General features: G+C 37.9%; 50 protein-coding genes (2 of these 50 cut by a window edge). 44 read left to right on the forward strand and 6 right to left on the reverse strand.

Going from position 1 to position 57,671, the window contains the following annotated elements; translation table 11 throughout:
- From CD33_RS17590 to CD33_RS20310, 4 genes are all read left to right on the forward strand, one after another.
- On the forward strand, positions 1-881 hold the 3' portion of the coding sequence (locus CD33_RS17590) for an O-antigen ligase family protein (protein WP_036203212.1). 394 nt of this gene lie to the left of the window's left edge; the window shows 881 of its 1,275 coding nt (coding positions 395-1,275); the start codon falls outside the window, past its left edge; the stop codon is at positions 879-881.
- A gap of 484 nt (positions 882-1,365) precedes the next feature.
- Positions 1,366-1,920, forward strand: a complete 555-nt coding sequence (locus CD33_RS17595) for a YdcF family protein (protein ID WP_036203214.1) — start codon at positions 1,366-1,368, stop codon at positions 1,918-1,920.
- A 160-nt stretch (positions 1,921-2,080) separates the two neighbouring features.
- Complete coding sequence (locus CD33_RS17600; protein ID WP_036204116.1) at positions 2,081-2,800, forward strand: GDSL-type esterase/lipase family protein; 720 nt, start codon at positions 2,081-2,083, stop codon at positions 2,798-2,800.
- A 150-nt stretch (positions 2,801-2,950) separates the two neighbouring features.
- Positions 2,951-3,121, forward strand: a complete 171-nt coding sequence (locus CD33_RS20310; protein ID WP_156967327.1) for a YwzD family small protein — start codon at positions 2,951-2,953, stop codon at positions 3,119-3,121.
- A 324-nt stretch (positions 3,122-3,445) separates the two neighbouring features.
- On the opposite strand, the gene CD33_RS17605 is transcribed toward CD33_RS20310, so the two are convergent.
- Both CD33_RS17605 and CD33_RS17610 read right to left on the reverse strand, forming a co-directional pair.
- Positions 3,446-4,783, reverse strand: coding sequence for an MFS transporter (locus CD33_RS17605; protein ID WP_036203217.1), 1,338 nt, complete (start codon positions 4,781-4,783; stop codon positions 3,446-3,448).
- A gap of 18 nt (positions 4,784-4,801) precedes the next feature.
- Positions 4,802-6,364 (reverse strand): AMP-binding protein, encoded by a 1,563-nt coding sequence (locus tag CD33_RS17610; protein ID WP_036203220.1) that lies wholly within the window; start codon positions 6,362-6,364, stop codon positions 4,802-4,804.
- A 196-nt stretch (positions 6,365-6,560) separates the two neighbouring features.
- Here CD33_RS17610 and CD33_RS17615 point away from each other — a divergent pair, with 196 nt between their 5' ends.
- The 28 genes from CD33_RS17615 (at position 6,561) to CD33_RS17750 (ending at position 38,869) form a co-directional block, all read left to right on the forward strand.
- Positions 6,561-7,196 (forward strand): TetR/AcrR family transcriptional regulator, encoded by a 636-nt coding sequence (locus CD33_RS17615; RefSeq protein WP_084591401.1) that lies wholly within the window; start codon positions 6,561-6,563, stop codon positions 7,194-7,196.
- A gap of 103 nt (positions 7,197-7,299) precedes the next feature.
- Positions 7,300-9,519: an EAL domain-containing protein gene (locus CD33_RS17620; protein WP_084591402.1), complete on the forward strand. Its 2,220-nt coding sequence runs from the start codon at positions 7,300-7,302 to the stop codon at positions 9,517-9,519.
- Positions 9,520-9,719: 200 nt separating this feature from the next.
- Positions 9,720-10,484 (forward strand): tyrosine-protein phosphatase, encoded by a 765-nt coding sequence (locus CD33_RS17625; protein WP_036203223.1) that lies wholly within the window; start codon positions 9,720-9,722, stop codon positions 10,482-10,484.
- Positions 10,485-10,835: 351 nt separating this feature from the next.
- Positions 10,836-12,125 (forward strand): glucose-6-phosphate isomerase, encoded by a 1,290-nt coding sequence (locus tag CD33_RS17630; RefSeq protein WP_036203226.1) that lies wholly within the window; start codon positions 10,836-10,838, stop codon positions 12,123-12,125.
- 18 nt (positions 12,126-12,143) lie between these two features.
- On the forward strand, positions 12,144-13,037 hold the full coding sequence (gene galU / locus CD33_RS17635) for a UTP--glucose-1-phosphate uridylyltransferase GalU (protein WP_036203229.1): 894 nt from the start codon (positions 12,144-12,146) through the stop codon (positions 13,035-13,037).
- Positions 13,038-13,128: 91 nt separating this feature from the next.
- Positions 13,129-14,034, forward strand: a complete 906-nt coding sequence (locus CD33_RS17640; protein ID WP_036203232.1) for an LCP family glycopolymer transferase — start codon at positions 13,129-13,131, stop codon at positions 14,032-14,034.
- Between the two features lie 208 nt (positions 14,035-14,242).
- On the forward strand, positions 14,243-15,571 hold the full coding sequence (locus tag CD33_RS17645) for a UDP-glucose dehydrogenase family protein (RefSeq protein WP_036203236.1): 1,329 nt from the start codon (positions 14,243-14,245) through the stop codon (positions 15,569-15,571).
- Positions 15,572-15,593: 22 nt separating this feature from the next.
- Positions 15,594-16,280, forward strand: coding sequence for a sugar transferase (locus CD33_RS17650; protein WP_036203240.1), 687 nt, complete (start codon positions 15,594-15,596; stop codon positions 16,278-16,280).
- A 15-nt stretch (positions 16,281-16,295) separates the two neighbouring features.
- Positions 16,296-17,246: a GDP-L-fucose synthase family protein gene (locus CD33_RS17655; protein ID WP_036203243.1), complete on the forward strand. Its 951-nt coding sequence runs from the start codon at positions 16,296-16,298 to the stop codon at positions 17,244-17,246.
- 11 nt (positions 17,247-17,257) lie between these two features.
- On the forward strand, positions 17,258-18,337 hold the full coding sequence (gene gmd / locus CD33_RS17660) for a GDP-mannose 4,6-dehydratase (protein WP_036203246.1): 1,080 nt from the start codon (positions 17,258-17,260) through the stop codon (positions 18,335-18,337).
- Between the two features lie 65 nt (positions 18,338-18,402).
- Positions 18,403-19,767: a sugar phosphate nucleotidyltransferase gene (locus CD33_RS17665; RefSeq protein WP_036203249.1), complete on the forward strand. Its 1,365-nt coding sequence runs from the start codon at positions 18,403-18,405 to the stop codon at positions 19,765-19,767.
- A gap of 30 nt (positions 19,768-19,797) precedes the next feature.
- Complete coding sequence (gene galE, locus CD33_RS17670; protein ID WP_036203252.1) at positions 19,798-20,769, forward strand: UDP-glucose 4-epimerase GalE; 972 nt, start codon at positions 19,798-19,800, stop codon at positions 20,767-20,769.
- 67 nt (positions 20,770-20,836) lie between these two features.
- Positions 20,837-21,637, forward strand: coding sequence for a WecB/TagA/CpsF family glycosyltransferase (locus tag CD33_RS17675; protein WP_084591403.1), 801 nt, complete (start codon positions 20,837-20,839; stop codon positions 21,635-21,637).
- Positions 21,638-21,639: 2 nt separating this feature from the next.
- Complete coding sequence (locus CD33_RS17680; RefSeq protein WP_036203254.1) at positions 21,640-22,920, forward strand: glycosyltransferase family 4 protein; 1,281 nt, start codon at positions 21,640-21,642, stop codon at positions 22,918-22,920.
- A complete protein-coding gene (locus CD33_RS17685) occupies positions 22,913-23,983 on the forward strand; it encodes a glycosyltransferase family 4 protein (RefSeq protein WP_036203257.1) in 1,071 nt (356 codons plus the stop codon). The genes CD33_RS17680 and CD33_RS17685 overlap by 8 nt, the downstream gene beginning before the upstream one ends.
- A gap of 90 nt (positions 23,984-24,073) precedes the next feature.
- Complete coding sequence (locus CD33_RS17690; RefSeq protein WP_036203258.1) at positions 24,074-25,405, forward strand: hypothetical protein; 1,332 nt, start codon at positions 24,074-24,076, stop codon at positions 25,403-25,405.
- Between the two features lie 33 nt (positions 25,406-25,438).
- Positions 25,439-26,509: a glycosyltransferase family 2 protein gene (locus CD33_RS17695; RefSeq protein ID WP_140422925.1), complete on the forward strand. Its 1,071-nt coding sequence runs from the start codon at positions 25,439-25,441 to the stop codon at positions 26,507-26,509.
- Between the two features lie 31 nt (positions 26,510-26,540).
- On the forward strand, positions 26,541-27,530 hold the full coding sequence (locus tag CD33_RS17700) for a glycosyltransferase family 2 protein (RefSeq protein ID WP_052130321.1): 990 nt from the start codon (positions 26,541-26,543) through the stop codon (positions 27,528-27,530).
- Positions 27,531-27,533: 3 nt separating this feature from the next.
- Positions 27,534-28,553 (forward strand): glycosyltransferase family 2 protein, encoded by a 1,020-nt coding sequence (locus CD33_RS17705; RefSeq protein WP_052130322.1) that lies wholly within the window; start codon positions 27,534-27,536, stop codon positions 28,551-28,553.
- A gap of 111 nt (positions 28,554-28,664) precedes the next feature.
- Complete coding sequence (locus tag CD33_RS17710; RefSeq protein WP_036203262.1) at positions 28,665-29,552, forward strand: ATP-grasp fold amidoligase family protein; 888 nt, start codon at positions 28,665-28,667, stop codon at positions 29,550-29,552.
- 144 nt (positions 29,553-29,696) lie between these two features.
- The gene (locus CD33_RS17715; RefSeq protein ID WP_176400043.1) at positions 29,697-30,950 is read left to right on the forward strand and encodes a flippase; all 1,254 of its coding nucleotides are present in this window, start codon (positions 29,697-29,699) and stop codon (positions 30,948-30,950) included.
- Positions 30,951-30,987: 37 nt separating this feature from the next.
- Positions 30,988-31,743: a GNAT family N-acetyltransferase gene (locus CD33_RS17720; protein WP_036203267.1), complete on the forward strand. Its 756-nt coding sequence runs from the start codon at positions 30,988-30,990 to the stop codon at positions 31,741-31,743.
- A 410-nt stretch (positions 31,744-32,153) separates the two neighbouring features.
- The gene (locus CD33_RS17725) at positions 32,154-33,689 is read left to right on the forward strand and encodes a right-handed parallel beta-helix repeat-containing protein (protein WP_036203269.1); all 1,536 of its coding nucleotides are present in this window, start codon (positions 32,154-32,156) and stop codon (positions 33,687-33,689) included.
- 255 nt (positions 33,690-33,944) lie between these two features.
- The gene (locus CD33_RS17730) at positions 33,945-34,637 is read left to right on the forward strand and encodes a YveK family protein (RefSeq protein WP_036203272.1); all 693 of its coding nucleotides are present in this window, start codon (positions 33,945-33,947) and stop codon (positions 34,635-34,637) included.
- A gap of 22 nt (positions 34,638-34,659) precedes the next feature.
- Positions 34,660-35,370: a CpsD/CapB family tyrosine-protein kinase gene (locus CD33_RS17735; RefSeq protein WP_036203275.1), complete on the forward strand. Its 711-nt coding sequence runs from the start codon at positions 34,660-34,662 to the stop codon at positions 35,368-35,370.
- A gap of 53 nt (positions 35,371-35,423) precedes the next feature.
- Positions 35,424-37,118 (forward strand): phospho-sugar mutase, encoded by a 1,695-nt coding sequence (locus tag CD33_RS17740; protein ID WP_036203277.1) that lies wholly within the window; start codon positions 35,424-35,426, stop codon positions 37,116-37,118.
- Between the two features lie 312 nt (positions 37,119-37,430).
- Positions 37,431-38,228: a TIGR00282 family metallophosphoesterase gene (locus tag CD33_RS17745; protein ID WP_036203279.1), complete on the forward strand. Its 798-nt coding sequence runs from the start codon at positions 37,431-37,433 to the stop codon at positions 38,226-38,228.
- A 374-nt stretch (positions 38,229-38,602) separates the two neighbouring features.
- Positions 38,603-38,869, forward strand: a complete 267-nt coding sequence (locus tag CD33_RS17750; RefSeq protein WP_036174445.1) for a stage V sporulation protein S — start codon at positions 38,603-38,605, stop codon at positions 38,867-38,869.
- 172 nt (positions 38,870-39,041) lie between these two features.
- On the opposite strand, the gene CD33_RS17755 is transcribed toward CD33_RS17750, so the two are convergent.
- Entirely contained in the window at positions 39,042-40,349 is a 1,308-nt protein-coding gene (locus CD33_RS17755; RefSeq protein WP_036203283.1) for a trypsin-like peptidase domain-containing protein, read from the reverse strand.
- A gap of 371 nt (positions 40,350-40,720) precedes the next feature.
- Here CD33_RS17755 and CD33_RS17760 point away from each other — a divergent pair, with 371 nt between their 5' ends.
- Together CD33_RS17760 and CD33_RS17765 are read left to right on the forward strand one after the other, a co-directional pair.
- Positions 40,721-42,460 carry a 2-oxoacid:acceptor oxidoreductase subunit alpha gene (locus tag CD33_RS17760; protein ID WP_036203286.1) on the forward strand — a complete coding sequence of 580 codons (1,740 nt, stop codon included), beginning with the start codon at positions 40,721-40,723 and terminating at the stop codon, positions 42,458-42,460.
- Positions 42,460-43,326, forward strand: a complete 867-nt coding sequence (locus CD33_RS17765) for a 2-oxoacid:ferredoxin oxidoreductase subunit beta (RefSeq protein WP_036203289.1) — start codon at positions 42,460-42,462, stop codon at positions 43,324-43,326. The genes CD33_RS17760 and CD33_RS17765 overlap by 1 nt, the downstream gene beginning before the upstream one ends.
- Positions 43,327-43,602: 276 nt before the next feature.
- Here CD33_RS17765 and CD33_RS17770 read toward each other — a convergent pair whose 3' ends face one another.
- Entirely contained in the window at positions 43,603-44,013 is a 411-nt protein-coding gene (locus tag CD33_RS17770) for a hypothetical protein (protein WP_036203291.1), read from the reverse strand.
- A 112-nt stretch (positions 44,014-44,125) separates the two neighbouring features.
- Complete coding sequence (locus CD33_RS17775) at positions 44,126-45,574, reverse strand: S8 family peptidase (protein WP_036203293.1); 1,449 nt, start codon at positions 45,572-45,574, stop codon at positions 44,126-44,128.
- A 417-nt stretch (positions 45,575-45,991) separates the two neighbouring features.
- Here CD33_RS17775 and CD33_RS17780 point away from each other — a divergent pair, with 417 nt between their 5' ends.
- The 8 genes from CD33_RS17780 to CD33_RS17815 all read left to right on the forward strand — a co-directional run bounded on the left by CD33_RS17780 (position 45,992) and on the right by CD33_RS17815 (position 54,787).
- Entirely contained in the window at positions 45,992-47,542 is a 1,551-nt protein-coding gene (locus CD33_RS17780; protein ID WP_036204135.1) for a methyl-accepting chemotaxis protein, read from the forward strand.
- 156 nt (positions 47,543-47,698) lie between these two features.
- Positions 47,699-48,328 carry a pyroglutamyl-peptidase I gene (pcp, locus tag CD33_RS17785; RefSeq protein ID WP_036203297.1) on the forward strand — a complete coding sequence of 210 codons (630 nt, stop codon included), beginning with the start codon at positions 47,699-47,701 and terminating at the stop codon, positions 48,326-48,328.
- A gap of 123 nt (positions 48,329-48,451) precedes the next feature.
- Positions 48,452-49,426 carry a nuclease-related domain-containing protein gene (locus CD33_RS19610; protein ID WP_052130324.1) on the forward strand — a complete coding sequence of 325 codons (975 nt, stop codon included), beginning with the start codon at positions 48,452-48,454 and terminating at the stop codon, positions 49,424-49,426.
- 119 nt (positions 49,427-49,545) lie between these two features.
- A complete protein-coding gene (locus tag CD33_RS17795; protein ID WP_036203300.1) occupies positions 49,546-49,902 on the forward strand; it encodes a hypothetical protein in 357 nt (118 codons plus the stop codon).
- A 179-nt stretch (positions 49,903-50,081) separates the two neighbouring features.
- Positions 50,082-51,629 carry a tRNA (N6-isopentenyl adenosine(37)-C2)-methylthiotransferase MiaB gene (gene miaB, locus CD33_RS17800; protein ID WP_036203303.1) on the forward strand — a complete coding sequence of 516 codons (1,548 nt, stop codon included), beginning with the start codon at positions 50,082-50,084 and terminating at the stop codon, positions 51,627-51,629.
- A complete protein-coding gene (locus CD33_RS17805) occupies positions 51,629-52,066 on the forward strand; it encodes a YlbF/YmcA family competence regulator (protein ID WP_036203306.1) in 438 nt (145 codons plus the stop codon). Before miaB ends, CD33_RS17805 begins: the two co-directional genes overlap by 1 nt.
- Before the next feature lie 281 nt (positions 52,067-52,347).
- Positions 52,348-53,379, forward strand: coding sequence for a M14 family zinc carboxypeptidase (locus tag CD33_RS17810; protein ID WP_036203309.1), 1,032 nt, complete (start codon positions 52,348-52,350; stop codon positions 53,377-53,379).
- 94 nt (positions 53,380-53,473) lie between these two features.
- Positions 53,474-54,787 (forward strand): M14 family zinc carboxypeptidase, encoded by a 1,314-nt coding sequence (locus tag CD33_RS17815; protein ID WP_036203312.1) that lies wholly within the window; start codon positions 53,474-53,476, stop codon positions 54,785-54,787.
- A 145-nt stretch (positions 54,788-54,932) separates the two neighbouring features.
- On the opposite strand, the gene CD33_RS17820 is transcribed toward CD33_RS17815, so the two are convergent.
- Positions 54,933-55,484, reverse strand: a complete 552-nt coding sequence (locus CD33_RS17820) for a hypothetical protein (protein ID WP_052130325.1) — start codon at positions 55,482-55,484, stop codon at positions 54,933-54,935.
- Between the two features lie 359 nt (positions 55,485-55,843).
- On the opposite strand from CD33_RS17820, the gene cotE reads away from it, so the two are divergent.
- Entirely contained in the window at positions 55,844-56,455 is a 612-nt protein-coding gene (cotE, locus tag CD33_RS17825) for an outer spore coat protein CotE (protein ID WP_036203321.1), read from the forward strand.
- Between the two features lie 289 nt (positions 56,456-56,744).
- A protein-coding gene (gene mutS, locus CD33_RS17830; RefSeq protein ID WP_036204140.1) for a DNA mismatch repair protein MutS crosses the window boundary here: on the forward strand, positions 56,745-57,671 show its start. It continues 1,686 nt past the right edge of the window; the window shows 927 of its 2,613 coding nt (coding positions 1-927); it begins with the start codon at positions 56,745-56,747; its stop codon lies off the right edge, out of view.

Consider the following 57,671-nt stretch of genomic DNA (forward strand, 5'->3'; position numbering starts at 1 on the left):
CGTTACCCATGATTTTTCAAAAGGGTTCGGAACTTGGATTTGTAGGTTTCAACGGTGGAAACTATCAAGGTTTAGCTAGAATAAACGGTATAGGGTTAATTATTCTTTTCATTTTTGGTTTATTTAGGGCAAAATCTAAATTAAGACAAACGCTTTACGTAGTGGCCAGTCTAATTGTTTCTTTTTCTTTGCTAGGCACTGGAAGTCGAATGCCTTTATTAGCGTTTGCTATTGTTTTAATTTACTTCGTTTTTTCTTCCATTAGGATCGAAAGGGGTAAAATCCTATACAGAAAAGAATTAAAATTCGCCTTGATTATAGCTCCTGTTCTTATATTAATATTGATCATTTTAGGTAAAGATGGTTATTTTAATTCGATTCTTTATAGATTTGAAGTGCTATTCTCAAATGAAGGTGGTGAATCGACAGAAGCAAGGATGGAGAGGTTTATAACCGCTTTTGAAATTTGGGGGGATTACCCCATATTTGGAGGTGGAATCGGAAGTTTCGGAATGCTATACCATGGCTATGAGTATTCTGATTACCCGCACAATATCTTTTTGGAGTTTTTATCGGAACAAGGCTTAATTGGGTTTATGGTTTTTTGTCTCCTTTTTTTGCTCGTTATATATAGAGGCCTAATTATTTACCGGAAAAAGCAAAAAGAAATGGATACCGTTCAATTGGTGCTAGTTTGTTGTTTTGTATATTATTTTTTTAACGCATTGGTTAGCGGAGATATAAACGGAAATAGAATGCTTTTCACTCTTCTGGCTATAATTGCTGTATCGCCGTATCTTAATAAGTCAATTGAAAGTCATAAAAGCATAGGACTTACTGGTTCGAAAGCACAACATAAAAGCCAAAAGTCTACGTCGTAAACAGTGCCAGGTTTATATAGCCAACCTGGTAGATCAACAACGGTTAAGCGTTATACTGCTTCACGCAACCTATGTATCCTCAATTATAAATCGTACTGAAGATGGTACAGCCATATAACGAGGGATCCAATAAGATATTCAGATCTTGAATGTTATTTCCTCAGAAGTAGAATCAATTGCTAGGTAGATTGAGTAAAATGAATCATTTGTCTTGGTGAATTGGTCTAAGCAATAATCCCTATGGAAATAGAAAAGCAATAAAATGTTAAAGAGTCGATTTGAAAAATATTTTTTTCGAATCGATTTTTTAGTTTTTACAATGATTAACGGGAAAAGGGAACATTTCAATAGGAATATATCGTTAAAGGAGTAGTGGTTTTTAAGCGTAGTACAAAAACAATTATCGAAAAGTGATAAAGGAAAACAGTTAACGGCAGTTTTTCATGAGAATTAACCGATTGTCGTTTAAAGTTGAGGATGATCTATGAAACTTAAAACTAGGACAAATTTTATTTTATTGATTGTTGTCTCCATTTTCATCTGTTTATTTTTCGCCAAGGATTATTTGGTTGTCAATGAAGAACCGACAAAATCGGATGTCATCATCGTGTTAAGTGGAGCGCCCGGAAGGCTGGAAAAGGCGGCGAGCCTATATCATGAAGGATATGCCGAAAAAGTAATGCTCACCACTTCGAGAGCTTCTGGACTGACAAAGGAAAATGCGCTGGCGCTTGGCATCAGTGATGAGGCGGTAATACTGGAAGAGGAAGCAACCAGCACGTATACCAATGCCTTATATGCAAGAGAAACGATGGAAAAGTCGGGCCTGGATTCCGCCATCGTTGTGACCTCGGATTATCATACGAGAAGGTCCAAATTATCGTTCGACCGTGTTTTTAGCGATTCAAGAATAGAATATTCAATTGTTGCCTCTCCGACTGACGGAGAATTAGGTGGGTTTTCAAATCAAATGGCATTCAAAGAATATTTTAAATTAGTTGGATACATCTTCGGATTTTATCGATGGATTGATCTTTAAATGAAAATCAAATACCGCAAAAAATTCCACTGAACTAATCGGTTTGATTGGGGAAGTTTGTGGAACATAAGTGCAGAGCAGCAAAATATGCTGGATCAATGGCAAAAGTGTCTATATGAATCGAAAAGCTAAAATAGTGAAGAAAGTGAGATTATGGCTTATGGAAAAAAGGAAACACTTATTCTTGCTGTCCATGGTGTTGAGTTTTGTTATCATCGGTTTGCTAGTTCCATTTAAAAGAGGGGGTACAGGCAACTTGAAAAAAGAAATCGATGCGGTGGTGGGAGCATCTCCTAAATATTCTAGCTATTACTTGCAGAAGAAAGATATATTTGAATCCACGGAAACTACCCATGTAGATAAAATTTTTGTAGGCGACAGTATTACGGATCATGGAGAGTTTCACGAGTTTTTCCCGAATGAAGTAGTATTGAACCGAGGGATTAGTAGGGATACTTCCGCAGGGGTGTTGAACAGGATTAATGAAGTGGTGGCCAGGAATGCCAAGGAAGTATATTTGCTGATAGGGGTAAATGACATAAGAACAAAGGTGGAGCAAGCTGCTTATATTGGTAATATAAGAAGAATAATTGAAGCCTTTGCAAATAGCCAAACAGAAATTTATATTCAATCCATCCTTCCGGTGAACAACTCAATCTATGGAAATAAAGTAACGAACGACAAAATCATACTTTTTAATGTAGCGTTGAAGCAAACAGCGGAAGAACTCAATGTTCAATTCCTTGACTTGTTCCCGCATTTCATCGACCAAAACGGGCAGTTGAAAAAAGAATTTACCCTCGATGGTATTCATTTGAATGGTAATGGCTACAAAGCTTGGACCAATCTTGTACCTGGCACGCACACAAATTCAAAATAATTCAGAATTGTTCAAGAGTTGTATGAGTGCCTGGCACCCGAACAATTCAGAATTGTTCGGGTGCCAGGCACTCCATATTATGTTTGCAATCTATTTTTTGGGGGTAGATATTTGCATAGAAAGGTATGAATTGCTTAGGAGGTCATGTGGATGGAAACTATGGATATCCAGGAAGAGTTTAAACAAATTTTGGAGTATGCGATACAGCGCGGAAATGGAAATGAACAAATTACAGTGAATGAACTTGTCAACGAACTGGCCACACACTTGAAACCATTAATAGAAAAAACAAACGCAAAAGGATTGTCTGTTACTCGCTAAGACAATCTTTTTTTTTGCTCTGAAACGTGCATTAAGAGGATAGAAGACTCTTTCTCCTCAGTTAATTCTGCTTCTACGCCTTTCCTACATATACTTCTCCTATTCTCTAAAAAAACCTACTATGAATCCTAACCTATAATCAAACTTCAACAAGCATATGTGTATCCCCGTTGGCATCGTTTCGACAACTTTTCAATAGTCACTCCTCCAATCCCATGGACTGTCGGCAGGGGCTTTATCATAGTTCACCAGATGCAACCCAGCGGCTACACAAAAAATGCCCTTCATCTCGTTGATGAAGGACAAACTTGCAATTGTGCAACATTACGTAAGATTAACCGTTTTCTCTTGTTCCGCTTCATTATTTGGATGGGTGATCTGTTCTTCTTCAAAATCGTCCTCATACTTTGTTATGACTCGTGTATCCGGTGCGAAGAGAATAAGGATTAAGGAGAGCACAAGACCGACCATCATGAAACCGCCAAAAGCGAAAGGAGAGGCGCCATAATTCGTACCCATTGCTGTCCAAATCATCGGGCCGAATCCAACAATCGCGGCTGCAATTTGATAGCCAAGAGATAGCCCGGTATAACGAACCTTTGCAGGGAAAAGTTCGGAGAACAATGTACCTTGTGTCGCAAAGATTGCTCCCCACACTACTCCCAGTAAAATCACTTGCATGGTGAAGAACCAGCCCGTACTTACTGGAAGAGCCATAAAATATGGTATCGCCAAAGCAAGCATGGCAATAAGGCCGCCTGTGTAGATTATTTTACGACCGATAAAATCGGAAAGATATCCCGCCAGCGGGATTGTAACAATCATCGCCGCACAGCTTAAAGTCAGTCCCAAAAGTGCAGTATCCCTGGAGTAATCTAAATACGTGGTAGCGTACACTAATATAAAGGACATCAAGAATACGTTAAAAAAGCCATCGCCCAGTTTTAAGCCAATTAGACGGAAAATATCCTTTGAGTTGTATTTAAAAACTTCCACAACAGGTATTTTTGCAAGCTCTCCTTGTTCCTTCTTTCTTTGGAACTCCGGTGTTTCTTCGATTCCGCTCCGAATCCACACGGCAATGACTATCAAAACGATACTAAAAAGGAAGGGAATACGCCAACCCCATGCCATAAATTGAGCTTCTGTCGTTAACGCACTTATCAATGTAAAACTGAATGTACCCAGGACTAGCCCGATGGGAACCCCTAATTGTGGCACGGAACCAAAAAAGCCACGGATGCCTTTATTGGCTGATTCGGTTGCCAAGAGAACCGCGCCTCCCCATTCTCCGCCAAGTGCAATTCCTTGCATTAATCGCAATACAACCAACAAAGCAGGAGCCACAATACCAATCTGGGCATAAGTAGGCAAAAGTCCGATTAAAAAAGAGCTTCCACCCATTCCTATAAGCGTCAACATTAAGGAAGCCTTGCGCCCGATGCGGTCGCCCATATGCCCAAAAATAATACTGCCGATTGGTCTTGCGGCATAACCTGCACCGAATGTTGCAAATGCTATCAATATGGACACTGCAGGGTCATGATTTGGGAAGAAAAGGGAGGAGAACACTAAACCTGTTGCCGTTCCATACAAGTAAAAGTCATACCATTCGATAATCGATCCTACTAAACTAGCTAATAATATCTTTACTTTTTTCATGGAGCACCCACTTTCTTATTAATGTATTAAAATTGAATTTCTTAATATATGTTTCTGAATCTTCCCAACTGGCGTTCGCGGAAAAACCTCCACGAACTCGATGGAATCCGGTACTTTAAATTTCGCCAAATGCTCCTTGCAGAAATCAATGAGTTCTTCTTCAGTTATCAACATCCCCTTATTCAATATGACGAACGCCTTTATCGCTTCATCCCTCATCTCATCCGGCACACCAATGACCGCACTTTCATAAACAGCAAGATGTTGGGTTAGAACACTTTCCACTTCTTGGGCAGCAACATTCTCACCGGAACGTTTAATCATATCCTTCACACGGTCAACAAAGTAGAAATAGCCATCTTCCCCGATACGTGCATTATCACCGGTCAATAACCATCCGTTTTGTATCGTTTGTTGTGTGGCTTGTTCATTTTTGAAATACTGCTTCATGATGGTACGTCCCGGTACACCTTTAACCGCAATTTGACCAATAGTTCCGGTTTCGGCTTCCTCTCCATTTTCATCGACCAGTTTCACCTCATATCCTAAACTAGGTCTGCCGATACTGAGGTTTTTCCGTACTCCATTCAATGGATTGATTAGTGGGATGCCTACAGTTTCGGTCATGCCATACAAATGCAACAATTTCAGGCCGAATTTTTCTTCAAAATCCTGAATTTGATGCTCTGCAATCGATTGAGCAAACAGCACCAACCGAATTGGATTGTCCCTGTCGTCTGCATCGTATTCCTTGGCCAAAATCATCCGAATAGGTGCAGCAAATAAGGAACCGACCGTGGCACCTAAAGATTTCGCTTGTTTAAAGTAACGCGAAGCACTAAATTTTTCTGTTAACGCAACACTCGCACCGGCGACGAGTGCGGGCATTGTTGAATAGTATTGAGCATTGCCGTGGAAAAGTGGAAGGACAATAAACATCCGATCATCTTCAGTTACTTTAATTGAATGAGACATCAATTCCCCAGTGAAAATATAGTTTGCATTCGTCACTTGTACGCCTTTTGGCTTGGAAGTGGTACCCGAGGTGTAAAGCATACCGACTACATCTTCCGGAAGAATTTTTGGAAAGCGTTCTGTACTCGTAGAAGCATTTTCAATTAGCTGGCTGAAATTTAAAAATGGAGTAGATTTATTCATAAATCGCGTTAAGATAATATTTTGAATCGTCGGCAGTTCTTCTTTTATACCAAGGAATTTTTCTGCATACTCTTCCTCGGTAATCAATAGCACAGATTCGGAGTGGTTAATGATGTATTTCATTTCCTCCGCAGTTGATAAAATGTTTGTGGGAACCATAATTGCGCCAATATGTGCCAAGGCAAACCAAGCTGTTAAAAATTCAATATTGTTTGGCAAATGTAATGTGACATGATCTCCAGCTTGAATTTTTAAATCAAGCAAGGCATTGCAAAGTTTTAATACTTCGTCATGAAATTCACTGTAGGTTTTGGTTGTTTGATTGCCATTCACATCTTCAAAAGCTATAAATATCTTTTGTGGATAAAGACACACTCGCTCCTCCAAGAGTGATCGAAGCGTTCTATCCCCGATAATATCCATAATGAATCCCTCCCCAAACAAATTTGCAAACGTTTTCAACTTGATAAAACATACTTTCATAGACTATAGTCTAAATAATAAAACAACAATAAATTAAAAGTCAATACTATTCTGACAATTCAGATAAATAGGCGGAAGTTATATTATTATGTACTTTTATAAACTAAGTACATAGGAGCGGGAATGGAGGTAAAGCATGAGGAAAGGAAAACGGCAATTACAGGCCGAAAAAACAAAGCAGCGTATTTTTAAAACGGCATTGGAGTTATTCCAGAAAAAAGGGTTTGACCAAGTGACGGTAGATGAAATAGTAGAAAAAAGCAACAGCTCCAAGGGGGCGTTTTATGGTCACTTTAATTCAAAATACGGAATCTTTCTAGAGAAATTTAATGAAATCGATCACTTTTACGAAGAATTCGTACAAACAATATCAGAAAATGACTCATTGAAAGAAAAGATTGTAAAGTTATTTCAAGGCCAGATGCACTACTTGGAGCATGAACTTGGAAAAGATTTAATGAGATCGGTATATACAAATGGATTAATTGAAAGCGAAAATCATTTTTTCAACAATACGGAAAGAGGTCTCTATAAAATATTGATTCACTTTATTAACAAATCAATCGACAGAGGAGAATTAAGGAAAGAGGCAAACCCGGAAAGAATTGCGATGCTGATTACAAGATGTATGCGTGGAAATTTATATGACTGGATTGCATTTGGGAGCACCTATAATCTGCAGCATGAGAGTACACAGTTTATAGATATATTTATGGATGGATTACTCAAGCAGTTTGGCAAAGAAAGCGATGGAATGACTAGAACTCAGTGAACGTCTTAGTAATTAATAAATGGGGACTCATAATGCTATAATACAATTATGTTTCGATAAAAACTTTGAATAGAATCGGTGTCTTTGAAGGGAGTCCGACAACGTGAATATACCCAAAGATGATGTTTCACACTATATAATAGAATCCCAAAAACGTTGTGAAATGATGGGGATGGACCCGCAACAATTTCCAACAGCCAAATATATAAGCCAAGAAAAATTGAATAGTAAGTTAAGCAAGTTAACAAGAACATTCGAAGTTCTGGACTTTTTTTCCAATAAGCTATTTCAAATGGTGGAGGACATACCATTTTTACTGATTGTCACAGACGAGGAAGGGACCCTTTTAGATATAAAAGGAGATGACAAGCTTAATAAAAATTTTGAGAAATTAGGAATCCGGCCTGGCATTAAATGTACCGAAGAAGATTATGGAACGAACGCCATTACTTATGCACTAACAGGAAACCAGCCAGTACAAGTGGTAGGTTTGCAGCATTATAAGACATTTTTGCAAGGCATCGCGTGCTATACAGTGCCACTAACTTTTGAATCGACCGGGTTTAAAACCGGGACATTGACCATCATCACGTTAGTAGAATATCAAAGTCCTCTTCTTTTGACAATGTTGTATACTGTTGTGAATTCTATTGAACGCGAAATTCTATTAAAAGAAACGAATACTCGGTTGAATATACTTAATCAAGTCGTCATCAAATCTTCGAAAAATGGGATTATTGAAATTGATAAAACAGGCAAAATTACCGAAATGAATGAGGTTGCACAGTCTTTGACAGGTTTTGGGAAGAATACTGTAATTGATGAGAAAAGCTTCTTTGGCTCCTATTTGAAATGGATTTTGCAAGGAAGAGATTTTGCAAATGTAGAAATCAAAATTATTAATGAAGTAACCGGTAAGCAAACCATTACTTTGTTTGATGGCATTCCTTTATATAAATCTTCGGGTGAATTGATTGGAGCATTTGCCCAGTTAAAAGATATTACGGAACGACATAATGCAAAGGAACAAATTCGTTACTTGGCCTTCCATGATGACTTAACCGGTCTGCCAAATCGGAGAAGCTTCCAGCAATCGCTGAACGGAACTTTAAGTAATTTAAATAAGAGTGGCGGGACCTTATCGCTCTTTTTGTTAGATTTGGATCGTTTCAAATTTATCAATGACACGTTGGGCCATGAAAAAGGGGATTGGCTTCTTATCGAAGTAACCAAACGTTTACGTCACTTTTTGCCTGACAATGCCGAGCTATTCCGTATGGGCGGCGATGAATTCACCATCCTTTTAAGGAATTATGAAGATCAGGATGAGGTGATTTCCATTGCTGAAGGTATCATTGAATTATTCCAGCGTAGTTTTGTTATCGAAAGTTATGAATTTCACATGAGTACAAGTATAGGCATTTCCATTTACCAGGGGAGGGAAAATGGAGCGATTCCTTTGTTCCGCAGGGCGGATACAGCGATGTACAGAGCGAAGGAAATGGGAAAAAACAACTATGTTATGTATGATTCCAACATGGAGCATCGCTTTTTTGAGAAGTTGACCTTCGAGCAACAACTTCGCCAGGCAATCAGACAGAATGAGTTTGAATTGTATTATCAACCACAATATAGCCTTTGCACACAAGAAATTATCGGGTTGGAGGCTTTGATACGCTGGAACCATCCGAAATTTGGATTAATTATGCCCAACGATATCATTCCTTTGGCCGAAGAATTAGGTATCGCCACCCTACTAGGTGATTTTGTTTTGCAAAAAGCTTGTGAACAGCTAAGTCATTGGAAAGAGTGCGGGTTACAACCGGTGAAGGTAGCGATTAATTTATCGCCTCAAGATTTTTTAAGCCATACAATCGTTGAGAAAGTACAACACTCCTTAAACCAAAGCAAAATCGAACCCAAGTTTCTGGAACTGGAAATTACCGAGTCCATGGCCATGGATGTATCCAATGCCATTTCGATTATGAAGGAATTAAATCAGATTGGAGTGCAAATCGCGATAGATGATTTTGGAAAAGGGTTTAGTTCGTTAAACTATTTGAAAAACTTCCCGATACAGCGACTGAAAATTGATCGCTCCTTTGTCAATGACATACTAGCCAACCAGAATGATGCGAAAATCATCAATGCCATTATTCATCTGGCCCACACGCTAAACTTGGAGGTCATCGCGGAAGGCGTCGAAACAAAAGAACAAGCGGAATTTTTGAGCAGCTTAAAATGTGACGAAGCCCAAGGTTATTTTTACGGGAAGCCAATGCCCTTAAGCGATATTGAAAAGTTGTTGTTTAAATGGGAATAAGACAAATGTCATTTTCCATAAAAAGTATCATAGAGAATAATCTAACCCCTTGAATTTTATATGTTCAAGGGATTTTATCTTTCCATAAGAAAAAAACCTCCCGTTTAATCAATCCCACATGGCATTTTCTTAGTAGACTAACCGTAAACTGATTTCAGGGTATATTGATAAAATTATAAAACCAAAGCAGGTGTTGCTGGATGATAGACATTCATAGCCATATATTGTTTAATGTGGACGATGGGCCAAAATCTTTGCACGACTCTCTCGAAATGCTCAAATCGGCTTCAAAAGAAGGCATTACGGAAATCATATCTACCTCCCATATCCGCCATCCGCAGTTTGATGTACAAGCTATCACGGTATTAGAGCAAGTTACACTACTGCAAAGTGAACTCAATAAACAAGAAATCCCCCTGACAATCCACCTTGGACACGAAATACGGCTTTGCGATGATATTGTGGCTTTGATAAGTGAAAGGCAAATACTGACCTTGTCACAATCCAATTTCTTGTTGCTGGAACTGCCCTCCAGTCATATTCCGAATTACACGAAAGGCATCATTCGCGAGTTACTGAACATAAGCATTACCCCCATTATTGCCCACCCGGAACGCAATCTTGCTATTTGTGAAAAGCCTGAACGCCTTGAATGGTTAATAAGGGAAGGCGCTGCCGCTCAACTAACAGCTGGAAGCATTGCAGGACATTTTGGACGTGCAATTCAAAAAACAGCACTGGAACTAATTAAACGAAACCTTGTTCATACCTACGGGTCGGATGCGCATAATCTCTCCACTCGTCCCTTCCTGTTTGAGAAAGGACTTTCTTACCTGAAAAAGCAGAAGGAAATCGAAGTGGTCGATTTATTTCTGGAAAACAATTCACGGATTGTAGAGAACAGACCGTTGCTAATTTATGAGCCAGGTCTTGCAACAAAGAGAAAATGGTGGTGGTTTATTTGACGAGCGAGCAGAAATACGACATCACGCACATAGTTTATGAGCCCACTATTAAAGTGGTTTTTTTTTGGAAGTTAATAGATAGCTTATTGCGAAGCTTTCAATAGCACCATATTAAACGGAGCTTTAAATAGTGAAAAAGCTAAAATGTTTACTCTCACCTAGGTATTTAGTTGAATTAACCATCTTTTATAAAAAAATAATAATCTCCGTGAGTGATTTTAGTCATATTCTCACACTTGATTTTCTATAGTATTAATAGTATTTCATTTATTAGTTTGCTGTGTTTAATTATTTTCCAAAATTTTGAATCAATCTAGTAGTATAATAGTGTTCTTTTAGGGGGAGTTTGTTTTGGCCTATTTAAATTTAACCTCAAAATTCAATGATCATTTATCAAATGTGAACCTCATGGACTACGCTTTCTCAATCTCTTCAATCCATCGTTTTTTGGAGGAAGCGGTGGATGAACCTACAGGTTGGCTATATGCCCCTTTAAATATGACAAATGAAGAAACCGATGGAATTCTTGCGTTGGCAAGAGAAATTGTGGAAAATGCTGATGTATTAGTAGTGATTGGCATCGGTGGTTCCTATTTAGGCGCAAGGGCAGTAAAAGAAGCGTTATCGCCATATTTTAAAAAACATAGTAATGGGATAGACGTTGAATTTGTTGGACAAAACCTAAGTGGGACCTATATAAAACAATTAATCGAAAGTCTTCAAAATCGGAATTTTTATATAAATGTCATTTCCAAATCCGGTTCTACTTTGGAAACTTCCATCGCCTTTCGGGTTCTAAGACATTATACAAGAGAACGATATGGAGAAAATTGCAAAGAGCGTATTATTGTGACAACCGATTCAGAAAAAGGGCTTTTAAAAGAAATAGCGGACATCCAGGGTTACCGACAATTGGATATCCCGTCAAACATTGGTGGCCGTTATTCTCTGTTGACGCCTGTAGGCTTACTCCCCATTTCGGTAGCTGGCATAGATATAAATCAATTACTGAACGGTTCGTATCAAGCAATGATAGATTTGAATGAAGCTGACTTGGAGAAAAATGCCGCATACCGTTATGCAGTACTTCGGTACGAGCTATACTCGCACGGATATCAAGTGGAATTATTGGCTTCTTTTGAGCCATCGCTTGTTTTCATCCATGAATGGTGGAAACAATTGTTTGGTGAAAGTGAAGGAAAAGAGAAGAAGGGTTTATTTCCAGCCTCAGTCACTTATCCAACTGACCTCCACTCGCTAGGACAGTTTGTACAGGAGGGCAACCCACTCCTATTTGAGACTTTCCTCCATTTCAAATGTTTCGAAGAGGATTATTCTGTGCCATTTACCGAGCTTGATGACGACTATTTGAATTTTTTAAGCAATCGCACCTTCAATGATATCAATGCGATATCCGAGGAAGGGACCGTACTGGCACATGCCGAGGGAGGTGTCCCCATTATTCAAATTGAATTGGAAAAGTTAGACGCATTCCATGTTGGCTACCTTATCTACTTCTTCATGAAGGCATGCGCCATTAGTGCCTATTTAATCGATGTGAACCCGTTCAACCAGCCGGGTGTCGAGGTGTATAAAACGAAAATTACCGACTTGCTAAACGAAGAAACGATTACAAATTAGGAATTGGAGGATATAAAATTGCAGAGAGTGAAAAAGGCAATCATTCCAGCAGCAGGCTTGGGAACCCGTTTTTTACCTGCAACAAAGGCAATGCCAAAAGAAATGCTGCCAATTGTGGATCGTCCGACAATTGAGTACATCGTTGAAGAAGCCATTCAATCTGGAATCGAAGAAATTATTATTGTGACAGGAAAAGGCAAACGTGCAATCGAGGATCATTTTGACCGTAATGCGGAATTGGAGAATAATTTGGAGCATAAAGGGAAACTGGATGTGCTCGAAAAGATCCGCCAATCGTCTAATGTTGAACTATACTATATCCGCCAAAAAGAACCGAAAGGGCTTGGACATGCCGTTTGGTGTGCGCGAAAATTTATTGGAGACGAACCGTTTGCCGTACTGTTGGGGGACGATATTGTTAAAAGCGAAAAGCCTGCAACGAAACAATTGATCGAACAATATGATAAGACAAAAAGTTCTGTGATAGGTGTCCAGATGGTGCCTGATGATGAAACAATCCGTTATGGAATAATCGACCCGCTCGATAGTCAGGGTCCATTGTATCAAGTGAAAAAGTTTATAGAAAAACCTCCGCTCGGTACGGCTCCCTCCAATCTGGCCATCCTAGGAAGGTATATTTTAACTCCTGAGATTTTTCCGCTTCTGGAAATACAGGAAACCGGAACTGGGGGAGAAATTCAGTTAACGGATGCCATTCAAAAATTAAACGAAATTGAAGACGTCCATGCCTACGAATTTGAAGGCAAACGTTATGATGTTGGGGAAAAATTAGGATTTATCCGAACAACTGTGGAATTTGCTTTAGAAAACGAAGAAATCGGTCCTAAAGTCGAAGAACTGTTGAGAGAAATTTTGTTGAAAAGGTCTTATGAAATAATTCAGTTCAAGTGAAGTAACTTCGATTTTCTAAAACAAGAAAAATCCAAACGAGATGTTCATACGATTTGCAGCAAAACCTGTTCCTTTGTAAAGGGGTAGATTGATGAAAAAAGTTTGGAAGTGGCTGGCGGGTGTCATAGTTGTTGTTGGTGCTATAGGTTTTATCATCTTATTTAAAGTCTACAGTGATGTGAAAGATACAGTCGAAGAAGTATACACCCCGTTTCAGAAAGAACTTTCCGTGAAAAGAGAAAAAGCAATTGATGTAACGGCGAAAGAGCCTTTCTCCGCCCTCATTCTAGGGGTTGATGCAAGACAGGGAGATTCCGGACGATCTGATACGATGATCGTTTTGACGGTCAATCCAGAAAGAGGTACGACGAAACTACTAAGTATTCCAAGAGATACGTATACAGAGCTCGTTGACACAGGTTCAAAGGATAAGATCAATCATGCGTATGCCTATGGGGGAATGGAAATGGCTATTAGTAGTGTCGAGGAATTGCTGGATATACCGATAGACTATACAGCAAAAATAAATATGGAGAGCTTCGTCGATATAATAGATATCGTAGGTGGAATTACAGTCGAGAACGCATTTGAATTTGACTATGAAGGGGAACATTTCGCAGCGGGGCAGTTGGAGCTGGACGGAAGCAAAGCATTGAAATATGTCAGGATGCGTTATGACGATCCGGAAGGCGATTTTGGACGTCAAAATCGACAAAAACAAGTCATCGAACAAGTCTTAAAAAAGACTATATCCGTCAATACAATCTTAAATTACAAGTCTATTTTTGAAACAATAGAAAATAATTTGGAAATGAACATTGCGTTTGATGAACTCATCAACATCCAAAAAGATTATCGAAATAGTTTCTCTACAATCGAACAACTCTATTTAAACAATGGAACGGGCACAATGATGGATGGTATCTATTATTATGTTCCTAACGAAGAGGAGCTGAAAACGTTGCAGGAAACACTTCGTCAACATTTAGAAATTTGAGCCTCTGCCAGCTATTAAAAACAATTTTTGGAGAGAAACGGTAGCTGAAATATTAGAAGTATATCGCAGCTACATTCATCATAAAATGCGGAGTAAATAGGAGATTGAATACGGGTTAATAGAATCAGACTGTTGAAAAATACCGATGAAATTGAAATGCCATAATCCGAATATAACATTTCAACTGTCTACTGATAGGGGGGGTCAATTGAAAATAGCAGTAGTTGGTGCAGGGTATGTAGGATTAGTGACAGGTGTTTGTTTAGCTGATATGGGGCATTACGTAACATGTATTGATATCAATGAAAATAAAGTAGAACGAATGAAAAATGGAGTTTCGCCAATTTATGAGCCGGGTTTAACTGAACTATTGAAAAAAAACTTGGAGGTTGGTCGATTAGTTTTTACCTCTGATCATCGAAAAGGCTTTAAAGAGGTGGAAGTGATTTTTATTGCTGTGGGAACTCCGCAAAATGATGATGGTTCTGCTGATATAAGTTATGTAGAAGATGTGGCCAAGACGATTGCCTTTTGTGCTGAGAGCGATACGATTATCGTGACGAAAAGTACCGTCCCGGTTGGAACGAATGATAGGTTGCAAGCATTGATTAATCTCCATAAAGCCAACGATATAACTATTGAAATTGTATCTAATCCGGAATTTTTAAGAGAAGGATCTGCGGTCAATGATACTTTTTACGCGGATCGGATTGTTATCGGGTCAAACAGCGAAAAAGCGACGAAAAAAATGAAAGAGATTTATCAAGACTTTAATATTCCAATCTATCTGACGGATATTCGAAGTGCGGAGATGATAAAATATGCGTCTAATGCCTTTCTAGCAACAAAAATTAGTTTTATTAATGAAATTGCTAATATTTGTGAAAGAGTCGGTGCAGACGTGGAAAAAGTGGCTGTGGGGATGGGGCTCGATCAAAGGATCGGAACATCGTTTCTAAAAGCCGGTATTGGATATGGTGGTTCCTGTTTTCCAAAAGATACAAAAGCGTTGATTCAGATTGCTGGGAATGTCGCCTATGACTTTGAATTACTTAAGGGTGTTGTCAATGTGAATTCAAAGCAACAAACGATATTGGTAGATAAATTGAAAAAAAAATTTCATTCTTTACATGGGAAACGACTGGCCATTTTGGGACTTGCCTTTAAACCGAATACAGACGACCTGAGAGAAGCTGCTTCACTAATGGTAATCGATGAACTCGTTAAAGAAGGAGCGGAAGTCATTTGCTATGATCCGATTGCAATGGAGAATGCCAAGCAAACCATAATACATCCTCAAATCCGCTTTGCTGCTAGTGTTGAGGATGCCGTCAAAGATTCGGAGGCTGCTTTAATTTTGACCGAGTGGGATGAAATTAAATCAATTGATTTGAAGGTTTTTACACACATGAAAACGCCCTTTGTCCTGGATGGAAGAAATTGTTACTCTTTAGAGCAGGTAAAGGCGGCTGGATTTGAGTATCATTCGATTGGTAGATCGGCAGTAAATTTACAATCAGAAAATCTATTGATTTAAGTTGGGGGTTGGTTATTGCAATATGAGTGTCACAACTTCTGACGACAGCTCAACATCTAAACCTCTTCAACAACAGGTTAAACAAATTGAAATAAATGAACGTAAGGGGTACTTATTTACAAAACGATCACTCGATATATTCGGTTCGATAAGTGGAATTGTTTTGTTAAGTTTCATCTTTTTAATCATTACTTTATGTATAAAACTTGAAGATTGGAAGGCTCCAATACTATTTAAGCAGTTGCGTATTGGAAAAGATGGAAAACCATTTACTATCTACAAATTTCGCTCAATGGTTTCCGATGCAGAACATTTAAAGCCATTATTGTTAGAGCACAATGAAGCAACTGGGCCGGTCTTTAAGATGAAACATGATCCAAGAGTAACGAAAGTTGGCAGATTCATTCGGAAAACAAGTCTTGATGAATTACCCCAGTTATTCAATGTTCTAAAGGGAGAGATGAGTCTAGTAGGACCAAGACCCCCTTTACTCGAAGAAGTTGTACACTATTCTAATTATGAAAAACAAAGATTGAGAGGTACACCTGGCCTGACTTGTTATTGGCAAGTTAGTGGTAGAAGTAATATTGGATTTGAACAGTGGGTAGAACTGGACTTAAAGTATTTATATGAAAGAAATCTAATAATTGATATCAAGTTAATATTAAAGACACTATTGGTTTTATTCGGATCGAAAGATGCTTATTAAAAGTGAGGAAATGAAATGGACTTCCATTCTAAAATTTATGTAGCTGGACATCGCGGATTGGCTGGATCAGCAATTATGAGAAAGCTAGAGGAGAAAGGTTATCGAAATCTCGTTTTTCTATCGAGCAAAGAACTTGATCTAAGAAATAAATCGCATACAGATGCTTTTTTTGAAAAAGAAAAACCGGAGTATGTTTTTCTTGCAGCGGCAAAAGTAGGGGGTATCGTAGCGAATAATGACTATCCTGCTGATTTCATTCGCGATAATTTGTTGATTCAAACGAACGTGATCGATGCAGCCTACCGAAATGGAGTAAAAAAACTCCTATTTTTAGGGAGTACTTGTATTTATCCGAAATTTGCTCCACAACCGGTAAATGAGTCTTCCTTATTAACAGGTAGTTTAGAGCCAACAAATGAGGCGTATGCAATAGCCAAAATCGCAGGAATTAAGATGGTTGAGGCTTATAACCGACAATATGGAACAAATTATATTTCTGTTCTGCCGACCAATCTTTATGGTCCGGAAGATAATTTCGACCTGGAAACATCCCATGTATTACCAGCCTTGCTAAGGAAATTCCATGAGGCAAAAGTAAATAATGATCCGGTAGTTGAGGTGTGGGGAACTGGGGAACCGAGAAGGGAATTTTTATATTCGGATGACTTGGCGGATGCAGTGATCTATTTAATGAATACTTATGAAGGCAATCAGATTGTCAATATTGGTGTTGGTGAAGATCTCACCATTAAAGCGCTAGCTGAGAAGGTAAAAGAAATCGTGGGTTACCCAGGTGAAATCAATTTCAATGCAACAAAACCGGATGGCACACCTAGGAAACTAGTAGATGTGTCAAAACTTCATTCATTAGGATGGCAAGCCTCTATCTCTCTCCATGAAGGAATAACCAAAGTATATGATTGGTATTTAAAGAAACTAATTCAACAATCTGCAGTTGCAAAGTAATGGAGGTAGTTATGAAAAAAGCATTGATTACAGGTGTTACTGGTCAGGATGGTTCCTATTTGGCGGAGTTTTTAATGGAAAAAGGGTATGAAGTGCATGGAGTAATCCGCCGCAGTTCCTCTTACAATCAAGAACGATTGGAACATATTCATTTATCGGAACTATTAGGGAGTAATGGAAACATTAAACGCTTTTTCCTTCATTACGGTGATATCACGGATGCATTAAATATTATGAATTTAATTAGCACCATCCAACCAGACGAAATTTATAATCTTGCTGCCCAATCCCATGTTCACGTATCTTTTGAAATGCCAGGCTATACATTAGATGTGGATGCAAAAGGGACATTAAATATTCTGGAGGCTGTTCGTATTTTGGGATTAGCTGAAAAAACCCGCGTCTATCAAGCCTCAACTTCGGAATTATTTGGGAAGGTCCAGGAAGTACCGCAGAAAGAAACAACGCCTTTTTACCCGCGTTCTCCTTATGGAATTGCCAAAATGTATGGATACTGGATAACGAAAAATTATCGTGAATCATACCAATTATTTGCTGTAAACGGTATTTTATTCAATCATGAGTCAGAACGACGGGCGGAAAACTTCGTAACAAGAAAAATAACATTAGCCGCGGCGCGAATCGCCAAACAAAAACAACAAACCCTGCAACTTGGAAATCTGGACGCATATCGCGATTGGGGATATGCAAAAGACTATGTCGAGTGTATGTGGTTAATGTTGCAGCATGATAAACCAGAAGACTTTGTGATTGCAACTGGCGAGATGCATAGTGTAAGAGAGTTTGCAGAAATAGCATTTCAACATGCCGGAATTGAGTTGCAGTGGACAGGTGTTGGTATACAAGAGAAAGGAATTAACCGCTCAACCGGGGAGGTGGTTGTCGAGGTCAGCCCAAGATACTTCCGTCCCGCAGAAGTAGATCAGCTGTTGGGGGATCCTACAAAAGCGAAAAAACTATTAAATTGGAATCCTACAAAAACAACCTTCGAAGAGTTGGTTAAAAGGATGGTACATTTCGACCTAGAAAAAGTTGCGAAAGAAGAAAATACAGTCAAAATGTTTGAATAACCCGTAATGGATTTCATTTCCACCGTATAAGAACTTTCCAGCTATTATGTTAAAGGGGTGAATAAGTGGAGATTATTTTGTTATCAGGTGGATCAGGGAAACGTCTTTGGCCATTATCGAATGATGCACGATCAAAACAATTTCTAAAAATATTAGAAGATGAAAATTACCAACTAAAATCGATGGTCCAGCGTGTTTGGCGCCAATTACAACATGTGAATTTGGCGGAATCGAGCATAATTGCCACGAATAAGACACAGGTGGATATTATTCAAAACCAACTAGGTCATACAGTTGAATTAGTTCTTGAACCGAGTAGACGAGACACCTTCCCAGCAATAGCGCTAGCATCCACTTATCTACACACTGTAAAAAATATCCCTTTACACCAGACAGTAGCAGTCTTACCAGTTGACCCATTTGTACAAGATTGTTTTTTTGAAAAAGTGAAGGAACTGGAAACATTATTACATCAATCAAATGCAGACATAGCACTGATTGGTGTTAAACCAACATATCCCTCCTCCAAATATGGTTACATTATTCCTGCTACCAATCACACATCTGATTATATCCAAGTGCAATCTTTTAAAGAAAAACCAAGCGAACTAGAAGCAGAACAGTTAATACAGCAAGATGCATTGTGGAACTGTGGGGTCTTTGCATTTAAATTAGGTTTTGTCTTGTCCTTGCTTAAAGAACGTGGGCTACCTATAGACTATTACGATTTATTAGAGCAGTACGATACTACTCCAAAAAATAGTTTTGATTATGAAGTGGTGGAACAAACAGAAAATATTGTAGCCCTTCCATATGATGGGTACTGGAAAGATTTGGGCACATGGCGAACATTAACCGAAGAAATGCATCATCCCCAAATTGGGAAGGGTATTGTGACAGAGGATTGCAAAGGAACTCACTTAATCAATGAATTGGATATTCCGATTACGGTGTTGGGTGTTCCCAACGTTATTGTAGCAGCTAGCCCTGATGGTATCCTAATTGCCGATAAGGATAAAAGTCCACGCATTAAAGAAATAGTTGGCCACTTTAATCACCGTCCGATGTATGAGGAGCGACGTTGGGGCTGGTATAAAGTATTGGATCACTTAAAAATCGATGAAAATTTTGAAGTATTAACAAAAAGAATTGGGATCAGCGCGGGTAAAAATTTGAGCTATCAATACCACCTCCATCGTAATGAGGTTTGGACCATTATAAAGGGGGAAGGGATTTTTGTTCAAAGTGGTCGATTACAAGTCGTTCGCCCTGGAGATGTCTTGCAAATTCCTATTGGAAACAAACATGCTTTAAAAGCCGTTACCGATTTAGAAATGATCGAGGTGCAAACAGGTAGCCAATTACTGGAAGAAGATATTGTTCGTGTTTTTATGACATGGGAAGAAGTAGAAGAGCATTGTTATGCTTAATGGAATAGAAGGGGAAAAGGGGTTAAGGCTGTGATACTGGTTGTAGGTGGAGCAGGCTATATAGGTAGCCATCTCGTGAAAGATCTAGTAAAAAAAGAAGAAGTGATTGTACTGGACAATTTATCGACGGGTCACATCGAAGCAATTGATAAAGATGCCCTGTTTGTACAAGGAGATTTGGGAGATCCTAAAGTATTAGATTCAATTTTTATGCACTACCCAATTCAAGCAGTAATGCACTTTGGTGCAAATAGTTTAATTGGGGAATCTGTCATTAATCCTCAAAAATACTATTTAAATAACGTCTCATCTACACTAACGCTTTTAGAAGCAATGTTAAAACATCAGGTGAAGAATTTTATTTTTTCTTCGACTGCTGCTACTTATGGCATTCCCAAAGTGCGGCTAATTGATGAAAGTATAGATACGCATCCTATTAATCCTTATGGCAAGTCAAAGCTAATCATTGAACAGATTCTTGAAGATTATGCAAAAGCCTATGATTTTCACTATGTCGTTTTAAGATACTTTAATGCTGCTGGAGCATATGAAACAGCTGAGATTGGTGAAAGTCATCATCCAGAAACTCATTTAATCCCCCTTGTATTACATCATTTAGCCGGAGAAAAAGATAAAATATCGATATTTGGTGCGGATTATAATACACCGGATGGGACATGTATTCGTGATTATATTCATGTATCAGACTTAGCGGATGCCCATATTTTAGCCTTAGAAGTTTTAATGAATAAAAGTGTGAAAACGGCAACTTACAATGTGGGAAACGGGATTGGTTACTCAGTGAGGGAAATCGTCCAAATGTGTGAAGCAATCACAGGTAGAACAGCAAAAGTTGAAATAACCGAAAGACGTACGGGAGATCCTGCTTGTTTAGTCGCTTCATCTGAAAAGATTTATAAGGATTTAGGATGGCGTGCCAAAAGAAACCTTGAACAGCTAATAGAAAGTGCTTGGACTTGGCATTTAAATCAGAAGTATTAGGCTGCTGCTTTAAATTGAATTTCAATTGCTTTTGAATTTGATTTTTCACAGCTGAGGGGGATTCGTAATGAAAGAAATAACCAAAAAGCATGAAGAACAATTTGAATTGAAGAAATCATATACTCCCTGTGAGAAAATCCCGACATGTAAAATACTGGGCGTAAATATAGCGGCGATTAATATGGAGTGGCTTGTTAATTTTTTGGTTGACCATATTAAGAGTTTATCAGGTCAGTATATTTGTGTTTCCAACGTACATACAACAGTCATGGGATATGAAGAATCTGATTATCGTGCAATTTTAAACAATAGCCTAATGTCCATTCCAGATGGAGGTCCATTATCCACCATTGGAAGAAGATGGGGATATGTTAAGATGTCGAGAACAACTGGACCAGATTTAATGAAAGAGATTTTCGAACTTTCATCGAATAAAGGCTATCGACATTATTTCTATGGATCGACGGAAAGTACGTTAAAAAAAATGCGAATCAATTTACTTAAGGATTACCCTGGTTTGGATATAGTAGGCATGTATAGTCCTCCTTTTCGCCCGATAGCAGCGATGGAAGATGAAAAAATCATGCAACAGATCAATGAAACGAAGCCTGACTTTATATGGGTAGGTCTTGGTGCGCCTAAGCAAGAAAAATGGATGGCTTACCATAAAGACAAAATAAATGGCTTAATGATAGGAGTAGGAGCGGGTTTTGATTATTACGCAGAAAATATAAAAAGGGCACCCCTTTGGATGCAGAAGTTCAATTTGGAATGGCTGTATCGATTACTCCAGGATCCAAAAAGATTGTTTAAAAGATATTTACGAACCAATATCAAATTTTTGTGGCTTATAAAGAGAGGCGTATAGGAATGAATGTATTAGCTTCTGTATATGCGTGCAGTCCATATGATGGTTCGGAGCGGGCGGTTGGATGGAATTGGGTATGTGAGTTGGACAAATATCACCACTTATGGGTGCTAACGAGTGAAGTATATGAAAAGGATATTGAAGATTACAAAGAAAAAAATCCCCATGCACTTTTGAATACTGAATTTATATATATAAGGGTTCCACAAATAATTAGCTTTTGGCATAAAGGATATCGTGGGGAACGTATTTATTATATATTATGGCAAAAAGCAGCTTTGAAAGTAGCTGAGAAGCTGAAGACTAAAGTGAATTTCGATTTAGTGCATCACATCACCTATGTAACATGTGTATTGCCTACATACATGCATAAGCTGGGCTTGCCTTTCTTGTATGGACCGGTATCCGGTGGAGAAAATATACCAAGCATTATCAATTATCCTCTGAATCAAAAGAATTCAATCATTGAAACAATTCGTAAAATAGTGCAAGTTTTTTTTCGTGCAACACCCAATTTTAAGAAGACAATGGAAAAGGCCAATCTTATCTTAGCAACAACGGGTGAGACAAAGAATTATATTCCGAAAAAATATCAACACAAAGTCCACATATTTCAATCCATCGTTTTGGATGAGAATTTTCTTAACCCAAATCCGAATCTAGAAAAAGAGAACGGAGCTATATGTAAAATATTAATTGCCGGCAGGATGATTTATTGGAAAGGTTTTGAACTTGCGATCAAGTCGGCAATCCTTGCTTTAGAAAAGGGCTGTCAAGCAGAAATTACCATCTTAGGTGATACAGAGGATGGAAGTATACATTATAAAGAATATTTAAAAGGTTTGTGTATGAACCATACCCAACAGATTAAATTTATCTCAAAAGTTGAGTATTACAAGATGAAAGATTTCTATGATGAATTTGATTTATTACTGAATTGTAGCTTAAGAGATTCAGGGTGTTATGTTGTAATGGAGGGAATGGGGAGAGGGTTGCCGGTCATCTGCGTTGATACAGGCGGACCCAAAATTAATACGAGCGAGAGCACGGCCATCAAAATACAGCCCGCACGTCTGGAAACGATGATTGAAGACATTGCGAATGCAATTTGTCTATTAGTTGAAAATCATGAGCAACGGAAACAAATGGGCAAGGCGGCTCACCAATATGCTAGCAATCATTTTGTTTCAAATAAACGGACTCTAGAAATGAATCAGTATTATCAGACCGTTGTAGGTAAAAGGGACAGTGATTTTTTCACTAAAGAGGTAGAAAATGGGTAAAAAGATAAAAGTATGCATGGTTGTTCAAGATCCAACAGTTAAAGGTGGCATTGCAGCAGTCGTTAATGGCTATAGGGGGTCTGCTTTAGAAAAAGACTTCGATATTAAGTATATAGAATCCTATAAAGATGGAAATAAGTTCGCGAAATTAATGAAAGCTATGTGCGGATATATTCATTTTGCAAAAAACATACTTGTGGATAGACCCAAAGTTTTGCATATCCATTCTTCCTTTGGGGCGAGTTTTTATCGAAAACTGCCATTTATTTATATGGCTAATTGGACTGGAATCCCAATTATCAATCATTGCCATGGTGCAGACTTCGAAACCTTTTTTTTGCAAGCTCATGAACGAAAAAAGAAATTAGTAAAGAAAGCATATAATAAATGTTCCTTAGTTATCGCTCTATCAGGGGAATGGAAAAATCGCCTTAGTGTAATCGTTCCTACCGAAAAAATAAAAGTCATTGAAAATTATAGTATTCTGAGCAAAGTTGCTGTGATGGAAAGGTTAAAAAGAGAAAGTAATCAGCGAGTCCTTTTTTTAGGGGAGATCGGTAAAAGAAAAGGGTGCTATGACATACCTTTAATTGTGGAGAAGGTTGTCCAAGTTTTACCGAAAGTAAAATTCATTATGGCTGGCACAGGGGAAGTTGACAGAATCAAAAGTATTCTAAAAGAAAAGGGAATAGAAAAAAATGTAATTTTTCCTGGGTGGGTGCGTGATGAAGAAAAAGATAAATTGCTACGTGAAAGTGATTTGTTTTTTTTACCCTCCTATCATGAGGGTATGCCTATGTCAATTCTAGAAGCCATGGGTTATGGGCTGCCTATCGTAAGCACCAATATTGGTGGAATTCCCAATTTGGTAACTAGTGGGCAAAATGGTTACATTTGCTCTCCGGGGGATGTAAATGCCTTTGCAGAGAGGTTAGTGTCCTTGCTTAAAAATGAACAAGAATTAAAGAGCTTTGGCGAAGAGAGTTTTCATGTTGTACAGAATACCTACTCATTGGAAAAACATATTCATAAACTTTCCACGTTGTATAATTTGATAGTTTGATAATTAGGCGAAAGTTTCGTGAAGATTTTATTAACTCCTTATGGTTGAACTTAAGCGGCGATATTGAATTGATTGCAGGGGAGAATTTGAATGGTATTACTAAATCATGCAAATACAGATTTGAACGTCCAAAGATTATTTACAAAAAAGTTAATATTCTTCCAGATTTACTACAATTTAGCCATCAAGTTTTTTATAGGACAATTTGGTTTTCCCCATTCTCTAAATTATATAACAGACGTCGTAACTTTTGTAATTGTACTTCTTTCCGTGGGCGAATTACGGGCAGGCTATTATAAAAATAAATTCATCTATCATCTTATTTTTTTGTTGATGCTGTTTACCGTAATAGGGTACCTTTTCAATCTCTATTCACCGCTATTATACTTGTGGGGTTTACGTAATACATTTCGGTTTTTTGTCTTCTTTTTATGTTGCACTGTCCTATTAGAGAAGAAAGATATAAAAAAAATCATAGCTATCTTAATGAAATTGCTGCCGTTGAATGTTATTTTGTGCACTTATCAATATTTTACTTTACGTAACAGTGGCGGGTACGTTTCATTATATCTTGGGGATTTTATCGGCGGAATGTTCGGGCCTATGCAGGGTAGCAATGTGGCGATGAATGTCTATTTATCTATACTATTAATTATGTTATTAGCGGCCTTTATAGAAAAGAAAGTATCCTTTGCGAAATTCGGCTTATATACTTCAATGTGCTTTTATATTGCCATATTAGCCGAGATGAAAATTGTTTTCTTTGACTTCTTAATCATCCTGATTATGATCATGCTGATTAGTAGAATTTCATTTAAGAAAATTGCATCCTTTTTACTCGGAATCGTCGTGCTTCTAGGTGTCCTAAATATTTGGACAAACTTTAATCCAGAAAGCAGTGCGTACCTAACCAATTGGGATTCGATTATTGAGTATACAGGCAAAACAAGCTATGCAGGAACAAGTTCTTTAAATCGACTGACAGCTATACCGATGATTTCAACGATTTTTTTCCAAAATAATGTTGGTGGGAACCTAGTTGGAATCGGGTTAGGTAATGCTGATACATCCAATATAGCAGCATTTAATAGTCTTACTTATGCCACTTATGGCGATATACTAAAATACACATATTTTCAACAAGCTATTCTTTATTTAGAAACGGGTTGGATAGGATTACTTCTCTATCTATGTTTTTTCATCGTTATTTTTTTTAGTACATTTCTGAACAGTAAAATAAGATGGGCTAATAATGAAGAATATATCTACATCCTTCTTGCAAGAGTGTTTTCTATATTAGCGATAGTAATGGTTTTTTATAATCAATCTTTCCGGTTAGAGAGCAGCGGGTATTTAGCCTTCTTGATTTTAGCCATCCCTTTTATTTGGCGGAACCGTCATCAGGAAGAATTGTCCAAATAAGTTTTTTAGAAAGAACATATAGTAGGTGAGAAGTTGAGCGTAAGAATAAGTGTTATTGTCAGTATGTACAATATTGAAGAATATGTAGAGGAGTGCATCGAATCCCTAGTATCACAAACTTTTAAGGACCTTGAGATCATCCTCGTTGATGATGGGTCAAATGATGGGACATATGTAATTGCCGAAAAATTTGCTCGCTCCTACTCCCATGTTAAAGTGCTCACTAAACCAAATGGCGGACTTTCAAGTGCAAGGAATTTTGGTCTATCCTATGCTAAAGGTGAATATGTCGCTTTTATCGATGGTGATGATTATGTATTACCAAATATGTTCGAATTAATGTATCAAAGTGCATGCGAAAATGGCTCTGACATGGTCATGAGTAGCTTTATGAGATTAGTGGAAGACGGAACTTTAAGCATAGACCTCGAAACGACGCAACAGAATCTATTTTCCGAAAATCGCTGTATCCACGGAAAGGAGGAAATCCTGCAAAAAATCTTAACTACAATGCTCGGTGTACTACCGGAAGCGGACATTGATGTTGCATTAAATAGCTGTGTATGGCGCAATTTATATAGAAAAAAAATATTGGATGATTTAAGTATTGTATTCAAATCTGAGAGAGAATACATATCAGAAGATATCATTTTTCATTTAGATCTTTTACCACATCTACAAATTATCTCCACAGTTTGTCAACCTCTCTATATTTATAGATTTAATCGTAATTCATTGACAAAAAAGTACCGTCCAGATCGTTTCCTTAAAGAATGTCATTTGTATGAATTCTTAATGGACAAAGTATCTGGAAATAATCTTTTGAGCGATATCGATTTAAGATTAAAACGTTCTTTTATAGGACGGGTTCGAAATTGTATTCTTAGTGAAATCTATGGGAATGAAGTAGAAAACTTTTGGAGGAAAAATAAAAATATCCAAGAAATCATTAAAAATGAAATAGTAGTAGAGGTTTTGCAAGACTTTCCCATCCACCGATTAAATTTAAAATTAAGAGTTTTTACGAACATGATGAAATATAACCAGAGTATAGGATTATTCATCCTAGGTCTTCTGTATAAAAAAAGGTATCTTAAAAAATAGTTGGAATCTTTAAATTAAGAAGGTGTCATCGATGGAAAATCCATTAATTAGTATTATTATCCCGGTTTTTAATACGAAAGCCTTTTTAAAGAAATGTATCCATAGCTTGTTGGTACAGGATTTCAAATCGATTGAAATCATCTTAATCGATGATGGATCAACAGATGGCACCAGTAAATTATGTCACGAATTATCTTTCGAGGACGATAGAATTATAGTTATCCATTCCGAAAATAAGGGTGCCAGCTATGCGAGAAACACTGGTTTGGGAGTTGCCAAAGGTAGCTATATTGCTTTTGTTGATTCGGATGATTGGGTAACCATTGATTATTTAACGACACTATATAGACAGTTTGAGTTAAAACAGGATATTGATTTGGCCATCGTTGGATACATGTCTCTAGATGAAGTGGAAAACAACCCAACACTACTTCATCAGGATGAAAAAATCCAATTATTGACGTCTAACGAAGCCCTTATTAATCTGTATAATCCCAAAATGTATAAGGGGTATTTGTGGAATAAGCTTTTTAGAAAGGATATCATCCAGAACCATCAATTAAAATTTGATATAGACATTAACATATGGGAAGATATGCTGTTTTGCTGTAAGTATTTACGCTACTCAAGAACGGTATCTTATTCAAACAAAACCTGTTATTTTTACGTACTGCGAAAAGGTAGCATAACATCATCAAAAGAGGAGTTAAAAGAAAAAACAAAACTAGTGGCTGCCAAAAGAATGGTTGAATTAGAAATAAATGTAGAAGATTTTGTAATTGAAACGAAAAAGTGCCTGATTATCGAGTATATCTATTTCATCCTAGTTAGAGAGTTTACAAATGGAAAGTTCAATAAACAATTTGTGAAGGAGATTGTAAATGAAATTGAACTTATAAAATTAGACATCAAACTGTCTCTAAAATACAGGATGCTCTTATGGTTCTTAAGAAAAAATCCAATTATTTTATACTGGATTTATAAAATGAAAGGGCAACAAAAAATAAAAAGGGATGGGTGATGAATGGTTGATATCAGTGTCATTGTTCCAGTCTATAATGTTGAAAACTATTTGGATAATTGTATTACTGGAATATTAGCTCAAAGCTACAGCAACTTCGAACTAATCCTAGTGAATGATGGATCATTGGATAACTCCAGTTCTATTTGTAAGGGATATGAAAAACAAGATGACCGTATAAAGTTGATTCATCAAGATAATCAGGGTTCCGGCGCTGCCAGAAATAGAGGGCTGGATATCGCAAAAGGAAAATATATTTATTTTTGTGATGCGGATGATTATATGGAACCCACACTATTGGAAGAAAACTATTTACTCGCTGAAAAGTACGAAGCAAATATGGTTATTTTTGGCTATTGCGATAAAATAATCCGGAAGAATGAGTTCGATTTCATCCCGAGAACTAATAAAAAGGAACTTTTAAACAGTAAAGAGGATTTTAGAAAGAAATTTGGCCAACTTTTTAACAATGGCGTGATGTATACAGTATGGAATAAGCTTTATAAAAAAGATTACCTAAATATGCATAACTACCGCTTTGGAAATGAAAGAGTGGGGCAAGATACAATATTTAACTACAATATTTATAAAAACATCGATAAAGTATATATAAATGACGGTATTTACTACCATTACTTAGTGGGAAGAGCAAATTCTGCTGTAAACAAATATCGTCAAGACCGATTTAGATTGCGCTATGAAGAATCACTGAAATTGGAGCAGCTCATCAACAGCTGGAAATATGAAAAAATCTATAAATCCTTATTAATCAATGAGTGGTTATTAACTTTGACAGTCGGAATTCATAATTTATTTTTTGACGAATGTCCTCTTAATAATGGAGAGAAAAAAAGAGAAATCCATCGCTATATTAATCATGCGAAAATTAAAGAGGCGCTCCATCACATTTCTTATAAGAAAGAATCGAGCAGTTTCGGGACAAAATTAAAGTATTTTCTTTTGAAGAACAAACAAGTTAGTCTGTATTATTACTTGCTGAAATATAAAAAAGGATTCTCCTGAAAACTGACAAATCATTTAGTTTGAATATTGTATGAATGTTGAGATGACATTTACATAGTTATATCGGCTTAGAAGTTGAACAACTTCATCAATTCAATGTGAGGGATAAGAATGTTATTAATTGATAGAATTTTAGGAAAAATTTTTTCATTAATTAAAAAGATATCGCCAGTCATTGCTAGTAAAATCATCTATTATAAAACGTTTAGAAAAAAACTTGATCTTAAGAATCCAACTACATTCAATGAGAAATTGATGTGGCTAAAATTAAACGAAGATGACTTGGTCAAAGCCAGATGTACAGATAAGTATTTAGTAAGAGACTATATTAAAGAATTAGGTTATTCAAATATTTTAATTGAATTATATATGGTATTCGATAGTGTGAAAGACATGAATTTTAATGCATTGCCAAATAGTTTTGTTATTAAGTGTACCCATGGTTCTGGATTTAATATTATCTGTCCTGACAAAAGTAAATTAGATAAAAAACAAGTAAAGTCACAATTAAATAAATGGATGAGAACTAATTATTCATTGGTCAACGGAGAGCCGCATTATTCGAAAATAAAACCTCGGATCATTGTAGAGAGATTACTGGAAAGATCGAGGGAACAGACGCACATTGATTATAAGATTCATTGCTTTCATGGAGAGCCACAGATTATTGAAGTTGCATTACCGTATAGTGATATATTGTTAAATTGTAATTGGGAGGTGCTACCCTTCAATAAGGCAAGTGTTAATTTCAAGAAAAAGTTGGACAAACCTAAAAGATTGGATGAAATGCTGGAAATCGCCAGGAATCTAAGTAATGCGTTCAAATATGTAAGAGTCGATTTATATTATTGCAACGATGAAATTTTCTTTGGGGAACTGACGTTTACTCCTGCTGCCTGTCTGGATGTCGATTTTATTGATGATGGGGACTATGAGATGGGAAAATTATTAGATCTAAATATAAGCACGAAGAATACGGCTAATGTGGGAATAACTTAAAACGAAGTGAAATAAATAATTTCATTGGCCCGATAAACTGTTCAGTGCATTTCTATTTAGGGTACTTAAACAAAATTTTTCATTAAAGGAATGTTTAACATAGAACTACTAATAGTGTTGAAAAATAAGATTAGTACTAATTTTATGAAGAATACTGGATGGTTAATATTTGAACAGGTTTTTAGAATGGGATTGTCTCTAATCGTCACATCTTTAATGGCTCGTTATTTGGGTACACAAAATTTCGGTTTACTCAATTATAGTTTAGCCTATATTTTGATTTTTACAACAGTTAGTAAGCTAGGAATAGATAGTATTATTGTAAACGAGATTATTAAAAAAAGGGAAGATACCGGAAAATTAATCGGTACAACCATATGTTTACGTTTGCTTTCTTCTACACTTTCGATTTCTTTAATCTTTTTAATCGTGCGGTATATGGACCCCCATGATTATACAGTGCAAATCATTACATTTATACAGTCGATTTCTTTGTTGATGGTCGTATTTGATACGATTGAATTTTGGTTTCAGTCAAATTTACAATCAAAGTATATTGTCATATCAAAATCTATTGCGTTTACGATTGTGTCGGTTTGGCGACTATCTTTGATCTTTTTTGAAAAATCTATTTACTATTTTGCTGTCGCAACTATTATTGAAGGTTTAGTCATTAGTTTATTCATTGTTGTTTTTTATTTTAAATTTAAAGGACCCAAAATCCGGTTTTCATTTTTGACCGCCAAAGATTTGTTATCCCAAGGTTTCTATTTTTTTATTGCAGGTTTGCTGATCGTTGCTTACACCCAAATTGATAAAATTATGCTCGGCCAAATAATGGGAGGCACAACGGTCGGCATCTATGCAGCGGCAATGACTATTTCTAGTTTATGGGTGTTTATTCCCAATGCGATTATTCAATCTGCAAGACCGGTCATAATGATATCTAAGACTGAAAATGAACAATTCTACTTAAAAAAATATAGACAGCTATATTGTTCGATAATTTGGATAGGGATAGGTGCTTCTATTTGCATCACGCTGCTCTCTAAACCTATTATTCTCCTGATCTATGGCAATGAATTTATTGAATCCATTAATGTTTTAATTATTTTAATATGGTCAAGGATTTTTTCCTTAATTGGAACAACAAGGGCTATCTGGCTAACTGTTGAAGATTTGGGCAGGTTTCAAGTAAGTTTTGTGGCATTTGGTGCAATAGTAAATATTGTCCTCAATTTAATTCTAATCCCACGATACGGGGCAATTGGTGCGGCAATCGCTACGCTCCTAGCAGAAGTAATATCTACTTTTATAGCACTATTATTTTTCAAAAAAACACGACCATTGTTTAAATTAATCATTGATGCTTTTCTATTTAAGGATGTCAAAATATAAGGCATTGCTTATAGATTGTTGGCGGAGGGGATAAGCGTTGATTAGTATCCAAAAGAAATTATTCTTTATTGATTTAATAGATGTCTTTTTAGCGGAGGAATATAATCCAAAACTATCAAAAAAAAGGTTGATCATCCACCATTATTCAAGAGTTCCCGGAGATAATTTATTTGGGGAAATTACTTATCAGCTTTCTTTAGAGAAGGATGAGGCTGAGCTTTTGGAAGGCATGAGCAAGATGAATCGCTATATGTTACGACGAGCAAATAAGGAGCCATATGAAGTAGTCGTCAAGCATAACCCTACAGATGGGGATTTAATAGAATTTCAAAATTTTTATAATAAATTTGTCCAGACGAAAAATACACACAAAGTAAATAGATATCGACTCAATCGGCTAAAGCGCCTGCGGGATAAAGGGGTGGTGGTCTTTACAAAGCTGCAGAATACGAATGCAGTGGCTTTATGTTATCGAATTTATATTATCGATAGCGATGTTGTTCTGAATGTTTATGCTTGTTCAGCAACATGGATTAAGGAGCAACCGGACTTAAAACAGCAAATACGTTTTGCGAATCGTTACTTACTTTGGCAAAATATGAAGTTATTTAAAAGTAGGGGGTTCAAAATTTACGATTACGGCGGAATAACGGATATTAACGAGATTAACAAGTTTAAGGAAGATTTCGGTTTTATAGGGGTCGAAGTGTATCATGGCTTTGATACGGAGTCGATCATTGGGAAGATTTTAGTCAAGTTACATTGGAGAAAGAATATTTATTTATTTAGCTAACAAAAAAATAAAGATTGTTATATTAACAAGTACCTACTAAGTGAAATTGGCTGAGTAGGATTTTTTTTTAATAAAAGTTACACAATAGGGACAAGTTTTTCGAGTGTTTGAATATTAGAGGTTTTCAATGGCTCTTTATTTGTGAAGGATACTCATATAGACAAGTTCATCGAGCTGAAGAAAAGTTCATTCTATTTTTCGTTCAATTTTTCGAAAAGTAGTAATAATAACTAGATATCCAGGGTTTTTTAGCATAAATATAGAGAGGTCATTACTATATAAAATCAGATATTAACAGTTTGCAGCCATTGTGATAATAATCGGGACATAAAAAACGGGTTCAAAAATGAGGTGCCACCCCGTTAGCGATAATTGTAAGCAATATAAGTACAGCAGAGGAGTGATACATGATGAGCGCTTACAAAGCTTTTTCTACCCCGCAGGATTATAACGCAAAAGCAAATGGGAATGCTGATGATTCTATAGCCTTTCAAAATATGCTAAAGGACTCAGTGAAATCTATCCTAACTCCTAAAGGAATCTATCTATTTAATAACCCTCTTATGGTTTATGACACCCTGACATTTATAGGTGAGAGCCGGGAAGAAACGATTTTAATGAACAGTCCGAAACAAAAGAAATATGCAGCTACTGTTGAATTTAATAATAGTACGAATTCATTGCTGGCGAACTTAACCCTGGATGGAAACCTTGCAAATGTCCCAGGAGATATTTACGGAGGGGTAGTTAATTTAAGAATAGATAATTCAACAAATATTACAATACGGGATGTTAATTTCGTAAATAATAATCATGTAGGATGCATGTTGAAAGACTCGAAAAATATTATCTTTGAAAATTGCAATTTTACCAATTTGGATAGTGGCATCAATGGTCAGAACGGAACAAAAACGGACGGAGTAATAATTACAAGATGTACCTTTGATGGTCATTCTGTTTCCGAACCGATATTCTTTCCAAATGCAAAGAATATTACAATTGAACATTGTAAAATGCTAAATAAAACAGCAGGTCATGCGATGGCTTTCGATGGGTCCCAAGATATTTATATTAATGATGTCTATGTGGAAAATTGCGGAAACGGAATTTACTTGACCGAAAGAAATAACCAAAGAGCCAGAAAAATAACTGTCATGAACTCTACTTTTCGACGTAATGTTTATGGGAATTATTTGAGTCATGCAGATGAAATTGAATTCATTAACTGCGAGTTTGTTGATGGAATAACAAATATCATTGATTGCAACAAGATAACATTTAATAAGTGTACATTTATTGCAGACACAAAGGAATGCATGGTTGCATTCTCTCAAACACCGAGTGATACGGTGGAGTTTATTGATTGTGTTATAGATAATACAAAAGGGAAAAATTATTCCAATGCTTTCCTTAGCGTTTACGATGATGTGATATTGAAAAACGTTCTATTTGAAAATTGTACATTTATTAAATGTATATTATTTAATGGCAACTTTGCGACGGGTTCTCAAATTACCATGAAAAACAATGTTGACGAAAATGGTAATATTTATAATCCAATAAAAGCTGGTGTGTTCAATAAAAATTCTGAGTTATTGACGGTTGTAGGAACAGCAAAACCGACTTCAGGATTTTATAAAGCCGGATCTATTTTCCTCTATGCAAATCCAACAACCCACGTAGGTGGCATAAATTTAGTAGAAGGATATGCTTACGCGGATAATTGGCGAGCAGGACTATCTATATCACAACAAGTTCAAATTAGATTATCAAACGGTGTCGTTGTTAAGGCACTCTCTTCCGGAAGGACTTCTGCGGGAAATGAGCCAACCCGTATATCGAGCGCAAATACAGAAAAGAATCCATTCGTTGATAAAAACGGAATAAAATGGGCATATTTAGGCAAAGCGTGTAATTTCGTAAATTTTGGGAATATCGGTTCTTGATTTGAAAATATTCACACATTCTGAACCTGGTCTAGTACCAAGTTCAGAAATTTTTTTTGATATCAATAATAGGTGTGAAAAGTCATGATCAATTTAAATGTCAGGAAAGATATTATAAAGCTAAATTCGAATAAAGCGGCAACTGTACTCATATTATAGGTTGAGAAAATAATAGAGTAGTCTTTGTCTCTGGAAAAATCTATAAGTTAGATAGATGGATTTATTAAACAAAATGTAATTATTGGGGGGGTTTGATTGCAAGAAACGATAAGTATACTCGTGATCTTCAAAATATTAAAAAAACGCATTTTCCTAATTAGTAGTATTTGTGTTTTATGTATGGGCATCACTGCTGCAATTAATTACTTTGTTCTCCCAGAAATCTATCAATCACAAACACAAATTTTAGTAAATGCAAAAAAGATAAACCAGGAAAATTATGAATGGTCTCAAATTGAAACAGATATACAGCTTATTCATACGTATAATGTCATTATTAAAAGTCCTGCCATATTGGAGAAGGTAATTGATGAACTACAATTAGATGCAACTTCTTCTTCATTATCCGAACAAATTTTCGTCTCCAATGAGGATAATTCAAAGGTTGTCAATATCACAGTTCAAGATCAAGACTCAAAACAGGCAACAGAAATTGCAAATAAGGTCGCAGAAGTGTTCAAAAAGGATATTCCATCCCTTATGAATGTTGATAATATTAATATTCTATCAACAGCAGCCGTACCACAAACTCCCGTTAAACCTAATAAATTAATTAATATCGGACTAGCTGTTGTCATTGGATTCATGCTAGGTGTAGGGATAGCTATCTTAATTGAAATTTTCAATACAAGAATAAAAAGTGAACTTGATATAGAAGAAGTTTCCAATATACCGATTTTAGGAGTAATCAGCCCCTTCGATTCAGAGAAAAAAACAAAAGCCAGATAAATACATCACAAAGGAGATTTAATTGTTTAATAAAAAGAATAAGAAGAATAAAAAACAAGCTAAGAAGCCACGTAAACTTGTCACAATGTCAGATGACAATGCGTTCATATCTGAACAATTTCGAACAATCCGTGCCAATATTAACTTCTCTTTACCTGGTCAAGAGTCAAAAACTATTTTGATAACTTCATCTTTGGCTGGAGAGGGGAAGTCTACAATTGCAGCGAATATCGCGGTTGTTTTTGCTCAGGAAGGAAAGAAAGTATTATTGATAGATGCAGATTTACGCAAACCAACCTTGCAATTTACCTTTAATATAAGGGATCATATCGGCCTGACCCATGTTTTGATTGGGAAGAATTACTATTTTAATGCAATACAGGAAACACCTATTCCTGGGTTGGATGTTTTACCATGCGGAGCAATACCACCCAATCCAACCGAATTACTTTCCTCCAAAAATATGGATACCTTATTGATAGATTTGAAAGAAAAATACGATTTAATTATACTAGACGGGCCACCGTTAATTACAATTTCGGATTCACAAATATTAGGCAATAAATGTGATGGGACATTATTTATTATTAGTAGCGGTATTTCGAAGAAAGAGGATTTGCTGAAGTCGGAGGAAATCCTATCAACCTCTAAAGCAAAAATTATCGGTATCGTACTGAATAATTATAAATTGTCAAAAAATGATTACCAGAATTACTATACTTATACGAATTAGGGAATGGGTTTAATAATGATGAAAACTGTATGAAGAGCCGGGAAGGGTGCTATATGAAGGAGCTTTACAATAAATGGATATCAAGCAATCTGCCTAGCGATTTACAAAATGAACTAAAGACGATTTCAGCAGATGAACAAGCAATTGAAGATCGGTTTTATCAGTACGTGTCTTTTGGTACAGGCGGTATGCGTGGCATCCTGGGTGCCGGCACAAACCGTATCAATATCTTCACGATTCGTCGTGTGGCAGAAGGATTGGCCCGCTATATCGAATCCCACGGGGAAGAAGCAAAAAAACGCGGAGTAGTAGTAGCTTACGATACCCGCCATTTCTCGCAACAATTTGCAGTGGAGACAGCGGGGGTATTCGGTGCACATGGAATCAAAGCGTTTATCTACAAGGAGCCGCGTCCGACGCCCCAACTATCTTTTACAGTTCGGGAACTGAAGGCGTTTGCAGGTGTGGTAATTACAGCCAGCCATAACCCAAAACAATATAACGGATTTAAAGTTTATGGCGAGGATGGGGCACAACTTGTTCCTGCGGGGGCTAAACAAATTGTCGACCATATGGAGAAGATTGAAGACTTATTCAACATCAGTGCGCTGGAAATTTATGAATTAGAATCGCAAGGACTTGTACAATGGATTTTGGAAGATTTCGATGAAAAGTATCAAGAAAAATTATTTACATTAAAAGAGAATGGCATGATTGATAGGATGATGAATATTGTCTATACGCCTTTACATGGTGCAGGGGTGGTCCCTGTTATGGAAGGATTGAAGCGATTTGGGTTTCACAATGTTCACCTAGTAAAAGAACAAGGGGTCCAAGATGGCGCTTTCCCGACCCTGTCCTTTCCCAATCCAGAAGAACCTGAAGCATTGCAGTATGCCATGGAGCTCGGAGAAAAGGTAAGTGCCGATTTGTTATTGGCTACTGATCCAGATGCCGATCGATTAGGTGTGGCTGTTCGGATTGGTGATAGGTACGAGCAGTTAACGGGAAACCAATTGGGCGCCTTATTATTGCACTATATTATACAAACGCATCTACTTAACGGTACATTGCCGATTGACGGGGTGTTGATCAAAACGATCGTGACCGCCGAGTTGGGTGCAAAAATTGCGGCTCATTACAATATTGAAACAGTCAACACATTAACTGGCTTCAAGTATATTGCAGAAAAGATCGAGGAATATGAGAAATCCGGTGAGCGTACTTTCTTGTTTGGATACGAAGAAAGCTATGGTTATTTAATCAAAAGCTTCGCCCGTGATAAAGATGCCGTACAGATGGCGTTGAAGGTATCGGAAATGGCGGCTTATTATAGGGCAAAAGGTAAAACGTTATTGGACGCCTTGGAAGAACTATACAAAGAATTTGGTTACCATAAAGAAACGCTGATTTCCAGAGTTTTTGAGGGAAAAAAGGGCAGAGAGCAAATGAATGCCTCCATTGATCATATAAGGGGAAATATCCCTGCTGAAATAGCGGGTATAGGTGTTTCGAGAGTGGAGGATTATCTGGCAAGTGTTGCTATTCTTGCTGATGGACACCAGGAAGAGATTTTTCTACCCAAAGAAAACATGATTAAAATCGTGCTGGAAAATGAGGCATGGGTTGCAATACGCCCTTCAGGGACAGAACCGAAATGCAAATATTACGTTGGTGTTGTCGGTGGGTCTGAAGCAGAGGCGGGGCAAATATTGGAGAACATTGTAGCAGGAATTTCTTTTAATTAATCCTGGTCCTTTTTTAGTGGGCAGTAAATATTAGTGAATAACCCTTTTTTTACTTGGAAAGGATTAGTAAAAAGGGGTTTGAAGCTCATGAAAGAAGAAGGGGATTTTTTTAAAGGCATATTTATTGCTTTCTTACTGTCGATTCCCACTTGGATCGCGATATTTGGATGGTTTACGATGATTTCTCGACTATTAAAAATATGAGTCACTAGATGCCAAGTTGCACTAGTGATTTTTTTGAGTTATTTTGCGAAAGTAGGGCAGGGAGTGTTAAAATGAATAGACTGATTTAGTGGGAAAGAGTGATTATTAATGAAAGTAATTTTTATCGGAGATATTGTCGGATCGATTGGCCGTGAAGCGGTCGAAAAATATCTGCCACGTTTAAGAAGAAAATACGCTGCCGATGTCGTGATCGCCAATGGTGAAAATGCAGCAGCTGGCCGGGGGATTACGCACAAAATATACCAACAATTGCTGCAGGTCGGTGTGGATGTCGTCACAATGGGGAATCACACTTGGGATAATAAAGACATTTATGAATTTATCGATGATGCGGATTATTTAATTCGACCAGCCAACTTTTCGGTCGAAGCACCTGGAAAAGGGATGGTGCAAATTTCCAAAAATGGTGTTACCTTATCGGTCATAAACTTGCATGGCCGTGTTTTCTTGCCACCACACGAAGACCCGTTTGCAATGGCGGATAAGTTGGTTGAAGAAGCACGAAAAACCTCTCCATTGGTATTCGTTGATTTCCATGCGGAAGTAACAAGTGAAAAGATTGCCTTAGGTTGGCACTTGGACGGCCGGGTTTCTGCAGTAGTTGGAACTCATACACATGTTCAAACCGCCGACAGCAGGATTTATCCCGGAGGAACAGCATATATTACGGACGTAGGGATGACAGGCCCTTATGATGAAATTCTGGGGATGAAAAAGGAAAGTGTGATATACAAATTCCAAACGAATTTGCCATCTCGCTTTGAAGTGCCGAAAGAAGGAAGAGAAGTTTTAAGTGGTTTCTTTGTGGAAATTGATGATAAAACAGGAAAAGCTTTGAACTGCGAGCGGATTTATATTAATGCAGATTATCCGTTTAAGGGATAATCGCTGGTCTATATGAACCCACCAACTGAGATTGGTGGGTTTTTTTGTTCGATTTTTTAAATGTCTGGCTAGATTAATAGGAAAAGTGTCAAAATTTCGAGTCTGCGATTTCCATTCTCATAAGAATAATCCATCTTTAAATCTGTTGCTCCACACCGTTATGCAAGCATATTGCCAACCCTAGAAAAATATATTTCTATAAATCCAAAAAAATAAATCGTTTCACCTTCCAATTTGGCCGAGTTGCGATTCTATTTTGTTCTCAAGCATCATAAAATGTCATACGGACACTAAGTTGAAGTCCTTTGAATGAATGCCCACTAATCGAACGCTTCATTCAACATCTAATATAGCAAATATGGGGAGGAATAAATGTGGATTCATTAAAAGTATCGTCTCGCTCTAATCCAAATTCTGTTGCAGGTGCACTTGTTGCTGTTATTCGAGAGCAAGGGTATGCAGAAATGCAAGCTGTAGGTGCAGGTGCATTAAATCAGGCAGTAAAGGCAGTAGCGATTGCACGTGGTTTTGTTGCACCAAGTGGCACGGACTTAATTTGTGCACCCGCGTTCGCAGATATTACAATCGCTGGTGAGGACCGTACGGCATTGAAGCTGGTCGTTGAAAAAAGAACTCGATAGGTAGAGTTAAGGCTCTTACTAATTGGCGAAAGCTGGTTAGTAAGAGTTTTTTGTGGTGACGAAATATTTTTTTCTGGTGGCATCTATAAAAACACCCCGACCTAAAAGGTTCGAGGTGTTTTCCAGAATGTTAAAGTTGGGTCTTAATAAAGATTTTATTGCCGGAATCCTTTTAGTTTAATTGAAATATATCTTCGATTTGGTAATAGCCATCCTCGCTTATGACAATCGTATATTCAACGTCATTATCGTAGTAATTGTAATCTCCCTGAGAGTCGTACATATCAACTTCTTCATTTGTATTGACGATGGCATATTCATCAAAAATTTCAACATCCGTTATCGTATTGGAGACGAAATAATATTCATTTCCTTGACCGGAAATTTCAGATATATAGTCTTTCAATGTTGTATAGACATCACTATCGGGCAACAACATATCTTCAATCCAATAAAAATCTTCATAGTAAAGTGCAGATTCGTAATAGTCGCGGAAAGCAATAATGAAGTTGGTTAGGGACTCTTCATCAAATGTGTAACTTCCCATGTAATCCTCGTCGTAATAATCCTCGGTGTACTCGCTTTCTTCCTCGGAATAAGCAAATTCATCATAAGAATCATAGACCTCAGCAATTTGCGTTTTATTCATGGGGCTTTCAATCCAACCATTGATAAGGTCGGCAACTTTATACAAAGGAATCGAAAAACCGAAACTTGCATTATTTGTGTATAACAGGGAATTAATGCCGATTACTTTTCCTGAAGCTCCATCAAGGAGGGGGCCCCCACTGCTTCCTTGGTCAATTTGTGCATCGAATTGATAAAGCTCCTCGTACACAAAGTCGTATTCTATTTCACGTTCTGTACCTGTTAAATAGCCAATTGAAGCGGAATTCTCGAATCCTTGGGGACTGCCGATCGCAATTACTTCCGTCCCGATGTCGGTTTGTTCCAATTCAACTATGAACGGGGAGTCTTCCGCATATTCCTCGGATTTCAGCAGTGCAACGTCCGAATGATTCGATACCCCGATTACTTTTGCGGAGGAATCCTGCCCATCATGATTTCGGACTGTGACGTCATTATAACCTGCTACCACATGTGCATTCGTTACGATATATCCGCCTTCTTTGTATAGAAAGCCGGAACCTTGACCATCAGTGGTCAAAATGGTAAATACTTTTGGTAGCGATTCTTTGATTATTTCTGTTTTTTCTTTAGTGCCGCTTTGAAGTTCCAATGCACTTTGCTTAGCAGGAGGGGTACTTGTTTCAGAATTCACTTCAATTGCTGTTTCTTGTTTTGTATTTGTAATAAAGCTTGCTATAGCGAACCCTATAAAAATGGTTGTTATTATAGAAGTTATAATCCCGAAGATTAACCATGTTTTTTTTGAACGAGGATTGTGGGTTTTTTGACCGCAGTCATTACAAAACTTCGCTTCTTCTTCCAACTTGCCCCCACAATTTGAACAATACATAATTACAACTCCTTTCATATTCGGTCTAAAAGAATCCTAACTTTCATTTTAACAGAAAAAAAGGATATATAAAGTTGAACTGGTAATTGGAGGAAATTTAGTCATTTCGTAATGAGTAATTTATCATGGAACTTTACGATATTTTGTAACGTTTCCATTTTGGAACAAGTATGCGTTTTACTGAAGTGTATTTATGACGATTTTTATTGGGTTGCTGTTTCTTAAAGTGATGAAGGATTTTCAGGCTTCAACTTTCCGTCAAAGGTCTGATTTTAGCAAAATACATTTTTTCCAATAGTTTATGTAATTTGTTCGTGTTAAACTAATGAAGGAAAAAAAGATATAAATACAGTTTTTAAGGAGTTGTTATCATGTTACATCAGCTTTCATGGAAAGTCGGTGGGCAGCAAGGTGAAGGTATCGAGAGTACGGGTGAAATCTTCTCGATGGCTATGAATCGTCTAGGTTACCACCTATACGGCTATCGTCATTTCTCTTCACGTATAAAAGGTGGCCATACGAATAATAAAATTACAGTTCGTCCAACTGAAGTCCGTTCAATTGCAGACGATTTAGATATATTAGTAGCATTCGATCAAGAAACAATAGAAGTTAACTATAAAGAGCTTACTGAAAAAAGTGTTATCTTAGCAGATGCGAAGTTTAATCCGGTAAAGCCGGAAGATTCAAAAGCACCTTTATTCATCGTTCCATTTACTGAAATTGCAACAGAATTAGGAACTTCCTTGATGAAAAACATGGTTGCGATCGGAGCAACTTCTGCATTATTAAATTTAAGAACATCCGTTTTCCAAAGTGTTGTCGATGAAATTTTCGGCCGAAAAGGGGAAGAAGTTGTTAAGAAGAACATGGAAGCGATTCAGCGCGGGTTTGACATGATGAGTGAACTTTTAGGTGATCGTGTTGGTGAATGGGAACTTGCCCCTGCCGATGGGAAACGTCGTATGTTCATGATCGGGAACGATGCAATCGCTTTAGGCGCACTCGCAGCTGGATCTCGTTTCATGGCAGCGTACCCCATTACACCGGCATCGGAAATTATGGAGTACTTAATTAAAAAATTGCCGAAATTTGGTGGAGCTGTCATCCAGACAGAGGATGAAATCGCCGCAGCTACTATGGCGATCGGTGCCAACTACGGTGGTGTGCGTTCATTCACAGCTTCGGCGGGTCCTGGTCTATCTCTTATGATGGAAGCAATCGGTTTATCCGGTATGACGGAACAACCGTTAGTCATTGTGGATACGCAACGCGGCGGTCCTTCAACTGGACTTCCAACAAAACAAGAGCAGTCGGATTTAATGGCGATGTTTTATGGTACACATGGTGAAATTCCGAAAGTGGTTATTGCACCATCCACTTTGGAGGAAGCATTCTTTGATACGATTCAGGCTTTTAACATCGCCGAAGAATTGCAATTACCTGTAATCATTATGACCGATTTACAATTATCACTCGGTAAACAAACGACTGAACCATTTGATTATAGTAAAATTGAAATCCGCCGTGGGAAAATTGCATTTGATGAGCTTGAACCTGCTGAAAACAAGGATTACTTCAAGCGTTACGAAAATACGGAAGATGGTATATCCACACGCGTGTTCCCGGGGACGGCAAACGGGATTCACCACGTTACAGGTGTGGAGCATGATGAAACAGGCAAACCTAGTGAAGCTGCTGGAAATCGTGAAGTACAAATGGACAAGCGTTTCCGCAAGCTTGAAAAGTTGAACTTCAATACACCGGTTTACACAAACGCACCTCATGAGGACGCGGACGTGTTATTGGTAGGATTCAACTCGACGCGGGGCGCACTTGAGGAAGTCCAAGAACGACTAACAACTGAAGGGGTAAAAGTGAACCATGCACATATCCGTTTACTATTCCCATTCCCATCAGAGGAGATGGCTTCATTAGTGAATCGTGCAAAGAAAGTAATTGTTGTTGAAAACAACAAAACAGCCCAATTGGCTAATATTTTGAAAATGAATATCGGCGGACATAACAAAACGCACAGTATCACGAAATATGACGGTACACCGTTCCTACCTCGTGAACTTGAAAATAAAGTAAAGGAGCTGCTTGACTAATGGCAACTTTTAAAGATTTTCGTAACTCAGTGAAACCAAACTGGTGCCCAGGCTGCGGAGACTTCTCTGTTCAAGCGGCAATCCAGCGTGCAGCAGCGAATGTCGGCATCGAACCACATGAATTAGCAGTTGTTGCCGGGATTGGCTGTTCAGGCCGTATAGCTGGTTATATCAACTCTTATGGCTTCCACGGAATTCACGGCCGTGCGCTGCCCATCGCACAAGGACTTAAAATGGCAAATCGCGATTTAAACGTCATCGCTTCAGGTGGAGACGGAGATGGATTTGCCATCGGGATGGCACATACTGTCCATGCAATCCGCCGCAATATCGATGTGACATACGTTGTCATGGATAATCAAATTTACGGATTAACAAAAGGGCAGACTTCACCGCGTTCAGCCCAAGGTTTCATCACGAAATCAACTCCCGGTGGGGCAATCGAGCCTTCTCTAAAACCATTGGAAGTGGCTTTATCCGCTGGTGCAACGTTCGTAGCGCAAGGTTTCTCGACTGATATAAAAGAGTTGACAGCTTTAATAGAAGCAGGTATCCAACATAAAGGATTCTCTTTCATCAATGTGTTTAGCCCATGTGTAACTTACAACAAAATCAATACTTACGAGTGGTTCAAAGAGCACCTAACAAAACTGGCCGACATCGAGGGGTACGATGCCCAAAATAGAGAGCTAGCTATGCAGACAGTGATGGAGAAAGAGGGATTAGTAACGGGTATTATCTACCAAGACCTTGAGACGAAATCATACCAAGAAAAAGTACCTGGCTATTCCGAACAACCACTATCCGAATTAGATATGAACCTTAGCGAAGGCCAATTTAACGATTTAGTGAAAGAATTTATGTAAGTAGTTAAAAGCCCCTCAAGTTAGTTCTTGAGGGGGAAAAGAAGACAGACGGGAACACCCGCTTGAATATAACATTATCCTCGAAAGGGAAATGTTATATTCAAGCGGGTGTTCCTTTTTTCTTTCAGCATCGAAAAGGGGAGGGAAACATATTATCGATTAGGAAACGCATAACTACGAGAATCATAAGCCTAATTATAAATTCTTAACCTCTCTCTTTTATTTTAGGAATTTTCAATTAAGCCAAGAAATATATCGTAGTCTTTAAGTTTTTGATTATATTGTTATGTTATCTAAAACTGTAGAAGGAATATCGTCACCAATAACTTCCTTCACAAAATCGATATAAGGCGGTCCGACTAAATTTCCACTTACTTTAGTTTCTTTGATCCTAAATTTTATGTCATAAGAAATCAGTTCCGCAGATACCATTTGATTCGCAAAGCGATGTGTATATCTTCTAATATTCGGAAAATCTATTTTGTAATCAGATAACAAATATTTCGTGATTTCAATCTTCTTCAATTTGTGATTTTTATAGATTGCTAAATAACCTAAAACCATATGTCCTGTTCCATCCCAATATTCATCAAAATCATCGGGATTAACAAGTCCTTGTATGAAAAAGAATTCCATTTCCGAATGTGCAATTAATCTTGAAAAAGAATAGGCATTAATCTTATCCATATTATCAAGCACTCCCTAAACAAATACTTACAATATTATACATCTAAATGCATCCAATATTTCCAACTTATGTTAAGAGACAAAAAAATGCCCTGGTTATTTACCAAGGGCACTATCTCAATTCCAAATTTTTAACCGATTCGCTTTTATTATATCCTTCTTTCGCTGTGATGGCTTTTACTTGGAACTTCCCTTTTAAAGAGGAACTTCCTGACGTACTATAGCCCACTTTGAACTGACCGTTTGAATTCGTAGTTCCTTTGAATATTTTCACTATCTTGAGCCTTTTGTAAATGACTACTTCAGCATTTGCTCCTGCCAGTATTTCGCCATCTTCATTATATGAAGTCATAGCCAGTGAAACTGTTTCTCCTCTTTTATATGTTGGCTTGCCGGCTACTAAAGCAGTTTTGGAATTGTACTGGACTGGTATGATTTTAATAGGTTCTTTAGCTGTGTTCATGGTAGGTGCCTGAATAATTCCATATCCATACAATGCATCCCTTCCTACAGTTCCCAAGTCGATGACACCATCTTGTAATTTAATGCGAAGGTCCTTTGCACTTAATGTACTGTTGGCTTGTTTCAACAATGCCAAATTACCCGCTGCATACGGTGCGGCCATGGAAGTGCCGCTCATCCGTGCATATTGATTGTTCAAATACGTACTTATTATACCCTCGCCAGGTGCCGCCACGTCCAGCGTACTCCCTGTTGAAGAGAAGGAGACTCTTGTGTCGGTGGAATCTGTTGCTGCTACGGCAATCACCGAATCGTAACGCGCAGGGTATTCTATTGTATCAGTATTCCCATCAGCACTTCCGCTATTACCCGCTGCCGCAACAACGAGGATATTTTGGTTATACGCTTTATCCACAATCTGCTGTAAAGTTGGAGAGTGAACAGTTGTTCCGAAGCTAAGGTTGATAATGTCCATTTTATTAGTAATGGACCAGTCAATCCCTTCAATGATATCGGAGAGATAGCCATAACCATCATTATCTAAAGATTTCACCGCATAAATGTCCGCTTCCGGCGCTATTCCAACTATACCAATTGAGTTGTTTTCTGCACCGACAATACCAGCTACATGTGTTCCGTGACCGTTATCGTCGTTAAATGAAGTTGTATAATCAACCGTTGAGACGCCACCTGCAACAAATAGATCATCATGCCTGGAAATCCCGGTATCCACCACCGCGACTTTTATCCCTTTACCTGATAAGCCGGATTGCCATGCGTTTTGGGCTGCCGTTCTTGTTATTCCCCAGTCAGTCGTCTGGGTAGTTGTTTTTAAAACCGTGTCTTTTTCTACTAATTTAACATTTGGATTTTTTTTGAGTGTTTCGATTGAACTTGCTGGAAGTGTAACGGCTAAAGCTGGAACATTCCTGAACTGTTTTTTTATTTTCCCTTTTACTTTTCCAATCGATGTTTTTTCAATTTTATTTTTAAAATAAACTATAACTCGTTCTTCTGGAAGTTGAGCATCCGCTTTTGTTGGTATAAGGGGAATACTTAGAACAAGGGATATCAAACCAATTACTAATGGTCTTTTCATATTCGACTTTTTCTCCTCTTGATGGAAATCTAGGTGTCTACTTGACTATTATAGTTCTATTTTTTAAAAAGGCTATATGATTTTGTTTCCATCTTTTCCTTGGTGAAAAGTTCCCAACATAATTTGATTGCGCCATCTCTTTCTTAGCAAAATATCAATTTCAAAAAAAACTCCAGCTTTTTAAGTCGCTACGCTGAGTAAGGTCTTAATTATAGTTCGTGTACCTTATAAGCAAAACTATCTAATTATACTGGAATATTTACAATTTGCTGACAAATCATTATTTCTAACAGTCTGTCTTTTTTAATTTAATTACCTTAAGGAGCAAAATTTACATTAATTTAACAAATATGATATAGGTACTTTATAATGCTGATCTATGCTTAAAGTACTACAGCGTAGGGGAGATGCTTGAGTGTGCGTTTGAAACGCTATATACAGGTGAAAGACCGATTAATTGTATTAATGATTGTTTGTATAATTTCTAATTGTATTTTTGCAATATTTAGCATCGATTATTTACGGAAAATGGAACGTAATACTGAACAAATGTATAATGAAAAACTTTTGGCAATTAGTGTCATTGCTGAAATGGAATCGGCTATACAATCAAGTGATGTAGATCAAGGAGAGAAATACCAGGACGAGCTGAAAAATTATCAGTTTGATTCAAAAATGAAATTTTACATAAATGAGTTAAGTGACAAATTAGAAGGTGGAAATAAGAGCGATATTTTACTTCTATCTCGTGAAATTAAAGAGTATGTCACTTCGCGGGCAGAAAAACAATTAGGTTCCCATCAACAAGACATTTCGTTTGGGTACAAATTGCTGATAGGTGTTTCAGTTGTGATGAGCATTATTATTATCTATTTAAGTATTGGGGCAACACGTTCCGTAAATTTGCCAACCCGCCAATTGAAAAAGTTACTGAAGCAAGCGCAGCAGGGGGATTTTACGCAAACCGCAAAGTACGATTCAAAGGATGAACTCGGTGAAGTCATGTTAAGTTATAACCAAATGGCATCTGAAGTGAAAGAGTTGTTGAAAACTGTTCAGCGAAGTGCTGCTTCCGTTCTTGAGGCAAATGATCAGCTACAGTCGGCATCCGAAAAAACAACGAAGGCATCCATCCACATCTCACAGGATGCATACGACTTAACAAGTGCTACAACAAAGTCCACAGCACAATTGGATTTGAATACAACTGCATTGCAAGAAATTGCAAATGGTGTTGTCGTCATTGCCGAGCGCATCGATTTTATTGAACAAAATATTACGCGCACCGTAAAAGAAGCAAACGCCGGCGTGGAATATGTAATATTTAATATAGAGCAAATGCAAGAGATTGAAGATGCTGTGAAGAAATCGAATGACATGATGCAACTTTTGGTGAAGCATTCGAAGGAGATTGAGCAAGTCATTCAAATAATCAATTCGATTGCTGAACAAACAAACTTACTGGCTTTGAATGCTGCTATTGAAGCTGCTCGTGCTGGCGAGTATGGGAAAGGGTTCAGTGTAGTGGCAGGGGAAGTACGGAAGCTCTCGGAACAATCGGTAAATTCAACAAAATTGATCGAGGGAATTATCAAGAAAATTCAAGGAGATTCCATACAATCTGTTCGATTCATGAGCAGTGCTCTTCAATCGGTACAAACAGGAATTGATACAACGAATCAAACTGCATCCAAGTTTCAACAAATTGTATCTGCAGTTAATGAAATCGGACCTCATATCGGTGAGGTGGCATCAACAATTAGTGTCATTAAGGAAAATACGAAAGAGGTGGCGGATAACTCCTTGGAACTGAGTGAAGTTTCGAAAGAAAATGCCAAAATGATTGAGCAAGTCTCAGCTTCGACAGTCGACCAACTGGAGGCCACTAAAGAAATACACGGCGAAATCCAGAAGATTTCCCGAAATATCCGATCGCTTACGACTGCAATAAAAAGATTTACAGTGTAAAGAATGCAACTCTATTAAGTGAAGATACTTATTAAAATAACAGAAAACTATTAATTTTCAGAAAGAAGTTGAGATTAATAGTTTTTTTTGTTAACTTTTAGTAAGGAAGCGATGATACTTCAAAAGTTAGTGCAAACAAATAAAGGAGGAGATATTATGAAGAAAATATTACTCACAGGTTTCGAACCATTCCTCAATTATAAAATAAATCCTACGATGCAAGTTGTAGATGCACTAAATGGAAAAATAATGGGAGGTTACGAGATATGCAGCCGTATTATGTCAGTGGATTTTCAAGAAGCTTCGAACCAACTGGAGAACTATATAAATGAAGTGGAGCCTGATATTATTATTTCTCTAGGATTGGCTGGCGGGCGATACAAAATTACGCCTGAACGGATAGCCATCAATATGAAAGATGGTGAACCGGATAATCATGGGCATGCACCTATCGATGAAAAAATCGATGAAAACGGTGTAGATGCCTATTTAACAAACTTGCCTATTCGAAAAATGGTCGAAAGATTGAATAAGGAAGGTTATCCGGCGGAAATTTCCAACTCAGCAGGCACGTATTTATGCAACAATATTATGTACGAAGGTTTGGCATTTGCAAAACAGCAACGGAACGTGTTAGCCGGTTTTATTCACATTCCCGCATCTTTCGAGTTAGCAATTTTGCACGGAAAAATCCCAGGTTGGAATGTACGCGACCTCATTGATGGTGTGCAATTATGTATAGAAGAAACAGTAAACTTTGTCAGAGATTCAAATCTACAAAACTGATTCAAGAAAAGATGCAGCAATTCGTGAACCCCCACGATTTAAACTTGTAAAATTCAGTCCATAAAGCCAACCTATGATTTTTTTACTCCAATCTATTAAAAATTTTGGAAATGAGGTGTGCTTTTGTTTATTATTGACCGAACTTTATCTTCTAAAATTATGGTTTTGGATGCATTGAAACGTAGGACGGATGAGCGTCACCCGAAGTACGAGTTTATCGCTTCATTGTTGCGACGGGCGGAAATCGGCTATCGAGGGGAAATCAAGGTAGACCGAATGTGGAAGGAAATCACCGTGCCGAATAACGCTCTTCTCATACATAGTTTTGAAACTAAAAACGAAGTTGGTAATCCACATCAAATCGATACCTTATTTATATGCCCCCACTTTATATTCATCCTCGAAATTAAAAATATTTCCGGATTCATTTGGTATGAAAAGAACAAGCATCAGCTGCTGAGAAAAAAGGGCAATGGAGAAGTGGAGAGTTTCCACAGTCCTCTGGATCAAGTGCAGCGCCATGCTGAGTTAATTGAAAGAATTATAGGTCGTTTCGGATACACGCTTCCCGTTCACAAGGCAGTTATCATTGCCGAAAGCTCCACCATCATTGGGCACGTACCAAATGAAACTCCGATTTTCCATGCAATTGGTTTGCCTAGTGAGGTAAAAAAGCTATTATTAAAGTATAGCGATTTCGCACTCCCGCAACTACACTATGAGCAACTAACAAACTACTTCCGGAGCATACATAAACCCAGTATTTATGTGCCTAATTTTGAAGTTCCCCCTTTGTGTAAAGGTGCGATTTGTTCATGTGGAAATAGGATGGAGTATAACCATGGAAGATTTTTATGTATTTGCGGGATTCAATCTAAAGAACCCCTCTTCCAAGGGTTGCATGATTATAGAGTGTTATTTGATGAGTGGATTACAAACCGAGCTTTTAGAGAGTTCTTTTTTATAGACAATGAAGGATTGGTAAATAAAATCTTAAAAAGATTGGGATTTTACTATGAAGGGAAGACGAAAAGTAGAAGATACTTGATTCCTAGTGACGTTTGGAACAAAAATCAATGGAGTGTCAGGAATTTTTAGAATTTTGTCGGGATTCTGGATCAAAGTGTAGGAATTACATTACAGAATGTCGGGAAAATTAAATAAACAGTCGGGATTTTAAAAAAAATCATTCTCCTAAAAGAAAAGTAGGGATCAATTTGAACAAGATCATAGATTTTATTTCAATAAAGCAGCGCAAGCAAAATGAGAAACTGGACAAAATGTTCCGGAAGGCAAATTCGCTGAGGCATGTGCAGGAGATTGATCAGCTCGTAGAGGAAAAATCGCTTGCTGTGCACGATCATAAATTATTTTTAGCATTCCTTAAATACATGGAATTAAAAGAACTTGATGCGCAAACCATCTTCAAGGAAGTATTGCGATTGCCCAAATATAAGTTTGAGGAGCGTTATCAAATGAATTGGCAGTCGGTGGTCCAGCTTTGTTTTACGTTCTTGGCGATCTTAAAAGAGAGTGATCCCGAACAATACCTGGAATTTATTGTGTCCAACTAATCTTTCGTCACTTACCTTTCACTTAGCAAATTCATCGGATTTTATCCGTTATTCCCCCGATTCCTAAAATATTTTATAATTTTAACGCACGTTGTTGTTCTTTCTACCTATTATTCGCTATAATATTTAAATGGGGTTCGAATGTACGAAACCAATCTTGAAAGGAGTTTCTGGATTCAATGAATGAGGAACAACGACTAGCGAGTCAGCAAGTGAACCAACCAAAACCAACAAATGCCAAGCCGGAAAAGGATTATAGCCAATATTTCGAACGTGTGATTACGGCACCTTCCTTGAAAGATGCGAAGAAGCGTGGGAAAGAGGAAGTAAAGTACCATAAAGATTTCAATATTGATGAAGAGTTCTTGGCAATGGGCAACGGTCGTAAATTTTTCATTCGTACATACGGATGTCAAATGAACGAGCATGACTCGGAAGTGATGGCCGGGATTTTCATGCAGCTTGGGTATGAACCAACCGACCGGATTGAAGAAGCGGATGTTGTACTGTTGAACACATGTGCTATCCGTGAAAATGCTGAAAATAAAGTTTTTGGTGAGCTTGGCTACCTATTAAAATATAAACGTCAAAACCCTGAATTATTGATCGGTGTTTGTGGCTGTATGTCACAGGAAGAGTCGGTTGTAAATAAAATTTTAACAACATATCAACATGTGGACATGGTATTCGGTACTCATAATATTCACCGATTGCCACACATTTTAAAAGAAGCTTACATGTCCAAGGAAATGGTAATTGAGGTTTGGTCCAAAGAAGGAGATGTGATCGAAAACCTTCCGAAGCAACGAAACGGTGCCATCAAAGCTTGGGTGAACATCATGTACGGTTGCGATAAATTCTGTACATACTGTATCGTTCCCTACACTCGTGGGAAAGAACGAAGTCGTCGTCCTGATGAGATTATACAAGAAGTTCGTGAGTTGGCAGCACAAGGCTATCAAGAAATTATGCTGTTGGGTCAAAATGTGAATGCTTACGGGAAGGACTTCGGGGATATCGAATATCGACTTGGCGATTTAATGGACGAGTTGCGTAAAATCGATATTCCGCGTATCCGCTTCACGACAAGTCACCCGCGCGATTTCGATGATCATTTAATCGAAGTACTAGCAAAAGGTGGCAACCTGGTGGAGCACATTCATTTACCTGTTCAATCGGGTTCGAATGACATCCTGAAAATCATGGCACGTAAATATACACGCGAGCACTTCCTGGAATTGGTCCGCAAAATTAAAGTAGCGATTCCGGATGTAGCATTGACAACTGACATCATTGTCGGCTATCCGAATGAAACAGAAGAACAATTCCAAGAAACAATCGATTTGTACCGAGAAGTTGGATTTGAAATGGCCTTCACTTATATTTATTCTCCTCGTGAAGGAACACCGGCAGCGAAAATGAACGACAATGTTCCCCAAGAAGTGAAGAAGGAACGCTTGCATCGGCTTAATGCAGTAGTTGAAGAGTTTTCAGCAGCAGCTTTAAAGCAATTCGAAGGTCAAGTAGTGGAAGTGCTAGTTGAAGGCAGCAGTAAAAAACGTGATGACGTATTAGCTGGTTACACAAGAAAAAATAAATTGGTCAATTTTGATGGCCCGAAAGAGTTAGTGGGTCATCTGGTGAAAGTAAAAATTCTCGAGGCGAAATCTTACTCACTACGCGGTGAGTTCGTAGAGGTCGTGCATCGACATGGGGTGGAAGTATAATGACAACAAAAGTTTATACAAAAGATGAAATCGTAGAAAAAGCAAAAGAAATTGCACATATGATTGCCAACACGGAAGAAGTTGAATTTTTCAAAAAAGCTGAAGAGCAAATCAATGAAAATCAACATATCCGTGAAAAAATTGCGAGTCTTAAAACACTACAAAAGCAAGCGGTTAATTTCCAACACTTAGGTAAAGAAAAAGCATTAAAATTAATCGAAGAAAAGATTACAAAAATCGAAGAAGAAATCGATGCAACACCAATTGTGCAAGAGTTCAAACAATCCCAAATGGACGTTAACAACTTATTGCAATTAGTATCTAATGCGATCGCTAATAATGTGACGGATGAAATCATCGAATCGACTGGCGGCGACATTCTTAAAGGCGAAACAGGTTCGAAAGTACGCAACAGCCAACCAGGAAGCTGCTCATAATCAAAAGTTTTACAACCCTCTACTATCCTAGTAGAGGGTATTTTTAATTGAGAAACTTGAACTGGCGTCTCTAGTAAAATTCCTCAAATTCCGCGTACAATCTCATACCGAAAGAATCACTATTTATATAATTATATCTAGACTAATCACGAAAAAATATGATGATTTGACTAACTAATAAGGTAGATAAATGATAGTTTCCCTCTATATACAATAGGGAGCTTGATATATATCCTTAAAGTGTGAATTGTTTTAATATTCCGAATAAATGGAGGGGTCAAATGAAGAAGAAAATTATCGCATTATCTGTAACGGGAGTCTTGTCACTTGGAGTACTTGCACCTATTGCGTCACCTGCCTTTGCGGTAGGTAATGGACCAGGATACGGAGGAAACGAATCGATACAAACTTCCAATCTTTATACGTATGAAGAAATGGTTCAATTCCTGAAAAAACAAGATGCTAAACAAGATGCGATGGAATTGGAAGTTATCGGGCATACGGTGAAAAATAGGGAAATTTATTTGGCGAAATATATAACGAATCCAAGTAATCCAACAGTGCTCTTTCTAACCCAGCAGCATGGAAATGAACAATTAACAACTGAAGGTGCTCTAGAATTCATCAAACATCTTGGTACGAATAAAACAAAAGGAGTACTTGAAAATGTGAATATTCTAGTTCTGCCAATGCTTAATGCGGATGGGGCCATGGGGGATGTCGATTTTTCTCTAGAGGATTATGTAGCAGATGGTGGGCGTCATCTAACACGCTATAATGCAGTCGGGACGGATCTGAATCGTGACCATGTCGATAAAATCCAGCCTGAAACGCAAGCCTTGCACCAAAATGTACTTCAAAAATACGATATTGATTACATGATCGATTTACATCATCAGGGAACTGAGTACGAACGGGATGGAAAACTTGTTTCTGGTTCTATGCTTTATCCAACAAATGAAAATGTAAAACCGGAAGTTCTGGAGAAATCTAAAAAGCTTGGTGCTGTTGTTTTTAATGCAGTGGATTCTACTGGGTGGGGCCATATTGGAAAATATAATGGAGGAAGTGGAGAAAATATAGGCCGCAACGGTGCAGCAGTTCAGTATGATATTGCCACACTATTATTCGAAATGCGTGGTATGTCCGACCATGAAGATCCTTCGCGGGTAATTGGGCAAAAAAGTAATGGATATCTAATTAAACAAACCGTTACTACACTCGATGCGACGGTTCGTGCAATTGCCGATGGCTCAATTGAATCAGCGGATACAAGCTTTTGGGATACGTTGGCGACTCAAACACAACGTTAAGTAAAGGAGTAAAAACAGGGGACGGAATATAATCCTGTACATTCTCAGGTATTATACTTCGTTTCTCTAAATAAACGGAATTCGGAGGGGTTTTATGAACAAGAAATTTGCCAATATAATTTTACCAGCCACACTTGCCTTAACTTTAGGAGTTTCTACAGCTGTCTATGCTGCTCCGCAATCAAACCCGAACGGGCCTTACATTGAAGACAACCAAAATATCTCACTATCAAGCTATATGTCTAACGCTGAATTAAGTAAGAAGCTTCAACAATTGGAGGCATCTGCAAATGGCAAAATGAAGCTTGAAATAGCCGGATACTCCAACCTTTCGCCGGATGGATATCAAACTGAAACCGAGAAAGGTGAACCAATCTATTTAGTGAAGTTCGGGGACAGTAATCCGAATAAAAAACGAATCTTGATTACTGCACAGATTCATGGAAATGAACAAATTGGCGCAGAGACGGCAATGGATATTATTCAAAAGCTTTCCTCGAATGGGAAGGAAGTCGAAGAAATCTTGGATAATGTATCAATCTGGATTATGCCGAGAATTAACCCGGAAGGCGCTGATAATCTATATGAGGGTACTTGGTATCCTACACGCTATACACATCAGACTTGGCTTCCTGAAAATATTGGATTGCCGACGGACACTGTGGCCCCTTGGTACTACAATAGCGATGGGAGTGAAAGAGCTCAAAATAATGATGGTCGTGTAGTATACGGCATACCAGGCTATGACCAAAACAGGGATTACAATCCGAATCTAGATTTCAGAGTGGAAAATCAAGATTTAAATGAAGTGGCATCATTCTTGAATTCCAGAGCTACAAACAACAGTAGATTCGGAGGTTTCTATGTAACTGCTGAAGCCCGCACGGTAACTAGCGTATTTAAAGAGTTCAGACCAGATGTCTATGTCGACGTGCATCATCGCGGTTTCAATACAGTATCCGATGTGGATAATCGCTCAGTACCCGTTCAATTTGCAGCAGCAGTTGCAGATCCTTACACAGATCCATTCACAGGTCAACAGTACGAAGTGGATGAGGAGGTGTTGACGCTGGCAAAACAAGTGAATGCCCTATCAGCTCTCACATTACAAAAAGGGAACTCTCATTTCGGCGCCGTTCAAAAGTACCCTGATGTTAACTTGCCGGGTACAGCTCTAGGTGCATTCGCCCTTAATGATGCGTCAATCATGCTAATCGAAATTAAAGGGCAAAGCCAAACGCTTGGTCAAAAACAGTCAGGCATGTTGAAGGAAACGGTCACCCAGCCACTAATGGCAGTATTCAAAGGACTAGCTGATCGCTCCGTTTACGATGTAGATACAACTATATATGATGAGATTCCGGAAGCATCAAACTCAATAAGTGACCCCACTACGAGGGATTTTTAATTTTTTGAGTGTTGCGAAGGCTGTTTTTAAAAAACGGACTAACAGCCAGGATAGTAGGAGGGTGATCAGCAAGTCCGGGTCACCCTCTCTAATTTTACTAAGAAGCCATCCAAAAGGACTTGATAGGTACATAAAAATAGTCTAATTAAATTTCAGGAAGCATCTCGTTCATTTGTTGCTCGTTTGATTTCACAGCCTCGCTATCAGGGGTATCAACCCCCCGGTAAGCATATTTCAGGTTTTGAAAATAGTCGAAAGCGAATTCTTTCAAGGCTCCTTCACTATTTTTTTCGACAAAATAGGACTTGAAAATGTTGGTTAACATACGGTCATGGTTGTCTAATTCATTCAAGTAAGTTCCGGATTTATAGTCGTCTACTATATCGATTTTAAATTGGTCCACTTCTTCTTCGGACACCTCATATTCTAGCAAGTATTGTTCAAGCTCGGAAAACTTGCCGGCTGCATTTTCTCCATTAGATGAAATTTCGTAGATTTTTTCAGCCCAATTATCAGGGGCTGCATCATTATCCTCAATAGTCGTTTCCTCACTCGGTGTATCGATTGTGCCGGTCTCTTCTTGGGCAGGTGCAGGTTCAGTCACTTCCTTTTCCTTACTATCGTTATCAGCCCCGTTGCAAGCTGCCAGTGCAAAACATAAAACGAGTGAAGTGCTAAAAGTTCTTATTTTTATCATGGCAAAGCTCCTTCTTTTAATTTTTATAAACCTATTATGACTGGGAGAATCAAAGGCAATACCCGTTATTTTTTTTTAGTCACACTATTCGCCCACCCTTAATACTATAAATTGTCAGCAGCAAATGATTCGAATCTTAAGTTACATTTACGCTTTTGTTTTCTTTTTCAAGGGTGCGAGTTTTGATTAGCAGCAAAATTTGACTGGAGAGCTAAGAAGTGTCACGATATCACTTTTGCCCTGAAAATTTGAATGGAAAACAATTTGTAAAATCTTCGAAAAACGAATCCGTGACATTTCACCAATTAGGCACATGCCGCATAGTATAGTTCGACTAGATGTTAAAGGAGGAAAAAGCGTTGAAACGTTTGCGTCAAATAGTGACAAAAGCGGTTGTCGCTAAAGGTAAGAAAAGAGTTGAAGCGAGTGAAGTGATTCGCCCTTCATCTACGCCAACGAGTATTTTGGGGTGTTGGGTGATTAACCATCACTACAATGCAAAAAAAGTAGGGAAATATGTAGAAATAACTGGGAAGTTCGATGTAAACGTATGGTATGCGTACAATAATAATACTAAAACAGCCGTACACTCAGAGACAATTAGTTACAAAGATCGCATAAAGCTTCACTACCGCGATCAAGATGTCATTGAATCGAACGACTGTCATGTACGCGTCATCCAACAACCAAATTGTATTGAAGCGGTAATCAACCAAAACGGGGACTGCTTCAATGTAGTCATCGAGCGTGAATTTGTCGTTGAAATCATTGGCGAAACGAAAGTGGTTGTTTCTGTTCACGAAGTAGACTACGAGGAAGACTGGAAGTATGAAGAGGAAGAAGATGAATCATCATCAAGTTCTAGTTCAAGCTCATCATCGTCAAGCTCTAGTTCATCTTCATCATCTTCATCCTCGTCATCTTCAAGCAGCGGATTTAAATTTATCGAAGACTCATCATCATTTCGTTAATAAAGTGAGAGCGCCATCTACCAGAAAAGAGTAGAACATAAAGGCGCTCTTCTTTATTGTTTGTTTTGGGGAAAACAGTGGTTTTCGCTAAAGTTGGCGAAACCCCTGTTCTCTAAAAATCCCATTGTATTCCAATGTAAATTTGATGCGCGAAAGACACGTGTATCCCTATATTTTTGTTATACTAAATAAGAATATAAATTACGGGAAAAACCAGGCGTCGCCAAATTGTTACATAACGTTTTTTCTCCCTGAGAAATATAGATCAGTTTAGAGAGGTACCATGAAAATGACAACATATACACCAATGATGCAACAATATTTATCTATTAAGTCCGATTATGAAGATGCATTTCTTTTTTATAGATTAGGGGATTTTTATGAAATGTTTTTTGAAGATGCCATCAAAGCATCACAAATATTGGAAATTACCCTAACTGGGCGTGATGCGGGAACGAAAGAGCGTATCCCGATGTGCGGTGTCCCTTTTCATTCCGCTAAAGGATACATTGAAACCCTTGTTTCAAAGGGGCATAAAGTGGCAATATGCGAGCAAACAGAAAGCCCCAAGCAAGCAAAAGGAGTTGTAAGACGGGAAGTCGTGCAACTAATCACTCCAGGAACAATTATGGAAGGTAAGACAATTGATGGTAAGTCCAACCATTTCATTGCGTGCGCAGAGGAATTATCCAATAACTCTTTCGCACTTGCCTATTTGGACGTTTCCACCGGGGAAGCGGCTACGACAGTTGTTGAAGGAGGTACAAAGGGGCTGCTTCAACAACTGTTGACCTTCTCAATTCGGGAGCTTGTAGTTACTGAACAGCTGCAACTTTTACTGGCCGAACAAGCCAGCAGCTTGGGTATTGTTCTATCCCTTGAACAGGAAGAAATGGCCGAAGAACCATCAGCCAAATATATTTCGAAGTTACCTGGAGAATTAAAAGGAGTGGCCAAAAGCCTACTGCGCTATGTCGAACGCACACAAATGCGCAATTTATCGCATATTCAACCATTTACATATACCGAAACAAAACAATTGCTTAGAATTGATACAAACTCGAAGCGCAATTTAGAACTGCTGGAATCGATCCGCGGGGGCGACCAAAAGGGAACTTTGTTATGGCTGCTTGATGAAACGGTCACGGCAATGGGAGGACGTAAACTAAAACAATGGCTTCATCAGCCCTTGGCAACGCGGTCGGCAATCGAAAAT

The organism is Ureibacillus sinduriensis BLB-1 = JCM 15800 (genome assembly GCF_000772955.1).
Taxonomy (GTDB): domain Bacteria; phylum Bacillota; class Bacilli; order Bacillales_A; family Planococcaceae; genus Ureibacillus; species Ureibacillus sinduriensis.

What these genes read in the sequence shown, in the direction of transcription:
- CD33_RS17595 (WP_036203214.1), top strand. Translation starts at nt 1,366, where the DNA reads ATGAAACTTAAAACTAGGACAAATTTTATTTTATTGATTGTTGTCTCC.
- CD33_RS17600 (WP_036204116.1), top strand. Translation starts at nt 2,081, where the DNA reads ATGGAAAAAAGGAAACACTTATTCTTGCTGTCCATGGTGTTGAGTTTT.
- CD33_RS20310 (WP_156967327.1), top strand. Translation starts at nt 2,951, where the DNA reads ATGGAAACTATGGATATCCAGGAAGAGTTTAAACAAATTTTGGAGTAT.
- CD33_RS17605 (WP_036203217.1), bottom strand. Translation starts at nt 4,783, where the DNA reads ATGAAAAAAGTAAAGATATTATTAGCTAGTTTAGTAGGATCGATTATC.
- CD33_RS17610 (WP_036203220.1), bottom strand. Translation starts at nt 6,364, where the DNA reads ATGGATATTATCGGGGATAGAACGCTTCGATCACTCTTGGAGGAGCGA.
- CD33_RS17615 (WP_084591401.1), top strand. Translation starts at nt 6,561, where the DNA reads ATGAGGAAAGGAAAACGGCAATTACAGGCCGAAAAAACAAAGCAGCGT.
- CD33_RS17625 (WP_036203223.1), top strand. Translation starts at nt 9,720, where the DNA reads ATGATAGACATTCATAGCCATATATTGTTTAATGTGGACGATGGGCCA.
- CD33_RS17640 (WP_036203232.1), top strand. Translation starts at nt 13,129, where the DNA reads ATGAAAAAAGTTTGGAAGTGGCTGGCGGGTGTCATAGTTGTTGTTGGT.
- CD33_RS17650 (WP_036203240.1), top strand. Translation starts at nt 15,594, where the DNA reads ATGAGTGTCACAACTTCTGACGACAGCTCAACATCTAAACCTCTTCAA.
- CD33_RS17655 (WP_036203243.1), top strand. Translation starts at nt 16,296, where the DNA reads ATGGACTTCCATTCTAAAATTTATGTAGCTGGACATCGCGGATTGGCT.
- gmd (WP_036203246.1), top strand. Translation starts at nt 17,258, where the DNA reads ATGAAAAAAGCATTGATTACAGGTGTTACTGGTCAGGATGGTTCCTAT.
- CD33_RS17675 (WP_084591403.1), top strand. Translation starts at nt 20,837, where the DNA reads ATGAAAGAAATAACCAAAAAGCATGAAGAACAATTTGAATTGAAGAAA.
- CD33_RS17680 (WP_036203254.1), top strand. Translation starts at nt 21,640, where the DNA reads ATGAATGTATTAGCTTCTGTATATGCGTGCAGTCCATATGATGGTTCG.
- CD33_RS17685 (WP_036203257.1), top strand. Translation starts at nt 22,913, where the DNA reads ATGGGTAAAAAGATAAAAGTATGCATGGTTGTTCAAGATCCAACAGTT.
- CD33_RS17690 (WP_036203258.1), top strand. Translation starts at nt 24,074, where the DNA reads ATGGTATTACTAAATCATGCAAATACAGATTTGAACGTCCAAAGATTA.
- CD33_RS17700 (WP_052130321.1), top strand. Translation starts at nt 26,541, where the DNA reads ATGGAAAATCCATTAATTAGTATTATTATCCCGGTTTTTAATACGAAA.
- CD33_RS17705 (WP_052130322.1), top strand. Translation starts at nt 27,534, where the DNA reads ATGGTTGATATCAGTGTCATTGTTCCAGTCTATAATGTTGAAAACTAT.
- CD33_RS17710 (WP_036203262.1), top strand. Translation starts at nt 28,665, where the DNA reads ATGTTATTAATTGATAGAATTTTAGGAAAAATTTTTTCATTAATTAAA.
- CD33_RS17715 (WP_176400043.1), top strand. Translation starts at nt 29,697, where the DNA reads ATGAAGAATACTGGATGGTTAATATTTGAACAGGTTTTTAGAATGGGA.
- CD33_RS17725 (WP_036203269.1), top strand. Translation starts at nt 32,154, where the DNA reads ATGAGCGCTTACAAAGCTTTTTCTACCCCGCAGGATTATAACGCAAAA.
- CD33_RS17740 (WP_036203277.1), top strand. Translation starts at nt 35,424, where the DNA reads ATGAAGGAGCTTTACAATAAATGGATATCAAGCAATCTGCCTAGCGAT.
- CD33_RS17745 (WP_036203279.1), top strand. Translation starts at nt 37,431, where the DNA reads ATGAAAGTAATTTTTATCGGAGATATTGTCGGATCGATTGGCCGTGAA.
- CD33_RS17755 (WP_036203283.1), bottom strand. Translation starts at nt 40,349, where the DNA reads ATGTATTGTTCAAATTGTGGGGGCAAGTTGGAAGAAGAAGCGAAGTTT.
- CD33_RS17760 (WP_036203286.1), top strand. Translation starts at nt 40,721, where the DNA reads ATGTTACATCAGCTTTCATGGAAAGTCGGTGGGCAGCAAGGTGAAGGT.
- CD33_RS17765 (WP_036203289.1), top strand. Translation starts at nt 42,460, where the DNA reads ATGGCAACTTTTAAAGATTTTCGTAACTCAGTGAAACCAAACTGGTGC.
- CD33_RS17770 (WP_036203291.1), bottom strand. Translation starts at nt 44,013, where the DNA reads ATGGATAAGATTAATGCCTATTCTTTTTCAAGATTAATTGCACATTCG.
- CD33_RS17775 (WP_036203293.1), bottom strand. Translation starts at nt 45,574, where the DNA reads ATGAAAAGACCATTAGTAATTGGTTTGATATCCCTTGTTCTAAGTATT.
- pcp (WP_036203297.1), top strand. Translation starts at nt 47,699, where the DNA reads ATGAAGAAAATATTACTCACAGGTTTCGAACCATTCCTCAATTATAAA.
- miaB (WP_036203303.1), top strand. Translation starts at nt 50,082, where the DNA reads ATGAATGAGGAACAACGACTAGCGAGTCAGCAAGTGAACCAACCAAAA.
- CD33_RS17805 (WP_036203306.1), top strand. Translation starts at nt 51,629, where the DNA reads ATGACAACAAAAGTTTATACAAAAGATGAAATCGTAGAAAAAGCAAAA.
- CD33_RS17810 (WP_036203309.1), top strand. Translation starts at nt 52,348, where the DNA reads ATGAAGAAGAAAATTATCGCATTATCTGTAACGGGAGTCTTGTCACTT.
- CD33_RS17815 (WP_036203312.1), top strand. Translation starts at nt 53,474, where the DNA reads ATGAACAAGAAATTTGCCAATATAATTTTACCAGCCACACTTGCCTTA.
- CD33_RS17820 (WP_052130325.1), bottom strand. Translation starts at nt 55,484, where the DNA reads ATGATAAAAATAAGAACTTTTAGCACTTCACTCGTTTTATGTTTTGCA.